The 56750-nt window shown below is 61.9% G+C and carries 52 protein-coding genes (1 of these 52 running past the window's edge); 31 read left to right on the forward strand and 21 right to left on the reverse strand.

Going from position 1 to position 56750, the window contains the following annotated elements:
- A partial coding sequence (locus ACFPOU_RS15335) for an AMP-binding enzyme (protein WP_417568526.1) occupies positions 1 to 219 on the forward strand: 219 nt, incomplete at its 5' end.
- A 276-nt stretch (positions 220 to 495) separates the two neighbouring features.
- On the opposite strand, the gene ACFPOU_RS15340 is transcribed toward ACFPOU_RS15335, so the two are convergent.
- Complete coding sequence (locus ACFPOU_RS15340; protein WP_379722911.1) at positions 496 to 738, reverse strand: hypothetical protein; 243 nt, start codon at positions 736 to 738, stop codon at positions 496 to 498.
- Between the two features lie 532 nt (positions 739 to 1270).
- On the opposite strand from ACFPOU_RS15340, the gene ACFPOU_RS15345 reads away from it, so the two are divergent.
- The 10 genes from ACFPOU_RS15345 (at position 1271) to ACFPOU_RS15390 (ending at position 12533) form a co-directional block, all read left to right on the forward strand.
- On the forward strand, positions 1271 to 1873 hold the full coding sequence (locus ACFPOU_RS15345; protein ID WP_379722914.1) for a QcrA and Rieske domain-containing protein: 603 nt from the start codon (positions 1271 to 1273) through the stop codon (positions 1871 to 1873).
- A 64-nt stretch (positions 1874 to 1937) separates the two neighbouring features.
- Positions 1938 to 3668 (forward strand): PQQ-dependent dehydrogenase, methanol/ethanol family, encoded by a 1731-nt coding sequence (locus ACFPOU_RS15350; protein ID WP_379722917.1) that lies wholly within the window; start codon positions 1938 to 1940, stop codon positions 3666 to 3668.
- A gap of 29 nt (positions 3669 to 3697) precedes the next feature.
- Positions 3698 to 5257, forward strand: coding sequence for an aldehyde dehydrogenase (aldA, locus tag ACFPOU_RS15355; protein ID WP_379722920.1), 1560 nt, complete (start codon positions 3698 to 3700; stop codon positions 5255 to 5257).
- Positions 5258 to 5382: 125 nt separating this feature from the next.
- Positions 5383 to 6246: a transporter gene (locus ACFPOU_RS15360; protein WP_379722923.1), complete on the forward strand. Its 864-nt coding sequence runs from the start codon at positions 5383 to 5385 to the stop codon at positions 6244 to 6246.
- Positions 6247 to 6527: 281 nt separating this feature from the next.
- Positions 6528 to 7721 (forward strand): acyl-CoA dehydrogenase family protein, encoded by a 1194-nt coding sequence (locus ACFPOU_RS15365; protein WP_379722926.1) that lies wholly within the window; start codon positions 6528 to 6530, stop codon positions 7719 to 7721.
- Positions 7718 to 8500 carry an SDR family NAD(P)-dependent oxidoreductase gene (locus tag ACFPOU_RS15370; protein ID WP_379722929.1) on the forward strand — a complete coding sequence of 261 codons (783 nt, stop codon included), beginning with the start codon at positions 7718 to 7720 and terminating at the stop codon, positions 8498 to 8500. Before ACFPOU_RS15365 ends, ACFPOU_RS15370 begins: the two co-directional genes overlap by 4 nt.
- Before the next feature lie 13 nt (positions 8501 to 8513).
- On the forward strand, positions 8514 to 9530 hold the full coding sequence (locus ACFPOU_RS15375; protein WP_379722932.1) for a phosphotransferase family protein: 1017 nt from the start codon (positions 8514 to 8516) through the stop codon (positions 9528 to 9530).
- Complete coding sequence (locus ACFPOU_RS15380; protein ID WP_379722935.1) at positions 9530 to 9904, forward strand: DUF6285 domain-containing protein; 375 nt, start codon at positions 9530 to 9532, stop codon at positions 9902 to 9904. Before ACFPOU_RS15375 ends, ACFPOU_RS15380 begins: the two co-directional genes overlap by 1 nt.
- Before the next feature lie 253 nt (positions 9905 to 10157).
- Positions 10158 to 11135: an AEC family transporter gene (locus ACFPOU_RS15385; protein ID WP_379722938.1), complete on the forward strand. Its 978-nt coding sequence runs from the start codon at positions 10158 to 10160 to the stop codon at positions 11133 to 11135.
- 213 nt (positions 11136 to 11348) lie between these two features.
- Positions 11349 to 12533 carry an acetyl-CoA C-acyltransferase family protein gene (locus ACFPOU_RS15390; RefSeq protein WP_379723303.1) on the forward strand — a complete coding sequence of 395 codons (1185 nt, stop codon included), beginning with the start codon at positions 11349 to 11351 and terminating at the stop codon, positions 12531 to 12533.
- A 467-nt stretch (positions 12534 to 13000) separates the two neighbouring features.
- Here the strand turns inward: ACFPOU_RS15390 and ACFPOU_RS15395 are convergent, their stop codons facing one another.
- Together ACFPOU_RS15395 and ACFPOU_RS15400 are read right to left on the reverse strand one after the other, a co-directional pair.
- The gene (locus ACFPOU_RS15395; RefSeq protein ID WP_379722941.1) at positions 13001 to 13786 is read right to left on the reverse strand and encodes a GntR family transcriptional regulator; all 786 of its coding nucleotides are present in this window, start codon (positions 13784 to 13786) and stop codon (positions 13001 to 13003) included.
- Positions 13787 to 13817: 31 nt separating this feature from the next.
- The gene (locus ACFPOU_RS15400; protein WP_379722944.1) at positions 13818 to 15554 is read right to left on the reverse strand and encodes a thiamine pyrophosphate-binding protein; all 1737 of its coding nucleotides are present in this window, start codon (positions 15552 to 15554) and stop codon (positions 13818 to 13820) included.
- Between the two features lie 170 nt (positions 15555 to 15724).
- Here ACFPOU_RS15400 and ACFPOU_RS15405 point away from each other — a divergent pair, with 170 nt between their 5' ends.
- The 3 genes from ACFPOU_RS15405 to ACFPOU_RS15415 all read left to right on the forward strand — a co-directional run bounded on the left by ACFPOU_RS15405 (position 15725) and on the right by ACFPOU_RS15415 (position 23736).
- The gene (locus ACFPOU_RS15405; protein WP_379722947.1) at positions 15725 to 17293 is read left to right on the forward strand and encodes a class I adenylate-forming enzyme family protein; all 1569 of its coding nucleotides are present in this window, start codon (positions 15725 to 15727) and stop codon (positions 17291 to 17293) included.
- Between the two features lie 3093 nt (positions 17294 to 20386).
- Positions 20387 to 23134 (forward strand): phosphoenolpyruvate carboxylase, encoded by a 2748-nt coding sequence (ppc, locus tag ACFPOU_RS15410; RefSeq protein ID WP_379722950.1) that lies wholly within the window; start codon positions 20387 to 20389, stop codon positions 23132 to 23134.
- Positions 23135 to 23298: 164 nt separating this feature from the next.
- Positions 23299 to 23736, forward strand: coding sequence for a universal stress protein (locus ACFPOU_RS15415; protein WP_379722953.1), 438 nt, complete (start codon positions 23299 to 23301; stop codon positions 23734 to 23736).
- Positions 23737 to 23753: 17 nt separating this feature from the next.
- Here ACFPOU_RS15415 and lpxO read toward each other — a convergent pair whose 3' ends face one another.
- From lpxO to mltG, 10 genes are all read right to left on the reverse strand, one after another.
- Complete coding sequence (gene lpxO / locus ACFPOU_RS15420; RefSeq protein ID WP_379723306.1) at positions 23754 to 24653, reverse strand: lipid A hydroxylase LpxO; 900 nt, start codon at positions 24651 to 24653, stop codon at positions 23754 to 23756.
- A 229-nt stretch (positions 24654 to 24882) separates the two neighbouring features.
- On the reverse strand, positions 24883 to 25107 hold the full coding sequence (locus ACFPOU_RS15425; protein ID WP_379722956.1) for a DUF6139 family protein: 225 nt from the start codon (positions 25105 to 25107) through the stop codon (positions 24883 to 24885).
- Between the two features lie 272 nt (positions 25108 to 25379).
- Positions 25380 to 26312, reverse strand: coding sequence for a methyltransferase domain-containing protein (locus tag ACFPOU_RS15430; protein WP_379722959.1), 933 nt, complete (start codon positions 26310 to 26312; stop codon positions 25380 to 25382).
- 171 nt (positions 26313 to 26483) lie between these two features.
- Positions 26484 to 27161 carry an ankyrin repeat domain-containing protein gene (locus ACFPOU_RS15435; protein ID WP_379722962.1) on the reverse strand — a complete coding sequence of 226 codons (678 nt, stop codon included), beginning with the start codon at positions 27159 to 27161 and terminating at the stop codon, positions 26484 to 26486.
- Position 27162: 1 nt separating this feature from the next.
- Entirely contained in the window at positions 27163 to 27945 is a 783-nt protein-coding gene (locus tag ACFPOU_RS15440) for a TatD family hydrolase (RefSeq protein WP_379722965.1), read from the reverse strand.
- 27 nt (positions 27946 to 27972) lie between these two features.
- On the reverse strand, positions 27973 to 28491 hold the full coding sequence (locus ACFPOU_RS15445) for a GNAT family N-acetyltransferase (protein ID WP_379722968.1): 519 nt from the start codon (positions 28489 to 28491) through the stop codon (positions 27973 to 27975).
- A 31-nt stretch (positions 28492 to 28522) separates the two neighbouring features.
- Positions 28523 to 28900, reverse strand: a complete 378-nt coding sequence (locus ACFPOU_RS15450; RefSeq protein WP_379722971.1) for a PilZ domain-containing protein — start codon at positions 28898 to 28900, stop codon at positions 28523 to 28525.
- Positions 28901 to 28927: 27 nt separating this feature from the next.
- The gene (locus tag ACFPOU_RS15455; RefSeq protein WP_379722974.1) at positions 28928 to 29953 is read right to left on the reverse strand and encodes a DNA polymerase III subunit delta'; all 1026 of its coding nucleotides are present in this window, start codon (positions 29951 to 29953) and stop codon (positions 28928 to 28930) included.
- Positions 29950 to 30564 (reverse strand): dTMP kinase, encoded by a 615-nt coding sequence (gene tmk, locus ACFPOU_RS15460; RefSeq protein ID WP_379722977.1) that lies wholly within the window; start codon positions 30562 to 30564, stop codon positions 29950 to 29952. The genes ACFPOU_RS15455 and tmk overlap by 4 nt, the downstream gene beginning before the upstream one ends.
- Complete coding sequence (mltG, locus tag ACFPOU_RS15465) at positions 30561 to 31562, reverse strand: endolytic transglycosylase MltG (RefSeq protein WP_379722981.1); 1002 nt, start codon at positions 31560 to 31562, stop codon at positions 30561 to 30563. The genes tmk and mltG overlap by 4 nt, the downstream gene beginning before the upstream one ends.
- Before the next feature lie 111 nt (positions 31563 to 31673).
- Between mltG and ygfZ the strand changes: the two genes are divergently transcribed.
- The 4 genes from ygfZ to ACFPOU_RS15485 all read left to right on the forward strand — a co-directional run bounded on the left by ygfZ (position 31674) and on the right by ACFPOU_RS15485 (position 34007).
- The gene (gene ygfZ, locus ACFPOU_RS15470; RefSeq protein WP_379722984.1) at positions 31674 to 32735 is read left to right on the forward strand and encodes a CAF17-like 4Fe-4S cluster assembly/insertion protein YgfZ; all 1062 of its coding nucleotides are present in this window, start codon (positions 31674 to 31676) and stop codon (positions 32733 to 32735) included.
- Between the two features lies 1 nt (position 32736).
- Positions 32737 to 33021, forward strand: a complete 285-nt coding sequence (locus ACFPOU_RS15475; protein ID WP_379722987.1) for a DUF4936 family protein — start codon at positions 32737 to 32739, stop codon at positions 33019 to 33021.
- Positions 33012 to 33755, forward strand: a complete 744-nt coding sequence (locus ACFPOU_RS15480; protein ID WP_379722990.1) for an NRDE family protein — start codon at positions 33012 to 33014, stop codon at positions 33753 to 33755. The genes ACFPOU_RS15475 and ACFPOU_RS15480 overlap by 10 nt, the downstream gene beginning before the upstream one ends.
- A gap of 108 nt (positions 33756 to 33863) precedes the next feature.
- Positions 33864 to 34007, forward strand: a complete 144-nt coding sequence (locus tag ACFPOU_RS15485) for a hypothetical protein (protein WP_379722993.1) — start codon at positions 33864 to 33866, stop codon at positions 34005 to 34007.
- A gap of 80 nt (positions 34008 to 34087) precedes the next feature.
- On the opposite strand, the gene ACFPOU_RS15490 is transcribed toward ACFPOU_RS15485, so the two are convergent.
- From ACFPOU_RS15490 to ACFPOU_RS15505, 4 genes are read right to left on the reverse strand one after another with little or no spacing between them, the layout of a single operon-like run.
- The gene (locus tag ACFPOU_RS15490; protein WP_379722996.1) at positions 34088 to 34984 is read right to left on the reverse strand and encodes an SDR family oxidoreductase; all 897 of its coding nucleotides are present in this window, start codon (positions 34982 to 34984) and stop codon (positions 34088 to 34090) included.
- A gap of 10 nt (positions 34985 to 34994) precedes the next feature.
- Complete coding sequence (locus ACFPOU_RS15495) at positions 34995 to 35777, reverse strand: SDR family oxidoreductase (RefSeq protein ID WP_379722999.1); 783 nt, start codon at positions 35775 to 35777, stop codon at positions 34995 to 34997.
- Positions 35778 to 35806: 29 nt separating this feature from the next.
- A complete protein-coding gene (locus ACFPOU_RS15500; RefSeq protein ID WP_379723002.1) occupies positions 35807 to 36109 on the reverse strand; it encodes a Dabb family protein in 303 nt (100 codons plus the stop codon).
- A 57-nt stretch (positions 36110 to 36166) separates the two neighbouring features.
- Positions 36167 to 37345, reverse strand: coding sequence for an acetyl-CoA C-acyltransferase (locus ACFPOU_RS15505; protein WP_379723005.1), 1179 nt, complete (start codon positions 37343 to 37345; stop codon positions 36167 to 36169).
- Positions 37346 to 37639: 294 nt separating this feature from the next.
- On the opposite strand from ACFPOU_RS15505, the gene ACFPOU_RS15510 reads away from it, so the two are divergent.
- Positions 37640 to 39340: an MFS transporter gene (locus ACFPOU_RS15510; protein WP_379723008.1), complete on the forward strand. Its 1701-nt coding sequence runs from the start codon at positions 37640 to 37642 to the stop codon at positions 39338 to 39340.
- Here ACFPOU_RS15510 and ACFPOU_RS15515 read toward each other — a convergent pair.
- Entirely contained in the window at positions 39282 to 40148 is an 867-nt protein-coding gene (locus tag ACFPOU_RS15515) for an MFS transporter (protein WP_379723011.1), read from the reverse strand. The genes ACFPOU_RS15510 and ACFPOU_RS15515 overlap by 59 nt on opposite strands.
- 332 nt (positions 40149 to 40480) lie before the next feature.
- Here ACFPOU_RS15515 and pqqA point away from each other — a divergent pair, with 332 nt between their 5' ends.
- The 5 genes from pqqA to pqqE all read left to right on the forward strand — a co-directional run bounded on the left by pqqA (position 40481) and on the right by pqqE (position 43846).
- A complete protein-coding gene (pqqA, locus tag ACFPOU_RS15520; RefSeq protein WP_379723309.1) occupies positions 40481 to 40555 on the forward strand; it encodes a pyrroloquinoline quinone precursor peptide PqqA in 75 nt (24 codons plus the stop codon).
- A 228-nt stretch (positions 40556 to 40783) separates the two neighbouring features.
- On the forward strand, positions 40784 to 41734 hold the full coding sequence (gene pqqB, locus ACFPOU_RS15525) for a pyrroloquinoline quinone biosynthesis protein PqqB (RefSeq protein ID WP_379723014.1): 951 nt from the start codon (positions 40784 to 40786) through the stop codon (positions 41732 to 41734).
- Positions 41731 to 42420 (forward strand): pyrroloquinoline-quinone synthase PqqC, encoded by a 690-nt coding sequence (gene pqqC, locus ACFPOU_RS15530; RefSeq protein WP_379723017.1) that lies wholly within the window; start codon positions 41731 to 41733, stop codon positions 42418 to 42420. The genes pqqB and pqqC overlap by 4 nt, the downstream gene beginning before the upstream one ends.
- Before the next feature lie 14 nt (positions 42421 to 42434).
- A complete protein-coding gene (gene pqqD, locus ACFPOU_RS15535; protein ID WP_379723020.1) occupies positions 42435 to 42698 on the forward strand; it encodes a pyrroloquinoline quinone biosynthesis peptide chaperone PqqD in 264 nt (87 codons plus the stop codon).
- Between the two features lie 8 nt (positions 42699 to 42706).
- Positions 42707 to 43846 (forward strand): pyrroloquinoline quinone biosynthesis protein PqqE, encoded by a 1140-nt coding sequence (gene pqqE, locus ACFPOU_RS15540; protein WP_379723022.1) that lies wholly within the window; start codon positions 42707 to 42709, stop codon positions 43844 to 43846.
- Positions 43847 to 43932: 86 nt separating this feature from the next.
- Here pqqE and ACFPOU_RS15545 read toward each other — a convergent pair whose 3' ends face one another.
- A complete protein-coding gene (locus ACFPOU_RS15545; protein WP_379723025.1) occupies positions 43933 to 46020 on the reverse strand; it encodes a 3-hydroxyacyl-CoA dehydrogenase NAD-binding domain-containing protein in 2088 nt (695 codons plus the stop codon).
- A 174-nt stretch (positions 46021 to 46194) separates the two neighbouring features.
- Here ACFPOU_RS15545 and ACFPOU_RS15550 point away from each other — a divergent pair, with 174 nt between their 5' ends.
- Positions 46195 to 46944, forward strand: coding sequence for a hypothetical protein (locus tag ACFPOU_RS15550; protein WP_379723028.1), 750 nt, complete (start codon positions 46195 to 46197; stop codon positions 46942 to 46944).
- A 26-nt stretch (positions 46945 to 46970) separates the two neighbouring features.
- Here the strand turns inward: ACFPOU_RS15550 and ACFPOU_RS15555 are convergent, their stop codons facing one another.
- A complete protein-coding gene (locus ACFPOU_RS15555) occupies positions 46971 to 48626 on the reverse strand; it encodes a 3-(methylthio)propionyl-CoA ligase (protein WP_379723031.1) in 1656 nt (551 codons plus the stop codon).
- A gap of 268 nt (positions 48627 to 48894) precedes the next feature.
- On the opposite strand from ACFPOU_RS15555, the gene ACFPOU_RS15560 reads away from it, so the two are divergent.
- From ACFPOU_RS15560 to ACFPOU_RS15585, 6 genes are all read left to right on the forward strand, one after another.
- Positions 48895 to 50289 (forward strand): protein adenylyltransferase SelO, encoded by a 1395-nt coding sequence (locus ACFPOU_RS15560; RefSeq protein ID WP_379723034.1) that lies wholly within the window; start codon positions 48895 to 48897, stop codon positions 50287 to 50289.
- Between the two features lie 19 nt (positions 50290 to 50308).
- Positions 50309 to 50704 (forward strand): peptide-methionine (R)-S-oxide reductase MsrB, encoded by a 396-nt coding sequence (msrB, locus tag ACFPOU_RS15565; protein ID WP_379723037.1) that lies wholly within the window; start codon positions 50309 to 50311, stop codon positions 50702 to 50704.
- Between the two features lie 15 nt (positions 50705 to 50719).
- Positions 50720 to 51352 (forward strand): septation protein A, encoded by a 633-nt coding sequence (locus ACFPOU_RS15570; protein ID WP_379723040.1) that lies wholly within the window; start codon positions 50720 to 50722, stop codon positions 51350 to 51352.
- Positions 51349 to 51663, forward strand: coding sequence for a BolA family protein (locus tag ACFPOU_RS15575; RefSeq protein WP_379723043.1), 315 nt, complete (start codon positions 51349 to 51351; stop codon positions 51661 to 51663). The genes ACFPOU_RS15570 and ACFPOU_RS15575 overlap by 4 nt, the downstream gene beginning before the upstream one ends.
- A 106-nt stretch (positions 51664 to 51769) precedes the next feature.
- Positions 51770 to 52561, forward strand: a complete 792-nt coding sequence (locus ACFPOU_RS15580) for a peptidylprolyl isomerase (RefSeq protein ID WP_379723046.1) — start codon at positions 51770 to 51772, stop codon at positions 52559 to 52561.
- A gap of 82 nt (positions 52562 to 52643) precedes the next feature.
- The gene (locus tag ACFPOU_RS15585; RefSeq protein WP_379723049.1) at positions 52644 to 53423 is read left to right on the forward strand and encodes a peptidylprolyl isomerase; all 780 of its coding nucleotides are present in this window, start codon (positions 52644 to 52646) and stop codon (positions 53421 to 53423) included.
- 157 nt (positions 53424 to 53580) lie between these two features.
- Here the strand turns inward: ACFPOU_RS15585 and purL are convergent, their stop codons facing one another.
- A protein-coding gene (gene purL, locus ACFPOU_RS15590; protein ID WP_379723052.1) for a phosphoribosylformylglycinamidine synthase crosses the window boundary here: on the reverse strand, positions 53581 to 56750 show its 3' portion. It continues 880 nt past the right edge of the window; only the last 3170 of its 4050 coding nucleotides appear in the window; its start codon lies off the right edge, out of view; its stop codon occupies positions 53581 to 53583.

The following is a 56750-nucleotide window of genomic DNA, read 5'->3' on the forward strand; positions in this document are numbered from 1 at the left end:
AAGAAGCTGGCCGCCGAGCTGCGCAACTGGGTCGGCAAGGAGATCGGTCCGATCGCCAAGCCGAAAGAGATCCGTTTCGGCGACAACCTGCCGAAGACGCGCTCGGGCAAGATCATGCGCCGCCTGCTGCGCGTGCTGGCCAAGGGCGAAACCATCACCCAGGACGTGTCGACGCTGGAAAACCCGGCGATCCTGGAGCAGCTCAGGGAATCGATTTGACGGAGCGGTCGAACGAATGTCCGGTAATTACGTATTTCCCGGAAAAGTAGGGCGTCCGATGGGGGCGGGGGGAGCTGATGTATTTCCTCGACTCCATGCGAATGATCGTCAAACTTTCCCGGGAAGTCCGTACTCTGCATCGCGACATTTTACCGCTGCCTGGAGCAGCGTTAATGTCGCGTGAGCGGCCCGCGAAAAGAACTGCTCGCCGCTCTGGATCGTCGACGCTGAGATCCGGTGCGAGCGTCGCTAGCGTTGTCGGGTCCTGTTCAGTAATTACCGGAACTGTCGTGCTCCAGCTACCTTTTCTTTCTTGCCATTGAGGTGGATAGCTGCTCGCTGTAGATAAGGCGGCAGCCTGCTAAGCAGATTTTCACCTTGTCCGTTATTGCCAGTGGCTATGAGATGCGCCGCATATTGGGCAATGACTGCCTTCGACGCATCCCCTTCGGCTAGCGCCTGGTATATCAGTGCTGTCAGTTTCACGGGGTCATGACCAGCAGCGACAATGCTTCCCATAGATCATGCGCCTCGGCCCTTGCGGCCACGTCGTCTACCTCGTCTACACGTTCACCCTTGGCGTCCGCTTTTCCTGTTCGCTTGCGGCGCTTGCAGAGCTCGCACTGCGGCACAGTAGCCGCCTTGCACCGCATCCGCTTCTGTTTGCCAAAATTCACATTTATTTCCCGCCGAGTACTTAGTTCCCGGCTTTGGCAAGTTACGCAGCCATTTCCGGGGAGGGCAGCCTGGGCGATCCACGCCGTGCTGCTGCACTGGCGGCCGCCGTCACCTGCTTTCGCCTCCTCAACATGCTGTGTTGCCAATCTGACACTCAAGCCTCACTCAGCCGCAAAATTTCAGTTGCATTCTGAATTCAGTGTGATAAATTTGCAGCAGTAGGTTGAGTGCCGAAGAAAGCATCCCGAAAAACAAATACTCTGAACGGGGTTTCTTCATATTATTGATCTTTACCAAGCTGATTTTTCAAAATCAGGGGTTTCGACGTCCCTGAAAAGGCAACCAGATCGGCGCACAAAAGGATGGAGACAAAATGTGTGATGAAATGAAGTTGAACGGCGGTCCAGACACGACGCTTGAAAATGAGCAGCGCCGCAAAGTAATCAAGATTGCCGCGGCTGGGGCCACACTGGGCCTTTGCGGTTCCGCTTTTTCTGCAGAGCCGGCAAGCACTGGCGGAAAAGTCGAACTGAAACTCGATGACTTGCTTGTTGCTGACGACGCCGAAGACGGCGCAGCACCGTTGACACCAGCCGATTTAAAACCCGGAAAGCCAGTGCTGGCGTTTCCGTACGATCCCAAGACCAAGACCATCCGCTCAGGCTCACGCCTGAACAAAGTGCTTCTCCTGCGTCTCGAGGAAAGCAGTTTTGATGAAAAAACAAAATCATTAGCGGCAAACGGTGTATTGGGATTCTCTGCAATCTGCACTCACCAATCCTGCGAAGTTAAAACCTGGATGTCAAAAACAAAGGTTTTGGCGTGTTTTTGTCATGCTTCGATGTTTCAGCCCCTCGAATCCGGCGCTGTCGTATCAGGTCCCGCACCCCGCGCCCTGCCGACGGTGCCATTGAAAGTCGTGAATGGAAAGCTGGCGGTGGCAGGCCCCTTCAGCGCCCCGCCAGGAGTAGTGTGATTTTTTAAGTCAGAAACAAGCACCGGGCTTGCCGAAGTTCAAAATAACATAAGAGGAGACAAGTATGAAGCATCTGCTTAGCTGTTTTGCTTTCGCTATTGTGGCTACGACGGGAGCAACACAGAACTGCGCTGCATCCGATTACAAGGCGGTCACCGATGACCGCCTTAAAAATCCGGAACCAGCCAACTGGCTTCAATATCGCGGGAATTACGCAGGATGGGGCTACAGCCCACTGGCGCAGATCAACGAGAAAAATGTCGGCAACCTGGAGCTGGCATGGGCTTTCGCCACAGGTCAGGTCGAAGGGCATCAGGCACCTCCAATCGTCAATGGCGGCTATATGTTCATCACCACGCCGGGCTCTCAACTGATCGCCATCGACGCCAAGACTGGTCTGGAATTGTGGCGCTATAAAAAGGACCTGCCTGCCGACATGATGCAGCTGCATCCGACAAACCGCGGGGTCGCCTTATATGGAGACAAGGTTTATCTAGCAACAATGGATAGCCACCTCGTTGCGCTTGACGCGAAAAGCGGCAAGGTCGCATGGATACAAAAGGTCGGTGACGCGAAGGCCTTGAGCTATATGACACTTGCCCCGCTTGCAGCAAATGGCAAGATTATGGTCGGCTCATCCGGAGGTGAAACAGGTGTCCGCGGTTTTGTGGCCGCTTTCGATGCACAAAGCGGCAAGGAATTGTGGCGCACATTTACTACTGCAGCGCCAGGTGAGAAGGGCGGCGATACATGGCCCGGAGACACTCATAAGAACGGCGGTGGCTCGATCTGGATTACCGGGACATATGACCCCGCAAGCAACCTGGCGTATTGGGGCACGGGAAATCCGGCACCCTGGCCAACCGAGGGCCGAAAGGGTGACAATCTCTACACAAGCTCCACAATTGCGCTCGATGTCAGCACTGGTGCACTGAAAGCCTACCACCAGTACACGCCAAATGACGCCTGGGACTGGGACGAGGTCTCCGCCCCTCTTCTTATCGATACCGAGGTGAAGGGAAAGAAGATTTCCGCCGCAGTCCATGCTGGGCGTAATGGCTACCTGTGGATACTCGAACGTACCCCCAACAAGCTGGGTTTCGTCGGTGCGTGGCCATTCGTTCATAACAATGTATTCACGTCGATCGACCCGAAGACCGGAAGGCCTTCCTACGATTATTCCAAGCGTCCCGGAATGGGCAAGCCAGTCGGGTTCTGCCCTTCGCTGTGGGGTGGAAAGGACTGGCCACCTGAAGCCTGGAATCCAAAAACCCAGCTGTTCTACATTCCCGCGAACAATAATTTGTGCGCCGAACTGGGAGAGGCCGAAGATGTCAAGTATAAAAAAGGCGAACTGTTTATCGGTTACCCGATCGAATCAGTGCTGGGCAGCTTGCGCTATAAAGACGGAAAAAAACCGGGCACGATTGGCGAAATACAAGCTTGGGATTTGAAGACCGGAAAACAAGTCTGGACCCATAAATACCCTGGAATTAACTGGGGACCGTTGTTGACCACTGGCGGGAATCTCGTGTTCGCCGCCGGAACCACCGACCGTAAGTTCCGCGCCTTGAATGCAACTAATGGCAAAGTTCTGTGGGAAACAGCAATGGCCTCGGCAAGCACTGGCGTTCCGACTTCTTTCGAAGTCGACGGAACGCAGTACATTGCAGTTCAATCGGGCTGGGGTGTCGATGCTGAACGCGTGCAGAATGCCTTGAACGGGCTGAATGACACTGCGCCGCTCAAAATTCCGCAAGGCGGTACGTTGATGGTCTACAGACTGAAGAAGTGAAACCGTGAAGCGGTAAAAGAGCGGCGCGCTTGACAAATAACGCCATGGGCGCAAGCACATGCGAATTCCAAGCGCGGCTCGTCGGGCGCATGGCTGCGGCCAAGGCTATATGTGAGAACGCCGTTGCAATTAACCTTATCAAGGAAATGAAAATGGAAGAAGTTCAGCATAATTTTATCGGTAACGAATTTGTCAAATCTACTGGAACCGCCACGATTGAGGTCGTCAATCCGGCGAACCTGGAAATCGTAGGCGCAGTACCAGAGTCCACGGAAGCAGACGTGCATAGGGCGGTCGAGGCAGCAAAGCGTGCTCAACCTGGGTGGGAAAAACTTCCCGCGATCGAGCGCGCCACTTACCTCAGGTTAATCTCGAGCAAGTTAAGGGATAACAAGGAGCGACTGGCCACAATGATCGCCTCCGAACAGGGTAAGGTACTCGAGCTCGCCAGGGTTGAAGTCGACTTCACCGCCAACTACATCGATTACATGGCCGAGTGGGCCAGACGCATCGAGGGTGAAATCATCCAGAGCGACCGGCCAGGTGAAACGATATATCTGTATCGGAAGCCAATCGGGGTTGTGGCCGGAATTCTGCCGTGGAATTTCCCATTTTTCCTTATCGCTCGCAAGATGGCGCCGGCCCTGATTACCGGAAACACAATCGTTATCAAATCGAGCGAAGAAACGCCCCTTAACGCAGTGCTATTCGCAGAGATCGTAAAAGAATGCAACTTGCCAGCAGGCGTTTTTAACCTGGTCAACGGCGGCCGCGATACCGGGGCGCATCTGACTTCTCATAAAGACGTTGGCTTCGTAACATTTACGGGAAGTGTACAGGCAGGGATCCGCATCATGGAGACCGCCGCGCGTAACCTGACGCGTGTCAACCTTGAACTCGGGGGAAAAGCTCCAGCGATCGTTCTCAATGACGCAGACCTTGATCTTACAGCAAAGGCGCTGCATGACTCTCGCGTCCTCAACAGCGGACAGGTATGTAATGCCGCTGAGCGGGTGTATGTCCAACGCGGCATTGCGGATGCGCTCGCGAGCAAAGTCACTGAATTGATGGCCGCAACCCGCTATGGAGACCCACTGAAAGAGAAAGACCTTCATATGGGTCCGCTGATCAACAAGGCAGGGTTGACCAAGGTTGCAAATCTGGTCTCCGATGCGAAGAGCCATGGTGCCGAGATTCTAACTGGCGGCAAGATTTCAGATCGTTCCGGATTCCACTATGAACCGACGGTCTTGATCGGTTGCACCGACAAGATGGATATCATGAAGCAGGAGATCTTCGGTCCGGTATTGCCTTTGCAGGTGGTCGACAGTCTCGATGAGGCGATCGCTCTTGCAAACAATTCAGAATTCGGGCTGACTTCATCGGTATTTACACGTGACCTGAACGCGGCGATGAAAGCAACCAGAGAATTGAGTTTCGGTGAAACCTACGTTAATCGTGAACATTTCGAGGCAATGCAGGGGTTCCACGCGGGACGTCGTAAGTCTGGCATCGGCGGCGCCGACGGGAAACATGGTCTGTTGGAGTTCATGGAAACGCACGTCGTCTATATGCAGACCAACGGCTAGCAGTCGATATCACAGCGGCCTGGAGGATACCTGGTCTGCAGTAAGCTAGCGCTATCGATCCTCCAGTCTTCTTCGGTTTCCTCTTTTAATAATCTGCAATACCTTGTTCACGATACGGGATAAAAATGAAAAAATCGGCACTCGGACTCAAGCGGTACACCAAGACAATCAGTCACGCTATCGCCATCGTCGCCCTCTCTGTAATCGGCACCTCCGCGCAAGCACAAGTGTCACGTGGATTCATTGCGCCGCATGAGTACACTCTACCGGTGGGCTTTGATCCATTCAATGTCTTCGTCGAATACGCGACTCTCCAAAAAACCGAGCGCGTATGGGATGCTAACGGAAAAAAAATAAGTGGAAGCGATACTGATGTATTGGTGGCGTTGAGCAAATACGTCCATTTCTGGACTCCCGCTTCGAATCGGAACATCGGTCTGGCTTGGGAAATCATTGTCCCTAAAGTTGGAGTTCGGGACAAGATTACACGAACATCACTGGGCGGGATTGGCGATCCTCTGACGGGCTTTGCGGCCTGGTATAAGCCTAGAGACAACATGACCCTGGGCATGGACCTGTTCCTGCAAGTACCCGTTGGCGACAAGGATGTCGGAGGAGGAGACCGGTGGAATGTGATCGGTGCAATCATCTTCGATGCGCAGTTTGATAAAATAAACTATACCGGCAATCTTGGCATGAACCTGCCCGGTGCACCGGTGGAGGGGCTGCGTCCCGGGAAAATCTGGCACATGAATAATCGCCTGGGATATCGTGCGACCGATCTGATTGAACCGTATGTTGGTCTCGACTATGAACGTCAGGAAGCCAGGTCGGGCCTTCCAAAGAACTATGAAACGGTTGCTGCGCTCGGTGTCATGTTCCATACCTTCAAAAATTCGAGTATCGCCGTGCATTACCAGAAAGGCCTCGACGGAGAGTCCCGGCCCGAATCCAACAACCTCAACGTGCGGTTTGTTTATAGCTGGTGACTTACCTGGCGGATAGACGCTTCCCGCAGGCCTATCCGCGAAGTCGCTGCCATATTGGATCTGGGTGAAACGTTGGTCTGAAAGCCAAGGGAAGCAGTTCGTTGTCAACGGTTGAGCAAGACTCCTTGCAGGAAACCCGCAACGAATTGCTTTCCTTCAGATCAGCAATCAGAAGCCCGACCTTGCATTTTCCTCATCAGTAGTCGGAACAAAATACCGTCATCTGCAGGCCTCGACGTCCTACAGTCGTGCCTCTTATCCGTAGAATAAAGGGCAGCAACATGGATTTTTCAATTCCTCCGTCTTTGCTGGAGCTACAGCAGCGTGTTCGTCGCTTTATAACGGAAGAAATCATTCCCTATGAAAATGATCCTCGGCAGACGCCACATGGTCCGGATGAAAGCTTGCGCGACGATCTCGTCGACAAAGCACGAAAGGCAGGCTTACTGACCCCGCATGCGTCTGTCGAGCACGGAGGACTTGGGCTTAGCCATGTCGCCAAAGCCATCGTTTTTGAAGAGGCTGGCTACTCGCCGTTGGGTCCCGTGGCATTCAACATCCATGCTCCTGACGAAGGTAATATTCATCTCCTGGAGGCAATCGCTACGCCGGAGCAAATAGATCGGTGGGTGAAGCCGTTAATCGGGGGGACAATCCGCTCCTGCTTCGCCATGACTGAACCCTCGCCCGGCGCCGGTGCAGATCCTTCAATGCTGCAAACGACAGCGGTGCAGGACGGGGATGACTTTATTATTAATGGCGAAAAATGGTTCATTACCGGGGCGAAAGGCGCCGGCTTCGCCATTATCATGGCAAAGATGGAGGATGGCACCGCAACCATGTTCCTGTCCGATATGGACCGCCCCGAAATCGAATTGACACGGACGATGGGTGCGCTGGATACATGCTTTACCGGCGGTCATGGGGTTTTGCGCATAAAAAATTTGCGTGTGCCCGCTAATGATGTGTTGGGTGAAGTTGGCAAGGGCATGCGCTATGCACAGGTCCGACTGGCACCTGCGCGGTTAACTCATTGCATGCGATGGCTTGGGCAGGCTCGCCGGGCGCACGATATAGCGCTCGAATATGCGCGTCGACGTGAAGCCTTTGGCCGTGTGCTCGGTGATCATGAAGGGGTAAGTTTCATGCTCGCTGACAACGAGATGGATCTCCACACTGCTCGCCTCCATATCCTGCATACGGCATGGCTCCTTGACCAGGGCGAGCGATGCAATTTCGAATCCAGCCGCGCTAAGGTGGTGTGCTCCGAAGCCGAGTGGAGAGTTGTCGACCGCAGTGTCCAGATCCTTGGTGGACAGGGCGTCACCCACGAAACGATCGTCGCCCGGATTTTCGCGGATATGCGGGCTTTTCGTATTTACGATGGTCCGAGCGAAGTTCACCGATTCAGCCTGGGCAGGCAGATTGTCGCGGGTAAAAAAGCAAAGCCAAACAGCCACTCGGAGCGCCAATGAACCACGCAGCCTTGCAAAACCTTTTCGGCCTCGACGGACGGATCGCACTTGTCACAGGTGCCTCGAGTGGTCTCGGGCGACACTTCGCCGAATTATTAGCTGGCGCAGGAGCCGTGGTCGTTGTCGCCGCACGTCGCCTGGATAAATTGCAGGATCTGGTTGAGTCGATCCGGGCAAAACAAGGCCAGGCTCATTGTGTTGAAATGGATGTCACGGACGCCGCCTCGATCAGCAGGGCTCTGGACCAGGCAATTTCATTAGCGGGAGTGCCTGACATTCTCGTGAATTGCGCCGGGAATACCGTTACAAAGCCTCTGTTGGAGCAGACAGAAGAAGACTGGGACAGCGTGATCGATCCGAACCTCAAAGGTTCGTGGCTTATTTCAACCGAGACGGCGCGACGTATGGTTGCCCTTGGGAAGTCAGGTTCCATCATAAACATTGCGTCGGTTCTTGGCGAACGCGTTGCTGGCGGAGTCGCACCGTATGCAATTTCGAAAGCAGGCCTAGTGCAGGCAACCAAGGCAATGGCACTTGAGCTTGCCCGTTACTCCATCAGGGTCAACGCACTGTTACCAGGTTACGTAATAACAGGACTGAACCGGGAATTTCTTACAAGCCAGGCCGGAGAGAAGCTCCGGATGCGCATCCCTAGCCGTCGTTTCTGCGAATTGTCTGACCTTGACGGCCCGCTCCTGTTACTTGCATCGGACGCAGGCCGTGCCATGACGGGCACTTGCGTTGCCGTTGATCGCGGCCATCTCGTCAGTACCCTCTAGTCTGGTGAAATCTATGGAAGAAGCACTACGCATTGCAGTTGAGCGATTTGTTGCAACAGCAGCAAACGCGTCCAGTGTAAATATTTGCAGCGCAAAGCTGTTGTCGGGTGGTGCTGTCCAGGAAAACTGGCTCATCGAAACGCAGTTTGTTGGGGGGCCATTTGACGGTATTATGTCCCTCGTGCTGCGTTGCGATTCTACTACTGCAGGCGTTGCGATCAGCCATAATCGCGCTGAAGAATTTGCTCTTCTAAAGCTTGTCTTCAATGCCGGTGTAACAGTTCCCCAGCCTCTGTGGTTATGTGATGACCGAACGGTCATCGGGCGCCAGTTCTTCATCATGCGGTGTATCGATGGAACGGCGGCCGGCCACCTCCTGGCTAGGAACGCTGCTTATACGAGCCACCGCAAAGGATTGGCTGAACGTCTGGGGAAAGAGCTCGCAAGAATACATTCGATTCGTCCTCCGCACCCAGAACTTGATTTTCTCCCACTCACTGACGAGACGCCTGCAGAACGTCGAGTAAAGCAGTACCGCGCTTTCCTTGACTCATGCCCTACGGCTTATCCCGCCCTCGAATGGGGATTGCGCTGGCTGGAGCGCCACGCCCCCGTGCAAACTACCACCACGCTTTGTCATGGCGATTACCGTACCGGCAATTACATGGTCAACGAGAATGGCTTGACCGGGATTCTTGACTGGGAATTTGCCGGCTGGAGCGATCCGATGGAGGATATCGGCTGGTTTTGCGCGAAATGCTGGCGTTTTGGGAACGTAGCTGCTGAAGCGGGCGGCATCGGCGACCGTGCGGATTTCTATAGTGGATACGAAAATGAATCGAAGAAGCTAATTGACAGAATATCGATCAAATATTGGGAAGTGATGGCGCATGTAAAATGGGCGGTCATAGCGCTCCAGCAGGCCGATCGCCAGATGAGCGGCGAGGAAAACTCTCTTTTGCTCGCTCTAACGGGGCATATCGTCCCCGAGCTCGAATGGGAAATATTAAACCTGACGGAGAAAGACTGATGCAGCAGCTTCCACAAGGGGACGCATTGCTTGAATGTGCCCAAGATTTATTTCGCGTTCATCTACTGCCGACGATTGGCGCCGACCATAAGCATGCGGCGCTGATGATTTTGAATGCAATGGCAATTGCGTCAAGGCAATTCAAATCAGTTCGCCGGTATGAGTCGGAGGAGCTGGCTGAGCTCCAGGAATTTCTACCGGAAAAATGCAAGACACTGTTAGCCGCTAACCAGGATTTCGCGCGGATCATCAGAGAGGGCGCTGGCGATCCGGGGCAACCGCAACGGGAAAAAATACTGTCCCATTTGAGGCATGCAGGGCGGCAGAGGCTTATGGAAAGCAACCCGAAGATACTCGATTCCGGTGATGCCTGACGAGAGTCATAACAGGGTCGTCGAGCGTTCTTGACGCATTATTGAATAATCAATGTCGACTGACGTATGACTTGGTAATGAGTCAGGCAATGGAAAGCCAGCTCCTTGCAAGGGAATAACAGGCCATTACCGCTCACACTTTTCAGCTTTGCATGCAGATCGGTCATCGATAAAAATTGATGATGCATACATAAGGCAGCCACATGGGGTTGTATTTACATAATTTGATATCATTCGTGAGGGTAGCTACCTCATGACGAAGATTTTCCTGGCTACTTTCCCGTTTTTTGCGATTATTCTTTGCGGATATGGAGCGACAAGATTCAAGCTCCTGCCTCTCGAAGCCATCCCGGGCTTGAACGTTTTTGTATTGTACTTTGCTCTTCCCTGCATGTTATTCCGGTTCGGGGCGGGTACGCCGATCGAAAAATTACTTAATTATTCGGTCTTTGCCACCTACTGCACAGCAGCCCTTCTGATTGTTGTAATAGCAATATTAACAACACGAAAGGGCGATACTGGATGGAATGACGCGGCGTTCGGGGCGCTTGTTGCCTCTTTCCCAAATACGGGTTTTATGGGTATGCCCCTGCTTGTGAGCATTGCTGGACCAAAGGTCGCCGGCCCTCTGATCATATCGCTTTCAATCGATATGATTATTACGTCCTCACTGTGTATTGCGTTGTCGCGCTTGTCAAATGGGAGCGGGGCGGGGATGTATCGAACTGTTAAAGACGCGTTAAAAGGCGTAATCATAAATCCTTTGCCATGGGCTATTCTCCTGGGCGGCGCTGCATCGTACATGAACTTGAGAGTGCATGGCCCGATCATGCACGTCATTGAAATGCTGGCGGACACTGGTTCGCCTATGGGGCTGTTTGCCATCGGTACCGTATTGGCGCGATCCCACATGACGGCGGCCGGCAGTCCGGGAAAACAACATATGGCCAGTGACACTATGCTAATTGTCTCGTACAAGCTGGTACTCCATCCGCTGCTGGTTTTCGGGATTGGAAGTCTTGCGATGAAGGCCGGATTGCCCTTGGACTGGTTGTCGTTAAGTGTATTGGTATTCGTGGCTGCGCTGCCGAGCGCCAGCAATGTTTCAATTCTGGCGGAACGCTTCGGGGCGAGGACGGAAAGGATCGCTTATATAGTTCTTATTTCCACGACCTTGTCGTTTTTTACCCTGTCATTTGTTTTAGCCCTGTTTTTCGGCGATTCGATCTAGGCGAATTAACAGCCCTGTGATCCTGATAACAGCTAGAACATCTGGCCTGGCCGGTCAGTTCGTCCAAACCACCCGGCAACGGCAGTAATCCCGGAGCCTCATCACTTCATCACGTATTGCAACGTGTGCAGGAAGGCGGATTCGGGATTGATTGCGGTTCGAATTCGGCATGCGCATATCTGTAAAATTTTATCAAGGAGGGAAATCATGGCAATGATTAAAGATGTCGTCATCGTGGGCGCAGCGCGCAGCGCTGTTGGTTCATTTGGCGGTGGACTGAAGGATATCTCGGCATGCGACCTTGGCGGGCAAGTGGTCAAGGCCGCTTTCCTGCGAGCAAACGTCGATCCCATGCAAGCTGGACAAATTGTCCTTGGCAACGTCATCCATTGCGAAGCGCGCGACATGTACCTGTCGCGAGTGGCCGGCATCAACAGCGGCATGTCGAAGGATTCAAGCGCTTTAACGCTAAACCGGCTATGTGGATCTGGCCTGCAAGCAATTGTGTCGGCGGCCAATGCAATCCAGCTTGGCGACACCGAGGTAGCCGTGGGTGGTGGCGTGGAAACGATGAGCCGTGCTCCATATTCCGTACTCGCGGCGCGCTGGGGCGCACGCATGGGCGATACGCCAATGATCGACATGATGACGGGCGCGCTTTCCGATCCGTTCGGCGCAGGTCATATGGGCGTGACAGCGGAAAACGTTGCGGAGAAATTCGGTATAAGCAGGCAGGCGCAGGACGCGTTTGCATTGGAAAGCCAGCGTCGTGCCTTGACAGCGATTGCCGCCGGTTATTTCAGGCAGCAGATCGTGCCGATCGAGCTGCAGCGGCGCGGGGAAACCATTTTCTTCGATACCGACGAATATCCAAAGGAAGGACTGACGCTTGAATCCATGGCGAAGCTTCGGCCGGCATTCAAGAAAGATGGCGGAACGGTCACGGCAGGGAACGCATCAGGTATCAACGACGGCGCCGCAGCCTGCGTCCTGATGAGCGCAGACGCTGCGGTGCGTGAAGGTGTACAGCCCCTTGCGCGCTTGGTATCGTACGCTGTCGCAGGCGTAGAGCCGTCTTTGATGGGAACCGGGCCGATCCCCGCAGTCAAAATTGCGTTGAAGAAAGCTGGGCTCAGTCTGGACGATATGGACGTCATCGAGTCGAACGAGGCATTTGCGGCGCAGTCGCTGAGTGTGTGTCAAGGCCTTGACCTTGCCCCTGGACGTACCAACGTCAATGGCGGTGCGATTGCGCTCGGTCATCCGCTTGGGGCGAGTGGCGCGATTCTTACCGTTAAGTGCTTGTATGAACTTCAACGGGTCGGAAAGCGTTACGGCTTGATTACCATGTGCATCGGCGGTGGCCAAGGTATCGCGGCGGTAATCGAACGCCTGTAAAGGCTGTGTTGGCAAAGTGCAGACGTACGAACGCCTGCGACTGCGTACACTGCCGATGCCCGTAAACATCGGCAAAATATCATGTCGCACGTCGCACGTCGCACGTCGCACGTTGCAGGGGTAAGACGATGGAATGAGGCAAGGCTGGGTGCAGAAGCATCGAATGCTCATGTCAGGTGACGCGCTGCGGCCCGGCCGAAGATTCTGGAAAACCTGGACTGGTAGCACAGGGTGACGCTGCGAAATCAGCAAATGCTGATCAAGCTGCCGGGCGAATGCGTGATTGCCCGCCTTCCGGCTGGGTGGTTGCGCGGCAGGTACCTGCCGCCATTGTCACAGTTGCTTTATGCGACTCGGGCCGCCTGTAGGGCGGCCAGGCCATGAAGCGCCGGGGTTTGGATTCGCGCGCCGGCATTGTCTGCGCAACAAAGTCATTCTCGAGCGAATGTTGGCGTAACTGCCGATCATCAATGGGCCGCCAGATCGATCTGAGCGAGCTTTTTACGCTTTGAATCGCGCGTATCGCTTTCCACAGCCATTAACACATGAGCGTCCTGATCTTGCTTGAGGCTAGCCGAAAATTGACTCTCCTCCAGGCAGTTAATCATGAAGTCAGCTGCGGCAGAGATATGCAGCCGAGCCAGTTTTTCCGCCTGCTCTTCGTTACCGCTTCCAATCGCTTCCAGAATATCCGCGTGTTGGGTCCAGATATTGCGTGGCTTTTCCTCCTTATTCAAGACCTGACCCATGACTCGCTGTGCGGTAATCCAGTGGGCATCCATTGCAACTGGAATCAGGGGGTTTTCTGCAAGGTCGTAGATGAATTGATGGAGGGCCATGTCGGCAACAATCATCTTCCGGTATGACTGTTCGGCAACGGCATCCATGCCGGCTTGAATGTAGGCTGGCCCTTCCTTCTTGGCCCTGGTCGCATTGAGCGACGCAGCTCTTCTACTCGCCAGACCCTCGACTACGGCGCGCATGTCATACATATTGCGCACATAGCCAAGATCGAGAGGCGCAACCTGAAGGCCGCGGCCCGGGGCATCGAGCAGAACGCCCTGATTCTTCAGAAGGAGCAGGGCTTGCTGCACTGGTTGCCTGGATACCCCGAGCACTCGAGCTACCCCTTCCTGGATGATGCGTGCACCGGGACGAAGCCGACCTTCTGAAATAGCAGTAAGAACCGCCTTATGGACCTGCTCAACCAAATTCGGGTAAGTCTCGATTTCGTTCGTTTCCAGTTCTTTCATGGCGCGCGACCTCATACAAAACGTTCAATTATTACAAAGTCTCGCTCGCTTCCTGCCGCCACGCGAGTTCGGCATCGTCCCAGGCCGAAAGCGCTTGAAGGTCGGGAACCCAGGCAAGACCGGATCTGGCATCTGACGACACTGCTTCCGGTGTCACCAAAACATCGAGCAGAGCAGGTCGATTGGCCATTGCCCGCTCTATTGCCGCGGGTAAATCTTCCGCTTTTTCGACGCGCTCGGCATGCATGCCCAGTGAGCGGGCCATGGCCGCATAATCGGAAAATCGAAGGCGCGTTCCAGTCACTTTTCCATGTGTCTCTTGCTGGTCACGTACTTCAATCGCCCAGGAACCATTATTAGCGACGACAACCAGGAGGGGAGCCTTGTGGCGCACTGCCGAGTCAAGTTCCATGGCGTTGAATCCGAACGCTCCATCGCCGGTTGCGACAATCACTGTCCTTTCGGGACAGGCAAGGCTTGCGGCAATGCCGAAAGGTGTGCCCACGCCGATGCAACCAAGCGAGCCGGGATCGAGATAAGTTGTTGCCGGTAGACCCACGCGCGCGAAGCTCAAGAAATCTCCACCGTCGGCAACTACAATAGCATCATCTGGCATTGTATCCCGAATCGCTGACAAGAGCCGGTTGGGATGCATTAAGCCGTCTGAGCCGGGCTGTACTGTACGCATGGATTCCACCAGTTTATTTGATCGCTCAGAATGCTTTACTCTCAGCCCTTCAACCCACTGCTTGTCAGTGGCTGGCTTCCGGTCACCGGCAGCATGAAGGATTGCTTGCAGCGCCATCTCTGGAGAAGCCAGTAACTCTACCTCGCCTCGACGGTTGTCGCGCAGTTCGCTGGCGCAGTCGGCAATACGAAGGAAACGCGCTTCTCCAAAGATCGCGGGCGAGCCGTAGGCAAGCTGGAAGTCCAGGCGGCGGCCTACTGTCACAATCAGATCGGCCTGTTCCATTGCTTTGCTGCGCATGGCGGCCACGACAGACGTGTGCTGTTCCGGCACCAGTCCGCGGCTTTCGCCTGTATCGAGATAGGCGGCATTCAGGCAGGTCAGCAAATGGCAAAGCGATTCCCCAGCAGCTTGCGCGCCACGTCCCGAGATGAACAATGGGCGTTTAGCCGACCACAGGAGATCGACTGCTGCCTGAACAGCGATCGGATCAGGTAGTAGCCGTGGCAGGGCCCTCGGTAAGAAATGTTCTGGCAGCTGGACGGCGGACGGGACCTCACTTCGTAGCGTGTCCACAGGAAAGTCGAGATAGACCGGGCCGGGGTCGCCTGCCTCGCCTCTGGCCCGTGATACTGCCTCGTCCAATTCCTGTAAAACCAGCTCCGGCTGACGGACCGTTCTGGCGTAGCGTGTGATTGAGCGAACGAGATCCGTATGCACCATGTCTTGCAGCGCTCCCCGGTTTTCTTGAGGGGAGGGCGGTGTACCTGACAATACCAGCAAGGGGACGCGTGCGACATGGGCGTTCGCGATGCCCGTCATGGCATTCGTTACGCCAGGGCCCGCCGTCACCAGGGCAACACCGAAATTTCCTGTCAGCTGGGCCTCCGCATGGGCCATATATACAGCGGCCCGTTCATCGCGTACATCGACGATCTGGATCCCTTCAGCGTCGAGACGCATCCAAATCGGCATGATATGGCCGCCGCACAGGCTATAGACCCGCTTGACGCCACGCTGTTTGAGGAATCTGGCAATGAGCGCAGCGGCGGACTTGTCGGAAATTGTCTTAACGGTCATGTTACCTCCTGATGGGAAACAAACGATGGCCAAGCGTCATGGCGACTGGCAACGCATGGACGAATTTAAGCGGCTGACCCAATAATTCTACCGCATTCTGAATTCAGTGTTCTATAATTCACCAGCTTCATACATGACTTTTCCTGAAAAAAATTCTGGAGACCTGACCTATGGATCACCTGCTTACCATCTCCGATGCGGTTGCGACGCAAGCATCTCTCTATCCAGCTAAACTCGGCGCCAAGGATTCGCGGCGGACCCTTACGTATGCGCAGTGGCATGAACGCGCCACCAACCTGGCACAGGGATTGATGGGAATTGGCCTTCAAAAAGGCGACCGGGTTGGCATCTTGGCTTACAACCGCATCGAATGGATGGAAATTTATGTGGCACTCGCACGCGCCGGCATGATCGCCGTGCCGATCAATTTCCGCCTGACTGCTCCTGAAATTTCTTACATTCTGGATAACTGCGAGGCGGATGCACTGATATCGGGACCGGAGTTCAATGACATCGTGGGCTCCATTCGCAAGGAAGCTTCGGCATCCAACAGGCATTATGTGGTACTTGACTCCGAACCCGACAGTGGCTGGATTGGGTATGAAAACCTTATGCGCCCGCAAGCGTCTGAATTCACTCTTCCTGAAGTGCATTCTGAAGAAACCTGCGCCCTGTTATACACATCAGGTACAACCGGGCGGCCGAAAGGGGTGATTCGTAATCATACCGGCAATGCGCTAATCGCCCTTGCAACAGCACTCGAGATGGGCTTTACCCGGGACGATACGGCCTTGCTCGTAATGCCGATGTGTCATGCCAATTCGATCTATTTTGCGATGACGTTCATTCATATCGGTGGCACCTGCATCATTGACGACAAGAAGAGCTTCGATCCTGAGGAGTTGCTAGCGGTTCTCGCGAAGGAAAAAGTCACCTTTACTTCACTTGTACCGACCCATTACATCATGGTTCTTGCGCTCCCCGTCGAGGTCAAGAGCCGTTACGATATGAGCAACGTCGGCAAGCTTCTTGTCTCTTCAGCACCTGTGCGCAAGGAAACGAAACGGGCAATTCTCGACTATTTCTCCAATGGCAAGCTCTACGAGTTATACGGGTCAACCGAAGCAGGATGGGTCACGCTATTGCGGCCGGACGAACAGCTGGAAAAACTGGGGTCTGTCGGAAGGGAGTGGGTTGCAAGCGGCTTGATCCGGATAGTTGATGAGAATGGCATGGACGTGCCGGATGGCCAGGTGGGGGAACTGTTTTCGCGAACTCCCTACGTCTTTAGTGGATACTGGAAGAATCCGGAGAAAACGGCGCAAGCATTTCGAGGGGAATGGTGTTCCGTCGGCGATATGGGACGCCGGGACGAAGACGGCTATATCTGGTTAGTCGATCGTAAGAACAACATGATTATCAGCGGCGGAGAAAACGTGTATCCGTCGGAAGTGGAGTCGGTGATTGGCGGTCTTAGTAAAGTAAAGGATGTAGCGGTCATCGGTCTTCCAGATGAGAAATGGGGAGAAAGGGTGCATGCCGTAATCGTTCTTCATGACGGCCAGCAAGCGACAGAGGCTGAAGTGCAGGCATGGTGCCGGACCAGCCTTGCAGGCTACAAGACGCCGAGATCGGTTTCCTTTATCACTGACGCAGAGATGCCGCGTACTGCTACCGGAAAAATCCTGCATCGCGCGCTGCGACAGCAATTCTCCGCGGCGCGCGATGTAGCTGCGTGAAAACACCCACGCAATACGTCGCTGGTTTGGCAATAGCCAACCTGCGCGCCTTGCTCAACAATTCAGCAGGTAGTTTAATTGTTCGGATTGTCGTCGGTCTTCTTGCAGCCGGTGGCCATGCTTTGTTGCATAAACCAGCCTGTACACCCTGGCTACACTCCAGGCAGAAGCCGCTGCCGTAGTCGACAGCGCAAAGGCCGGCTGAGCGAGTGCGCAGGGCGAACGCGTTGCAGAGAGGGACAGGAGCAGCGGCTGGAAGATGCTCGCCACGAGCATGACGCCATGCAGGAGCGCACGGAGCAATCGAGCGCCGAACACGCCGCCGAGCGGGGGAGGTTGGCGGATCGTACTCGTTTGGCTGAGGATCGGCTCGCCGACATGGACAGACGCGCGGTCCTCGAAATCGACAGGGCGCGAACAACCGCGGTGAAGCTTCAGGAGAAGGCCGAAGCGGAACGGGCAGAACATGCTGAGGCCAATGAGCGGGCACGCATCGAGCAAAACGTAACACAGGCGACAATCGGGCAGCTCTTGGAACAGGTCGGCGCCCTCCAGAATTCCGTTAAGACCCTGACTAATGAGCGCGGCCGTAAGAGGGCAGCGTTACGGTCAGGGCGGAAGCAGCTAAAAGCAGCTATCCGTCAAGCGGCTACCGATAGTGCACGAGCAAACCTGCTAGGGGACGAGTTGGAGAGGCGCCTAACCAAAACTACGACGCGTCGAGAGCCATCCACTCAGCGCAGCGTCAGCACACGGCAGGGGGCAAAGGAGTCAGCGGAAGCGACGGATAAATAGGTCAACTTTTCCGCCTCCTTTGGAATTTTGGATAGCTGGTCGATGCCTCAACGCCTGTGATGGAACACGGAAACCGCTTGATTGACAGCTGACGATGCGGGGCGTGAAAGGTGAGAAGTCGACGATTCATCGGGTTACTTCGCGCCCCTTGCTTTAACTCGACAATATATTTGCTAATGTCGAGTTCGTTTTATTCGATATTGGTATCACTCCTTGAAACCTCCCTGTCCATAGCAGTCGCGTCACAAGCCGCACAACGGCCATTGAGCGCATGCGCAAGCTCACTGGCTTATCCGACAACACAAAGGTCAGCAGCGCATTTAGACTGGCATCGGCGCCAGACGCTAATAATTCGAATTCATTAGGCCCTGCGTACGATTCTTACGCGGGTAACGGCACTAAGCTTGACTTCTACAGCCCTCGAACTACCGCTGGGCTCTCGTACATCATTCGTCCCGCGATTGAAAGCATGTCGGTCCATGCCATCAGTGTGCGATCGAAAGCTCGCTGCAGCACCTGTGGCCGTTTCCTGTAGCGGAAGGAATAAGCTGCCGTAGCACCGAGAGGATTTTGTTCCGTTCAAGACCTTACTTGCAGGCAAGCCGGGCGAGCACCGTACAGGCCTCAGAATCCCGTTGCCGCCGGCGACGATGTGCCGTCCGCACTGGAAGGATAGTGTGATCGCTCTGTTGGCGACAAAATGATGTGAGTATCTTGTCCGTCTGTAGCCTCGGGAACTTAGAGAGGCACGACGGAATTCTGTGAACATGTTGAAAATGGATCGCTGCGAGCCCAAAACGGGGCTTGGGGAGCGACAAAACGGTGTGAATATTCTGAAGGCGCACTTGGAACCGTAACAGGATAGTGTGAGCAAGTCGCGTTCGTTTCAAGGTGCGCAAGAACGCACGGCATTCTGTCGCTATCAGCGGGATATGCTGTCGGTCGACTCCTGCACACTGACGACGCGGGGAGGCGGCAACCGAGATCGGGCTACGGGTGGCATTTGACATAATATAGATTATGCGTCTTTTCGATGCGGTCGCTGTACCCGTTAAATCTCGTCGCACCTCTCCAGCGCACCAGATCTCGGAAGTAAAGCCATTAGGTCTTCAGAAGCAAAACTATGAGATGCCGCTGCTCGCTCCCGTCTTACGCATTTACGCCCAACCGCTTCCGGGCTTTGCATCGGCGACGCATCAGCCGTGCCTACAGGTTCCCGGATCGCGGCTGTAGTTGCTCGCGCTCCCCGAAGTCGGGACACGTCGTTCTGGCCCGGTGCGCCACTGCGCGCGAAGACGTTGGTCTAGTTGCAGAGTCTCGGCATGCACAAGCTGTTCACCCGCCGAGCCGGCCTTGGCCTCGGCCTTGTCGACTGCGATGGCGACGTCCGGCTGGTGTGGCTATTGACTCGACGCACGTCGACTGAGCGGATTTCCACAAGGTCGCCACCAGTCGCCAGTTGTCGTCGCTACTCGTCTGCAGATCCGCACGCTCGATGGAGACACGGGAGCGTTCGCACGGCGGGTTTTAGAACCGGCTCAATGCTTCGATCGGCCCCGACATGCTGCCGCTGCGCACCAGCAGATAGTGCGTGGTTGCCGTTGGCGTAATGCCATGTTGATTCGCACGCCGCGATCTTTATTCACTTTGAGCGCGAGACGTTCCTGACAAAGGCCGTTACTGTGCGCCGACTGCGAGGGCCAGGTTCGCGGCTCAGGCAGCCGGACAACCATTCCTTCATCCGGTTCCCCGCCCTCTTCCTCGAGCACGGATCTGGCCGCTCGACCAGGCCAGACGGCAGCACACGATGCTCATTCGACTGAATTAGGTAATTATCCTACCTAATGCCGGGCGGCGTGCTGATACAGCAGTGTGATTCCAACCAAAATATGTAATTAAATTACACAAAAAGGTTGTTAGCGCGGCAAAAAGTTTGTAAGCTGGGTCAGCCGATGCGCGCTTGGTGTTGGCGTCCGGGTCACGGCCGCATGGATCTGACCGGGGTACCGGCCTGCCAGGACCAGGCGGCGCCTGTCGCTGCGATCCGTACCTATCTGGCGAATCCCCGCGCACCGGAGGCCGCCCGGTGAACGGCGGCTGGGTATGCATCAGCCCGCTCACCGCCGTACCTGGGCGAACAGAGGGCGCCAGGTCATCGGCGGCTCGGCACCGGGATAGTCCGCACTTCCAGGCAGCTCGATCCGCATCGAAGCATGCCTGGCCCGCCACCAGCGCCGGCGGCTCGTGCGCCATGGCGCGCCTCGACCGACTCATGGCTTTACACATTGGAGACCTCGAATGATTCATGAAGAAGCCCACCATTTCAAGGAAGAGCTGTTGGGACGCGACATCCGCCAGCTCGGCCGCCTGCTGGGAGATACCATCCGCGCACGGCACGGCGACCAGGTCTTCGAAAGTATCGAATCGATCCGCAAGCTGTCGATCGGTTTTCGGCGCGACCAGGACCAGGCGACCCATGACGAGCTGCACGCCAAACTCGATGGGATGTCCTCGGACGAGGCCACGCACCTGATCCGGGCGTTCAGCTATTTCTCCCTGCTGGCGAACATCGCCGAGGACCAGCACCATATCCGCCGCACCCACGCCCACGTCGCTGCCGGCTCGGCGCCCAAGAAGGGCAGCATCGCCCGTGCGGTCGACTGCGTGTTCGAAGCAGGGCGCAGCGCGCAGTTGCCGGCCTTCTTCGAGCATGCCTGCGTCAGCCCTGTCTTCACGGCCCATCCGACCGAAGTGCAGCGCAAAAGCATCCTGAACTGCCAGATGGCGATTGCGCGCCTGATCGGCGACCGTGACCGCATGCAGCTGTCGCCCGAGGAAGAACGCGACAACGATGAAGCGCTCGGGCGCGGCATTTTCACCTTGTGGCAAACCCGCCTGCTGCGCCCGGCAAAGCTGTCCGTCATGGACGAGGTCGAGAACGGCCTGTCGTTCTTCGACAGCACGATTTTCAGCAGCCTGCCTCGCCTCTATGGCGCGCTCGAGGATGCACTTGCCGAGAAAGACAGCGCCTGGACCGACGTCGAGCTGCCGCCCTTCATGAAAGTGGGCAGCTGGATTGGCGGCGACCGGGACGGCAACCCGTTCGTCACGGCGGACATCCTGCGCGCGACCTTGAAGACCCAGGCTGCCCAGGTGCTCGATTTCTACCTGGACGAGCTGCGCAAGCTCGCTTCGCAGTTATCCCTGTCGCAATCCCTGTGCGGCTGCTCGGACGCACTGCGTGCGATTGCCGCGCGCGCGGCCGACGATTCCGCGCACCGTCTGGACGAGCCCTACCGCCGCGCCCTGTACGGCATACGCAGCCGCTTGGCAGCCACCCGCGACTGGCTGCGCTCCGACCTGCTCCAGGCGGGCGCTGGCGCCTATGCAAGTTCCGCCGAGCTGCTGGCCGACCTGGACGCGGTCCACCAGTCGCTGCTGGCGCATGGCGCCAGGCAGCTGGCACGCGGCCGCCTGCGCCAGCTTCGTCGTGCGGTCAAGCTGTTCGGCTTCAGCCTGGCGCCGGTCGACCTGCGCCAGAACGCCGACGTCCATGAACGCGTGGTGGCCGAGCTGCTGGCGCGTGCCCGGCCCGGCCTCGATTACCTGGGCATGGATGAAGACCAGCGCAGCACGCTGCTGCTGGAGGAGCTCAAGGGACGGCGGCCGCTGCTCTCCATGTTCGAACACTACTGCGCGGAAACTGAATCCGAACTCGCCATCCTGCGCGAAGTGAAAAGCGCGCACGCAAGGTATGGGCGCGAGTCGGTCTCGAATTACATCATTTCGAAGGCGGCCAGCGTGTCCGACCTGCTGGAAGTGGCGTTGCTGATGAAGGAATCCGGCCTGTTGCGTCCGGCGCCGGTTGCGGCCGACCTCAACATCATTCCGCTGTTCGAGACCATCGACGACCTGCGCGCGGGCCCCGCCATCATGTCGCGCGCCTTCGGCCTTCCACCCTACCTGGCCTTGCTGCAGTCGCGCGGCATGGTGCAGGAAGTGATGCTCGGTTACTCCGACAGCAACAAGGATGGCGGCTATGTGACATCCGGCTGGGAACTGCACAAGGCCGAGCTCGAGCTGGTCGAGGTGTTCGGACGGCACGGCGTCAAGCTGCAACTGTTCCATGGGCGCGGTGGCTCGGTGGGACGCGGCGGCGGCCCAAGCTACGAGGCGATTCTGGCGCAGCCGGCCGGTGCGGTACAGGGCCGCATCCGCCTGACCGAACAGGGTGAAGTCATCACGGCCAAGTATGCCAACCCGGAAGTCGGACGCCGCAACCTCGAAGTGCTGGTCGCTGCCACGATGGAGGCCACGCTGCTGTCGCACGACGTGCCGGAGCCATGCGCGGACCAGGTCGACGCAATGGAATCGCTGTCCGCCGAAGCGCTGCGTGCCTACCGCTCCCTGGTCTATGAAACGGCTGGATTCGAGACGTATTTCTGGGAGTCGACGGTGATTTCCGAAATCGCCGCGCTGAACATCGGCAGCCGTCCCGCCTCGCGCAAGAAGTCCAGGTCGATCGACGACCTGCGCGCTATCCCGTGGGTGCTGAGCTGGGCACAGTGCCGGCTGATGCTGCCGGGCTGGTACGGCTTCGGCACGGCGGTCGAGTGTTTCGTTCGAGAGGCGCCTGCCGAACGGCTGGCGCTGCTGCGCACGATGTACCGGGAGTGGCCGTTCTTCACGACCCTGCTGTCCAATATGGACATGGTCCTGGCCAAGAGCGATATCGCGATCGCCAGCCGCTACGCGGAACTGGTCAGCGACGAGGCGCTGCGCACCGGGATCTTCGGCGCCATCAGTGCCGAGCACGCGCGCACGGTCGCCGCGCTCAGGCAGATTACCGGCCAGGACGAACTGCTGGGGGCCAATGTACCGATGCAGCGTTCGCTGCGCAACCGCTTGCCTTACATCGATCCGCTCAACCACCTGCAGGTCGAACTGCTGCGGCGCTATCGCGACGGCGCCAACGACGAGTCGACGCGCAGCGGCCTGCACATGTCGATCAACGGTGTCGCTGCAGGCTTGCGCAATAGCGGATAGCACGGAGACACACATGCCGTCCAAATACGGACGGGCGTTCGCCCTGACTGCCGCGCATTTGATATTGATCAAAGCACACCTTGCGCCAAATCGCAGACTAAAGTGGACCGCACGCGGATGATCACGCGCCGACGCTGGTCGCGCGACGGGTTCAAGGAGCAACCATGTTCAAGCGCATTCTGTTACCGACCGATGGGTCGGAGTTGTCGGCGCGCGCCGTGCTGGCGGGCGCCAGTTTTGCCAAGGAAATCGGCGCCCAGGTGGTCGGCCTCACCGCCCTGCCCGATTTCAAGGCCTTCACGGCCAACACCGAGATGCTCGAGAGCACCGAGGGCGAATACCTCACCGCCAGCGAAGCGCGTGGGAACCATTATCTGGCGGCCATCGCCGATGCGGCCCGCGCCGCCGGCGTCGAGTACACGCTGCACCTGGTCCGGTCGGACGATCCGCACGACGCCATCCTGCGCACCGCGCGCGATCACGGCTGCGACCTCATCGTCATGGCTTCGCACGGCCGCCGCGGCCTGCGTGGAATGTTGTTGGGCAGCGAGACGCAGAAAGTGCTGCTGCACAGCTCGATTCCGGTGCTCGTCTACCGCTGAACGCAGTCCGACGCCGCTTACAGCCAGTAGATGAAGCCTGCCAGGGCCACGATCAGCGCGAGCTTGGTCAGCTTGTAGGCGGTGCCGTTCCATGCCTTGTAGCGGCGCCGGTACTGGCCCATGAAGTGCGAGATCCGGAACAGCTTGCTCACCAGCCCGGTCTGGTCGCCCGTTTCGTTGGGCGAACTGGCGGCCGTCATCATGGTGCGGCCAAGCCAGCGGTTGATCGCGGACATCCAGCGGTAGCGCATCGGCCGTTCGATGTCGCAAAACAGGATGATGCGGTCGCTGTCGCTGCCGTTGACCGCCCAGTGGATATAGGTTTCGTCGAATACGACGCCCTGCCCGTCGCGCCAGCTGTGGCGCTCGCCGTCGACTTCGATGAAGCAGCGGTCGTCGTTGGGCGTGGCCAGGCCCAGGTGGTAGCGCATGGAGCCGGCGAAGGGATCGCGGTGCGGATTGAGCTTGGCGCCAGGCGGCAGTTCGGCGAACATCGCCGCTTTCACCGTGGGAATCGACTGCAGCAGCGCATGGGTGCGCGGGCACAGGCGCGCCGCCGAGGGATGGCTGGCGTCGTACCACTTCAGGTAGAAACGCTTCCAGCCGGTCTTGAAGAAGGAATTGAAGCCGGCGTCGTCGTTCTGCTCGGCCGCCTTGATCTTGTTGAGTGCGATCAGGTTTTCCGCCTCGGCGCGAATCAGCTGCCAGTTCGCCTGCAGCGGCGCGAGTTCGGCAAATTCACGGACAGGAATGTAGGGCGTGCTGGGCACACGCGAGAACAAGTGCATGAAAAAATTGATCGGCGCCATGAACGACGAATGGTCGAACAACTGGCGCGCAAACGGCAGGCGGACCTTGCCGCGAAAGTGAATATGAAGCACCGCGAGGAAATAAAAACCGACCACCGCCCACTTCATCGCGCCCCCGCATCCGGCCTGCGCGGCCAGTGTCAACTTGAACAGGGCGCAAGAATAGCACATCCACCAGGCGCCCGTCGGCGGCCCGGTGAAATCGGCATTGCTGTCGTTTGGGCGCCTTGGCTTGCCCGGTCGGCGCGTCCGCAACCGCGAACGTCCGCGGCCGAGGCCGCATCGACGCCGCATCGACGCCGCGGCGGCGATGTCCAGCGAATTTACCGGAGTGCCATCACTGCAGCGCCGTCATGGCATAGCCTTTTTCGGCGATCTGGCCACTCAGGTTATCGATCTGAAAGTCAGGCAGCTGATCGGCATTGTCGTCGATCTCGAAGGCGCGGGCCTCCACTTCCCAATCCGTGTTCGTGGCTTCTTCGGGGATGTTGCGGGATTCCGGCACGGCCAAGTAGGAGAACTTGCCGTCGCTTTCGGATCTGCGGTAAATGTCCAGGCGCATAATTGTTTCCTTACAGTGAAAGCGCGCTTCCGGATGGAAGCGCACCGCTCCACAGTAGGCGATGGCGATGGGGGTGTCTGTTAATTGCCCCACAAATTGCCCCACACTCTGCCGGGCACTTCGCCCATCGCCTTATGTGCCCGCCAAGCACGCGCCGCCAGCATCACGGCCGCGCGCGGAAGGCTCGGAACGGCGTCGACGCCGATGCCCAGCAAGCGTAGCGGCAACAGGATCGGCAGGACCAGCCGATACAGGACCAGCCGGGCGGACGCTCAAGCCGGTTCGAGCGTGCGCGCGCTTGCCGCTTGCGCCGTGCAAGCCTCGTCGAGGGCGAGCGTGGCGCGCAGCGCGGCCTGCAGGCTCGGGATCGACGCGCCCGCGCGGTACTGGAAGGCGACATGGACGACGTCGCCGGCGACCACGTCCAGCGGCCTGGCCAGCGGCAGCGTCATGTAGTGGTTCAGCCAGTCGATCGTGGTGCCGCGTTCCACCACGATCGACAGCACGTTCTTGGTGACGAAACGCAGCGCGTTGAGCCGGCCATCCTGCGCGACCGTGAAACTGCCGCTCCAGGCGATCAGGCCGTCCCCCGGCTCGGCGAAGTCGAGCACGCTGTAGACGGCCGGCGCTGCCAGTTCGACCGTGCCGGGATAGGCCACGCTCGTGTCCTGGAACTGGACGATGGGAGCGTGGAAGCCGTGGAAGCTGTACTCCTGCTGGAGCGGCTGGACGGCCATGACGACGGCTTCCGGCATGAAGATCGGCAGCGGAGCGCCGAAACGCGCCAGGTAGCGCTGCTTGAACGCCTCGATCACGGCCACCTGTTTTTCGCGCAGCATGGCAACGTGGATCATTTCGCAGATGACGATGTCGACCGGCTCGGGCGGCAGATAGTCGAAGGCGTCGGCATGGATGACGTCGACCTTGTGGCCGTTCGGGTTCATCGCCAGGAAACGCCGCGCCTCGCGCACGAGATCGGGATTGAACTCGACGCAATAGACCTTGTCCGCCTGCTGGGCCGCGAAATAAGACAGCACCCCGGTACCGCCGCCGAGTTCCAGCACTTTCATGCCGGGACGCACCACGTGCGCGATCGCCGCCTGGAAGGCATTCATGCGGTTCTGGTCCATCAGCATGTTGTGATGATAGTGGACAGGGATGAATTGCCCGAGGTAGCAGCTTTCGATTTCGCGTTCGTTCAGCATGGATGATCCTTGATAGGCGGCACTGTTGCTGTGTCGCAATGTTGGTTTCGGTGCCGAGAGTATGCGATGCGGGGAAGGTGGTCGATTGCAGGAGGACAGGCGGGAATACCCGCCAGTTCGAGCGACTCCGGCAGGACCGGCGCCTGTGCGGCGCCGGCCCTGCCGGTGCGCTCAGCGCCCGCCGCCTTCGAGCGCGCGCGCCACGCGCGGCTTGCCGGCGCGCTCGGCCAGCTCGACCGCGGTCAGGCCTTCGCTGTTCTTGCGCAGGCGGTCGGCGCCATGGGCGATCAGGATCAGCGCAGTGCCGTCGTGCCCTTCCCTGGCGGCCATCATCATCGGCGTATAGGCGCCGCTGGACCGGGGCGAGACGGCATCGACCTGCGCCCCCCGCGCCAGCAGCAGGCGCACGATGTCTTCGTCGCCACTGGCCGCGGCATAGTGCAATGCCGTCCAGCCCGGCTGGTTGACGGCGGCGCCCTTGGCCAGCAGGGACTCCACGGCGCGGCGGTTGCGCTTGAAGGCGGCCATCATCAGGGCCGTATTGCCGTTTGCCGCCCGGGTTTCGAGCTCCGTGCCCGGATGGGCCAGGAACACCCGGACTACGTCCATCGCCTCCTCGCGCAGGGCTTGCACCAGTCCCGGCTCGCCGCCGATCGGATTGCGCTGGTTGGCGTTGACGACCGTGCCCAGCATGGCCTGGACGGTCCGGGCATCGTTCATCTGCACCGCGCGGAAGAAACGCGTCAGCTCGCCTTCGTTCGGCGGCTGTGGCGCCGCGGCGGCGGCGCCGCCAGCCAGGCCGAGTGCAAGGACGAGGCCGCGCAGGGCGAGTCGGCGTGGTCGATGCATGTCAGGCTTTCGCATGCTGGAACAGGTCGAAGAAATTCCGGGTCGTGCGGTCGGCCACTTCGCGCAGCGGCAGCGATTTCAGCGTGGCGATGTACTCGGCCACGTGGGCCACATAGCCGGGCTCGTTCATCCTGCCGCGGTAAGGCACCGGCGCCAGGTAGGGCGAATCGGTTTCGACCAGGATGCGCTCGATCGGCACCGCGCGCGCGACGTCCTGCAGCGCTTTCGCGCTCTTGAACGTGACGATGCCCGAGAACGAAATATAGAAACCCATCGCGATCGCGGCCTCGGCCACCTCGAGCGACTCGGTGAAACAGTGCATCACGCCGGCCACGCCGCCGTCGCCGGTGCCCGCGCCCTCTTCTTGCATGATCCGGATCGTGTCGGCGCTGGCGGACCGGGTATGGATGATCAGCGGCTTGCGCGTCTCGCGCGAAGCCCGGATGTGCGTGCGAAAACGCGCGCGCTGCCATTCGAGGTCGCCTTCGAGGCGGTAGTAATCGAGCCCGGTCTCGCCGATCGCGATGACCTTCGGATGGCGCGCAAGTTCGACCAGCTGGGCGACCGTCGGTTCCGGCGTGTCCTCGTAGTCGGGATGGACGCCGACCGAAGCGTAGACATGGGGATATTGCTCAGCCAGGGCGAGCACCCCGGGGAAGTCCGGCAAGTCGACCGAGACGCACAGCGCGTGGGTCACGCGGTTCTCGGCCATCTTGGCCAGGACCTCGGGCATCCGGCTTGCCAGCTCCGGGAAATTGATGTGGCAATGGGAATCGATGTACATGCCGTATTGTACGGGGAGCCGACACACCTAGGCGACGCGTTTGCCCAGGATGATCAGGTCGCGCTCGATTCCGTCGAGGTTCGCCACGCGCGGGAAATTGGCCCAGGTATCGAAACCGAACTTCCGGAACAGGGCCAGGCTCGGCACGTTGTGTCCGAAAATAAATCCGAGCAAGGTATGCACCTGGATCTGCGGCGCGAACGCGATCGCCTGCTCCAGGCAATACTTGCCCAGCCCCTTGCCGCGCCATGCTTCGGCAATATAGATCGACAGCTCGGCCGTCCCGGAATAGGCCGGACGCCCATAGAAATTCGAATACGACATCCAGCCGATGACGGCCGGCTCCTGCGCGGTATCGGCCGCGTCGTGGATGGTCCACAAGGGGCGCCGCTCGGGCGTGTGCTCGTCGAACCAGGCCTCGCGCGAGGCGACGCTCACCGGTTCGGTGTCGGCGGTGACTTCGCGCGAGGCGACGGTCGAGTTGTAGATGTCGACGATGACGGGCAGGTCGTCGCGGCGGGCAAGACGGTGGACGTAGGACGGCATGGAGCGAATGGAAGGAAAGTACGAAAAAAGGTTACAGGGTATGGGTGGCGCGCGACGAACGCAGCGCCGCGCCGAGGATTTCTTCGATGCGGGCCTTGGCCCGCTGGCCGGTCTCGTCGGCCGGAAAATGCACGCCGATGCCTTGCGCCTTGCTGTTGTTGGCGCCCGCCGGCGTGAGCCAGGCGACCTTGCCGGCGATCGGGTATTTGTTCGGGTCCTCCATCAGCGACAGGATCAAATAGACCTCGTCGCCGATCTTGTAGGTCTTGTTGGTCGGCACGAACATGCCGCCGTTCTTCAGGAAAGGCATGTAGGCCGCGTACAAGGCCGCCTTTTCCTTGATCGCAAGCGACAGGACCGACGGCCGCGGCAGGAGCGAGGCATTCGGATCGGTGGTATTGCCGGTCATGTTCAAGCCTTTCAAGCGCGCTGCGGCTCAGGCGCAGCAAGCCGCATAGTCCAACAGCATGTCCTCGATGAACAGCTTGGGCGAGAGCGGATGGTCGGCCACTGCCCGCCGCTCGTTCGCGGACTTGATTGCACGTAATAAATTCGCAGTGTGCACGTTGGCGGCCAAGGCTGCAAGTTCCTTCTCGTGGCGCGGGTAATAGCGCCCGGTGCCGGCCAGCTTGCAGGCCAGCAGGTCGTACAGCCAGCGCTGCTGCCAGGATACCAGCGTCGCCAGCGGCGTCTTGCTCAGCTTGTCCGCCTGGCGCAGGGCGCCCTCCACATCCGGCCGCGCCAGGAAGCCGAGCAGGATGTCGAGCGCTTCGCGGTTGCCGCCGGCGGAGCGCGCCAGCGCGGCAAGGGGCGCGCCGCCCTCCTCGCGCAACCAGGCGTCGGCCTCGTGCACGCCCTGGGCCTCGAGCCAGGCCAGCGCCGCCGCGTGCTCGGGCATCGGCAAGGCGAACTTGCGGCAACGCGACAGGATGGTCGGCAGCAGCCGGTCGAGCCCGTTCGAGGCAAGCAGGAAAACGGTGCCCGGCGGCGGCTCTTCCAGCGTTTTGAGCAGCGCGTTCGAGGCCGGCATGTTGAGCGCTTCGGCCGGATACAGGGCCACCACGCGCAGACCCCGGCGATGGGTCGACATGTTCATGAAGTCGGCCAGGTTGCGGATCTGTTCGATCTTGATGTCTTTCGAGGGCGCCTTGGCCGGCTTCGCTTTCCGGTCGCCCTCGCCGCTTTCCTCGCCTTCCGCGCCCGCCTCGTCTTCCATCGCTTCGGGACGCACGCGGCGGTAGTCGGGATGGTTGTGCTGGACGAACCAGCCGCAGGAGGCGCAGGCGCCGCAGGCCTGGCCGCCGCCCTGCACGTTCTCGCACAGCAGCGACTGGGCGAACGCCTCGATGAAGTCGGCCTTGCCGATGCCGGCCGGGCCGTGGAACAGGATGGCGTGCGGCAGGCGCGCGCGCATGGCCTGGAGCTGGGTCCAGGCAGCTTCCTGCCAGGGATAGATCTTCACAGCAAAGTCTCCAGCACCGCGCCGATCCTCGCTTGCGTCTCATCGATGCTGCGGGTCGAATCGATGACGGCGAAGCGCGCCGGAAACTGCGCGGCGCGGCGCAGGTATTCGGCGCGGCAGCGGGCGAAGAATTCGTCCTGTTCCTGCTCGAACTTGTCGAGCGTGCGCGTGGCATCGAGGCGTTCGCGCGCCACCGCCAGCGGCACATCGAAGAGCAGGGTCAGGTCGGGTTGCAGGTGCGGATGCACCCAGGCTTCCAGGGCTTCCATCTTGCCGCGGTCCATGCCGCGCCCGCCGCTCTGGTAGGCGAAGCTGGCGTCGGTGAAGCGGTCCGACAAGACCCAGGAGCCGGCGTTCAGGGCCGGTTCGATCACTTGCGCCATGTGCTCGCGGCGGCTGGCGAACATCAGCAGGGCTTCCGTTTCCAGGTGCATCTTTTCGTGCAGTAGCAAGTCGCGCAGTTTTTCCCCCAGCGGCGTGCCGCCCGGTTCGCGCGAGGAAACCACGGTCTTGGCACGCGATTCGAGGAAATCCTTGACGAAGCCGATATGGGTCGACTTGCCGGCGCCGTCGATGCCTTCGAAGGAAATGAATTTCCCGCGCGTCGTCATGGCGTGCTCGCACCGCGCTGGTACTGGTTCACCGCACGGTTGTGGTCGTTCAAGTTGTCCGAGAACTGGCTGGTGCCGTCGTTACGCGACACGAAGTACAGGGCCGGGGTCGTGGCCGGGGCCAGCGCGGCGCTGAGCGACTGCACGCCCGGCAGCGCGATCGGGGTCGGCGGCAGGCCGTAGCGGGTATACGTGTTGTACGGGGTGTCGGTCGTCAAGTCCTTCTTGGCGATCTTGCCCTCGTAGCGCGCGCCCATGCCGTAGATGACGCTGGGGTCGGTCTGGAGCATCATGCCGGTGCGCAGGCGATTGACGAACACGCCGGCGATCATCGCCCGTTCGCTCTTCTGGCCGGTTTCCTTTTCGACGATCGAGGCCATGATCAGCGCCTCGTATTTCGACTTGTACGGCAGGTTGGCGGCGCGCTTTTCCCAGGCTGCATCCAGGCGGGTCAGCAGCATCTGGTGCGCCTGCTTATAGATCTGCAAGTCGCTGGCGCCCTTGGCAAACAGGTAGGTGTCCGGGAAAAACATGCCTTCGGGCTGCTTGTACTCGGTCGAGACCTTGGCCATCAGTTCGGCATCGCTCAGCTTGGCCGTCTCGTGGCGCAGGCTCTTCGACGCGGCGATCGCTTCGCGCATCTGGCGGAAGGTCCAGCCTTCGATGATGGTGACGGCTTCCTGCGCGAACTCGCCGCGCACCAGCTGGCGCAGCAGGGCACGCGGCGTGGTGCCCGGTTCGAGTTCGTAGCTGCCGGCCTTGATGCGCGCGCTCTGGCCGGTCACCCGGGCCAGCACCTGGAACAGCAGCGGATTGACGGGCACGCCCGCCTTGACCATCTGCTGGGCGGCGGCGCCGACCCCGCTGCCCGGGGTGATCGTGAATTCGATAGGCGCTTGCCCGGTGGCCAGCGCATGCTTCGACCACCAGGTGAAGCCGCCGGCGGCCGCGAGGGACACGAGCACGGCGGTAACGAGTGTTTTTTTTATGAATGCCATTCTGTTTTCTGTCTGACGGAGCCGCGTTTCGCCGTCTCCGGCGCGATTTGCTCGACAACTCTATAATGAGGCCGTAATGATAAAGCCTAAACCGCAAAGCATATTGCATTTATGAGCAACTGGACAGACTATCTGGCGTCGCTGGACGCCCGCTTCCCCCTCGATGAAGCCGCGCATGCCGGGGAGGTCGGCCGCGTATTGACGGTCGACGAGCTGGCCGCCGGCTTCGTCGCGCCGGTCACCGACCTGGGCCTGATCGCCGTCGCCGGCGAAGACGCCGCCCGCTTCCTGCACAGCCAGTTGACGAACGACGTCGAGCACCTCGGCGCGGGCGAGGCGCGCCTGGCCGGCTTCTGCACGCCCAAGGGCCGCCTGCAGGCGACGTTCCTGATGTGGCGCGACGCGGCGGGCACGGTCTGGCTGCAACTGCCGCGCGCGATCCAGGCGCCGCTGCAAAAGCGCCTGTCGATGTTCGTGATGCGTTCAAAGGCCAGGCTGCGCGACGCGAGCGAGGAAGACGCCGTGGCGGCGGTCATCGGCGTCGGCGGCGCGGCCGGCGAAGCTGCCCTGCGTGCCCAGGGACTGGACTTGCCGGCCGCCCCGATGGCGACCACTGCTGGCGAACGCGGCACGGTGATCCGGCTGTCGGACGCCTTCGGCGCGCCGCGCTACCTGTGGCTCGGCGCGGTGGAAGACGCGCGCGCCTTGTTGCCGGCGCTGGCGCAGGGCCTGGCGCCGGGCGGCAACGCGGCCTGGCAACTGGCGGCGATCCACGCCGGCGTGCCGCAGGTGACGGCGCCCACCCAGGAACAGTTCGTGCCGCAAATGATCAACCTCGAATTGCTCGGCGGCGTCAATTTCAAGAAGGGCTGCTACCCGGGCCAGGAAATCGTCGCCCGCAGCCAGTATCTCGGCAAGCTCAAGCGCCGCACGGCGCTGGCCAGGGTCGGGGATGCGGCCGCGCGCGCCGGCGACGAAGTGTACTCGCCCGCCGATCCCGAGCAGCCCTGCGGCATGGTGGTGAACGCCGCGCCCAACGGCCTGGGCGGCGCCGACATGCTGGTCGAAATGAAGCTGGCCGCGCTCGAGGAAGAGGTGCGCCTGGGGTCGGCGAGCGGCGCGCCGCTGCGTTTCCTGGCGCTGCCCTATCCCCTGGACGCGCTCGAGCTCTAGCATGGTCGACCTCTACGTGTATTACAAGGTGCGCGACGAGAACGCCGCACGTCTCGCGCCCCTGGTCCGCGCGCTCCAGTCGCGCGTGATCGAGGCGGGCGCCGCGCGCCTCCTGCGCCGTCCCGGCGGCGGCGACGGCGTGCAGACCTGGATGGAAGTCTATCCCGCTGTCCCCGAGCGCTTCGCCGACGCGCTGGCGGCGGCGGCGGGCAGCGCCGGATTCGAGGGCCTGGTGGAAGGCCCGCGCCGTGTCGAAGTGTTCGTGGAGTTTCCACCATGTGCCTGATTGTTTTTGCCTGGCGCGTCATTCCCGGCGTGCCCGTCATCGCCGTAGCCAACCGCGACGAGTACTACGACCGCCCGACCGCGCCGGCCGCCCCCTGGCCCGAGCATCCCAACCTGATCGCCGGCCGCGACCTCGAGCACGGCGGCAGCTGGATGGGCATCACGCGCGAAGGGCCGAACGGGCCGAGATTCGCCGCGCTGACCAACATCCGCGCCCCCGGCGAAGGTCGGGCCAACGCACCCTCGCGCGGCGAGCTGGTGGCCGACTTCCTGAAGGGGGCGCTGAGCGCAAGCGACTACCTCGCGCTGATCGGCGAGCGCGGCGACGTCTACAACGGGTTCAACCTGGTGCTGGGCGACCGCGAGAGCCTGCACTGGTATTCGAACCGGGCCGGCGACGATCCGCGCAACGGGCAGGCCCTGGAGGCCGGGCGCATCTATGGCGTGTCGAACGGACTGCTGGACGCGCCCTGGCCGAAGGTGACGCGTACCAAGGCCCAGTTCGCCAGTCTGCTGTGCCAGGGCGCGCCCGAGGATGCCTATTTCGAAATGCTGGCCGACACGACCCGCGCCCCCGACATGCGCTTGCCGGAGACAGGCGTGTCGCTCGACCTGGAGCGGGTGCTGTCGGCGGTGTGCATCGAGACGCCGGGATACGGGACGCGCACTTCGACCGTGGTGAAGCTGTACGAGCACGCGCCGGCGGAATTGCACGAGCGAATCGTCCAACCCTGAGCGGACGCTGTCGGTGCATGCCCCCGGTTTCGTTTGAGCGGGATCAAATCCGCCCCATGCCACAGCGCTAGCGTCATCGTTCGCCCCAACCACGCGCGGAGGACCACCATGCGCATGTCACGACTGCTGTTCTCGGCATCGCTGGCCGCCATCCTGCTCGGCTGCCAGGCCCCACCCCGCACCGGCTCGCTCGACGAGCTGCCCGACAATCACCCGACGGCGACGACCGCCGAACTCTCGGGCGGCAACTGAACCGGCAAGCGGGCCGCCGGCCGAGCCGAAAAAAAAGCGGAGCCCTCAGGCTCCGCGTCCGGTTCGCCGCCCCAACCGGCCTACAGGCGCGAGCGCAGCATCTCGCGCACGTGCGGCGTCGCCGCATACGGATCGGGCGGGTTCCTGCCCTGCACGATCGCGTCCATCCGCTCCTGCACGCCGCCCAGCGCCTGCGGGTGCGAATAAATGTAGAACTGCTTGTTGCGGATCGCCTCGAACGTGAGGCGCGCCACGTCGGCGGCCGACACCTTGCCCGACTCGACCGCCTTGGTGGTGAGGGCCTGGGACGCCAGCTGGCTGGCGGTCGGCCCCGATTCCGGCCTGAGCGCTTCCGGCCGGTTGCGATGCGACTGGCTGATCCCGGTGGGCACGAAATACGGGCACAGCACCGAGGTGCCGATCGGGGCGTCGACGAGCCGCAGGTCGTGGTAGAGCGTTTCCGTGAGCGACACCACGGCATGCTTGGAGACGTTGTACACGCCCATCGCCGGGGCATTGAGCAAGCCCGCCATCGAGGCGGTATTGACGATATGGCCCTCGTACGCCGGATCGCGCCGCGCGCATTCGAGCATCGCGTGCATGAACACGCGCACGCCGTGGATCACTCCCCACAGGTTCACGCCCAGCACCCATTCCCAGTCGGCCTCGGTGTTTTCCCAGACCAGGCCGCCGGAACCGACGCCGGCGTTGTTGAATACCAGGTGGATGCCGTGGAAACGCGCAATCGCGGCGTCGGCCAGCTCCTGCACGTGGGCGCCCTTGCTGACGTCGCAGACCATGGCCAGCACTTCGGCGCCCTGGCCCAGCAATTCGTCGGTGGCGCGCTCGAGCGCGTCGGCCTGGACATCGGCCAGCACCAGCTTCATCCCGAGGCCGGCCGCGATGCCGGCGAATTCCCGCCCGAGTCCGCTGCCGGCGCCGGTGATGACGGCGACCCTGCCCTTGAAATTGTTCATCCCACCCTCCTCACACCGCGGACACGCCGCCGTCGATGGCCAGGATCTGGCCCGTGATGTGCTTGCTCGCGTCGGAGGCGAACAGGACCACGGCGCCCTTGAGGTCTTCGTCGTCGCCCAGGCGGCCCAGCGGCGCCCCTTGCGCGAGCTTGTCGACGCCGATCGACGCCAGCACGCCCTTGGTCATTTTAGACGGGAAAAAGCCCGGCGCAATCGAGTTGACGGTGATGCCGTGGCGGCCCCACTCGCCGGCCAGGGTGCGCGTGAAATTGACCAGCGCCCCTTTCGATGTGTTGTAGGCGATCGTGCTCATCGTGCCCGGCGCATTGCCAGCCAGGCCCGCGATCGAGGAGATATTGATGATCTTGCCGTAACCGCGAGGAATCATCGACAGCTTGCCGACCGCTTGCGAGACCAGGAAAATGCTGCGCACGTTCAGGTTCATGACCTTGTCCCAGGCTTCCAGCGGGTGCTCTTCGGCCGGGGCGCCCCAGCTGGCGCCGGCATTGTTGACGAGGATGTCGATCCGGCCGAGGCGGCGCAGCGCTTCCTCGACGAAAGACTGGACCGCGGCCTCGCCTTGCAGGTCGACCGCGATCGCCGAGGCGTCGATGCCGCGCGCGCCCAGGTGCGCGACGGCTTCGTCGAGTTCATCCTGCTTGCGCGCCGAAATCACGATGCGCGCGCCCTGCTCGCCCAGCGCCTCGGCCATCTGCAGCCCGAGGCCGCGCGAGCCGCCGGTCACCAGCGCGGTCTTGCCTTGCAACGAAAAAAGTTCCTGGGTTGTGCGCATGCTGTCTCCGTATTGTTGTGGTTGGGGTATCAGACTTCGTAGTCCATGCACTGGCGCGCCTCGCGCACGGCGCCGATGAAGGGCACCACCGCCTTGTGCGTCGGGTGCACGGCATAGGCATCGAGCGCGGCCTTGTCCTCGAATTCCGAATAGAGGACGACGTCGTAGGTCGCTTCCAGGCCCGGCTGGGCCAGCGTGACCTCGAATGCCAGCATGCCGGGCACGATGCCGGCGCAGGCGTCGAGCCGGCGTTTCATTTCGCGGGCGTTGGCGAGACGGTCCTTGCCTTCGGCCTCGTCCTTGAGCTTCCACATGACGATGTGCTTGATCATATCTAAATCGACTTTCAACAGTTAAAAGAAATGGTTTTGCGAATCACACGACTGCGATTACAGCACTTCGAACAGGCCGGCCGCGCCCTGCCCGCCGCCGATACACATGGTCACGACGACCAACCTGGCGCCACGGCGCCGGCCTTCGATCAGCGCGTGCCCGACCAGGCGCGCACCGGAGACGCCATACGGGTGGCCGACGGCAATCGCGCCGCCATTCACGTTCAGGCGATCCATCGGGATGCCGAGCTTGTCGGCGCAATACAGCACCTGCACGGCGAAGGCTTCGTTCAGTTCCCACAGGTCGATGTCGGCCACCGTCAAGCCTGCCTTCTGCAGCAGCTTGGGCACCGCGAACACCGGGCCGATGCCCATTTCGTCCGGTTCGCAGCCGGCCACGGCGAAACCGCGGAACACGCCCAGCGGCTGCAGCCCCTTCGAAGCGGCCATCGAGCGGCTCATCAGGATCGAGACCGAGGCGCCGTCGGAGAACTGGCTGGCGTTGCCGGCGGTGATCACGCCGCCCGGCAGCGCGGTGCGGATCTTCGACACTGCTTCGATGGTGGTGTCGGCGCGGATGCCTTCGTCGGCGGCAATGGTCACTTCGCGCGTGAGCAGGCGCCCCGAGGCCTTGTCGGCCACGCCCATGACGGTTGTCATCGGCGCGATTTCCGCGTCAAAGCGGCCGGCGGCCTGGGCGGCGGCGGCGCGCTGCTGGCTCTGCACGCCGTAGGCGTCCTGGCGTTCCTTCGGAATGCCGTAGCGCCTGGCGACGGTCTCGGCCGTCTGCAACATCGGCCAGTAGATTTCCGGCTTGTGCGCGCGCAGCCAGGGATCGGCCAGCATGTGCGTGTTCATTTCCTGCTGCACGCAGGAGATCGACTCGACGCCGCCGGCGGCCAGGATCTCGGACTCGCCGGCGACGATGCGCTGGGCGGCCAGCGCGATCGTCTGCAGTCCCGAGGAACAGAAACGGTTGACCGTCATGCCCGGCACCGTGGTCGGGCAGCCGGCGCGCAGGGCGATCTGGCGCGCGATGTTGGCGCCCGTCGCGCCTTCCGGATTGGCGCAGCCCATGACCACGTCCTCGACCTCGCCCGCCTCGATCCCGGCGCGCGCAATGGCGGCCGCCAGCGCGTGGCCGCCGAGGGTGGCGCCGTGCGTCATGTTGAAGGCGCCCTTCCACGACTTGGCAAGGCCCGTACGGGCGGTCGATACGATCACTGCGTCTTGCATGCTGGTCTCCTTGGTGGACGTCGTTGGTGGTGGTCCCGACGAGAATAGCACGCTTAAGTACGACCGTTCGCAAATTTTCTGGCCTGGCGCAAGGCGCTGTTCAGGATCTTTTCATGCGCCGGCACGGTCCAACCAGGCAAAAGGTGCCGGCCCCGTTTTCCGACAAGCGGGCACATCAAATATCCGTAAGTTTCGAGTAAGTTTGAAGCAAGCATGACGTAAGTTTAACGGATCACACTGCGAGCGGCTTCAGGGCTATCCGATGAAATCAAATTAATACACGGAGACAAAAAAATGGCTATTACACCCGGCATGACCGCGGGCGGCAAGGCAGTGCCTTCCTCCCAGGGGATGACCAAGGAAGAGCGCAAGGTCATCTTCGCTTCCTCGCTTGGCACCGTTTTCGAATGGTATGACTTCTACCTCTACGGTTCGCTTGCCGCCATCATCGGCAAGCAGTTCTTCCTTGGCGATCCCACCACCTCGTTCATCTTCGCCCTGCTCACCTTCGCGGCCGGCTTCATCGTCCGTCCGTTCGGCGCGCTCGTGTTCGGCCGCCTCGGCGACATGATCGGCCGCAAGTACACCTTCCTGGTCACCATCCTCCTGATGGGCGCCTCGACCTTCATCGTCGGCCTGCTGCCGGGCTATGCCACGATCGGCATCGCGGCGCCGATCATCCTCGTCACCCTGCGCATCCTGCAAGGCCTGGCGCTGGGCGGCGAATACGGCGGTGCGGCCACCTATGTGGCCGAGCATGCGCCGGAAGGCAAGCGCGGCTTCTTCACCGCCTGGATCCAGACCACCGCGACCATGGGCCTGTTCCTGTCGCTGCTGATCATCCTGGCCACCCGCACCATCGTCGGCGAAGCCGAATTCACCGCCTGGGGCTGGCGCATTCCGTTCCTGCTGTCGGTGGTGCTGCTGGGCGTGTCGGTCTGGATTCGCCTGTCGATGAACGAATCGCCGGCCTTCGCCAAGATGAAAGCCGAAGGCAAGACGTCCAAGGCGCCGCTGCGCGAAGCCTTCATGAACTGGAAGAATGCCAAGATCGTCATCCTGGCCCTGGTCGGCCTGACGATGGGCCAGGCCGTGGTCTGGTACACCGGCCAGTTCTATGCCCTGTTCTTCCTGACCCAGACGCTCAAGATCGACGGCGCCACCGCCAACATCCTGATCGCCATCTCGCTGCTGCTGGCCACGCCTTTCTTCCTGTTCTTCGGCGCGCTGTCGGACAAGATCGGCCGCAAGTGGATCATCCTCGGCGGTTGCCTGATCGCCGCGGCGACTTATTTCCCGATCTTCAAGGCCATCACCCACTACGGCAACCCGGCGCTGGCCCAGGCCATCGCCACCTCGCCGGTCACCGTCGTCGCCGACCCGGCCACCTGCCATTTCCAGGTCGATCCGACCGGCACGGCCAAATTCCCGTCGTCCTGCGACATCGCCGCGCGCATGCTGACCAATGCCTCGGTCAACTACGACATCGTCGACGGTCCGGCCGGCTCGGTAGCCCAGATCAAGGTGGGCGGCCAGGTCATCCAGTCGTTCAACGCGGTCATGACGCCTGACAACCTGAACTTCGATGCGGACAGCAAGGCGAAAGAAGCGGCGCTCAAGACCGAAGTCGTCTCCACCCTGAAGACGGCGGGTTATCCGGAGAAAGCCGACCCGGCCCGCATCAACAAGCCAATGCTGGTCTTGCTGCTGTTCATCCTGGTGGTCTACGTGACCATGGTCTACGGTCCGATCGCGGCCATGCTGGTCGAGATGTTCCCGACCCGTATCCGCTACAGCGCGATGTCCCTGCCTTACCACATCGGTAACGGCTGGTTCGGCGGCCTGCTGCCAACGATCTCCTTCGCCCTGGTGGCCGCCAACGGCAACATCTACTACGGCCTCTGGTATCCGATCATCATCGCGCTCATTACCGTCGTCATCGGTGGCTTGTTCGTGCGCGAGACCAAGGACAACCACATCTACGCAAACGACTGATCGTCGGACTTGCTGGAAACGAAAATGCCGCTGAGTCCAGCGGCATTTTTTTATCCAGAAAAGAGAAAGCTGGCGTGGATGCAGGGCAAGCGGGAGCAAGGCCGAGGCGGCCGCGTGGCGCGCCACCCGGGGACGGGCAATCCAGTCCCCGCTCGTCGGACGCATCGGCAGGAACGCCTTCCCTGCCGCGACCGGTTCTTATCTTCCAGCCCAGGAAGAAAGTCGTCGACAGCAGGCCCGGCACGGCGCCCTGGCCGTAGCCGGCGAACCGCGCCACGGCCCAGCGCTGCACGGTGGCGTTATAGAAGGCATGCGGCAAGCCGAACAGGACGATGGCGACCAGGCCCAGGTCCGGGGGGCCGAAGCCGACGGGCAGGATGGCCAGCGCCGCCCGGCCCGCGAACAGGGCTGCAAAGCTCATCAGCGCCCACGTTCCCGTGTTCACGAAGGCGATCTGGCGCACCTCGTAGCGGGGCGCGAGCAGGATGCGGCGGCGCCCGAAGCGGTCCGACACGGCGCCGAGCACGGCGCTGCCGATGAATAGCCCGAGTGGATTGACCATCAAGGCGATGCCAAGCAGCAGTGTCGGCGCCAGCCCGCCGAACGAGGTCAGCGCGCTCACCTGATTGCCGCCGAACAATGGCGCCAAGATTGGATAAGGCGGCAAGGCGCCAGTCGTCGACAGCAGGCCGAGCAGGCAGGCATTGGCAATCAGCAAGGCATTGCGGGTTGCAGGCGACGTGGAGCGCTTGCCTGCATTCTCACCCTGGCTCGGCAATATGCAAATGCCGCTGTCCGGAACCGCCATCCGCGGCTGCCATTCTGGCGATCCATTGTGAGGCCTGGAACGGCGGCAAAACCGGCCGCATGGCCGGCTCCGCATCCGGCCCGGGTCCACTCGACTTGTCGACCGGAACTGTTCACTTTCGACACACTGTTCCGTCCTTGAACACCCCCGTGCAGCCTCCAGAGGCGCCGGATACCAGCCGACTCAGAGGCCGGCGGCCCATCGGAGCAGCTCGCCTTGTCGGCACAGAAATTGCTAATGCTCTTGCAGTGCAGGGAACCAGGATTCGCCCGAGCGGGTCCGTCCATGCAATTTGCCCGCCCATTACATTCTTACCCTTGAGGAGATCGATCATGACTTGGAGCAAACCGGCATTCAGCGACATGCGTTTTGGATTTGAAATCACGCTGTATATCGCCAACCGTTAAACACCCCTTTCGGCAGGAAGGAGGAAGTGGATGGCGATGCAGGGCAGGCGGGAGCATTGGTGCGCCGGCTTGCCGGGCGCGCCGGCAACGACTCCTTCTCTACCGAGTTAGGTTATCGATGCGGTTGTCAATGCGCTTGTCAGTGCGATCGCATTGACGATGTAACATTGCACCGCGTCCGAGGGCGAGCTGCCCCCGGCGCGCGGTGCGCGAATAATCGGACAACACATGAAGATCATCGTCTTGGGCTCTGCCGCAGGCGGCGGTTTCCCCCAGTGGAATTGCAACTGCCGCAATTGCGCGGGTCTGCGCACCGGAACGATCAATGCCAGCGCACGCACCCAATCGTCGATCGCAGTCTCGAGCGACGGCCTCCACTGGGTGCTGATCAATGCCTCGCCCGACATCCTCGCGCAGATTCGCGCCACGCCCGTCTTGCAGCCTGCCCGAGCCCGGCGCGATTCCGGCATCGTCGCCGTCATGCTGATGGATGCCCAGATCGACCATGTCACCGGCTTGTTGATGCTGCGCGAAGGCAAACCCCTGCCGCTCTACTGCACTGCTTCGGTCTGGGACGACCTCAACACCAGCTTGCCGCTGGCGCCGGTCCTGTCGCACTACTGCGGCGTGCGCTGGCGGGCGCTGGAAGTGGCCCAGGAAGGCCCGGCCATGATGCCGGTAAGCGTGCCGGGCCTGAACGGTATCCGTTTCACGCCGCTGTCGCTGGAGAGCAAGGCGCCGCCCTATTCGCCGCACCGGGAACGGCCCGGCGTGGGCGACAACATCGGCCTCCTGATCGAAGACCTGGAGCACGGCAAGTCGGTATTCTACGCACCCGGGCTCGGCGTGGTCGAGCCCCATGTGGAGGCGGCCATGCGCGGCGCCGACTGCCTGCTCGTCGACGGCACCTTCTGGAGCGAAGATGAAATGATCGAGCAGGAACTCTCCACCAAACGCGCGGCCGACATGGGCCATTTGCCGCAATCGGGCGCCGGCGGCATGATCGCCGTCCTGGACAGCCTCGATGCGCACCCGGATGCGCCGGCCAAGCCGCGCCGCAAGATCCTCATCCACATCAACAACACCAACCCGATCCTGGACGACGATTCCGAGCAGCGCGCCATCCTGCGCCGTCACGGCATCGAGCTCGCCTTCGACGGCATGGAGATCCGCCTGTGACGTCCCCACCCTGGAGCCGCACCGAGTTCGAAGCCCAGCTGCGCGCGCGCGGCGCCGGCTACCACATCCATCACCCGTTCAACGTCAGGATGAACAGCGGGCAGCTGAGCGCGGAGCAGGTCCGCGGCTGGGTCGCGAACCGCTTCTATTACCAGGTCAACATACCGCAGAAAGACGGCGCCATCATCGCCAACTGCCCCGACCGCGAAACGCGCCGCAAATGGGTGCGCCGCATCCTCGACCACGACGGCTGGGACGGCAATGAAGGCGGCATCGAAGCCTGGGTGCGCCTGGGCGCCGCCGCCGGGATCGACCCGGCCGCCCTCTGGTCGCAGCGCCTGGTCGTGCCCGGCGTGCGCTTCGCGGTCGATGCCTACGTCAATTTCGCACGCCGGGCGCCCTGGCAGGAAGCGGTCTGCTCTTCGCTGACAGAAATGTTCGCGCCCCAGATCCACAAGGACCGCCTGGCCAACTGGCCGGCCCATTACGGCTGGATCGACCCGGAGGGCTTGCAGTACTTCCGCAGCCGGATCTCGCTGGCCGAGCGCGACGTCGAACACGGCCTGCAGGTGACGCTCGATCACTTCACGACGCGTGCCCAGCAGGAGCGCGCGCTCGACATCCTGCAATTCAAACTCGATGTACTATGGGCGATGCTGGACGCCATCGACCGAGCCTATCCTTGAATACGGAGCACACCATGCATCCCCTGCCCGACAAGCCCGCGCTGTCCCGCGTGTTCCGCATGCAATGGGAAGAAGCGCAGAACAATTACGTCCTGCTGTATCCCGAGGGAATGGTCAAGCTCAATGCGAGCGCCGCCGAGATCCTGAAACGCTGCGACGGCAAGCATGACGTGGCGGCGATCGTCGCCGAGCTCGAACAGGCCTTCGGCGCCAGCGGCTTGCAGGCCGATGTCGACGACTTCCTCTGCGCCGCGAACGAACGCGGCTGGCTTGCCTGAGCGCGCCGATGAACGCACCCGCGCCTGCATCGCGCATTCCAGCGCCGCTCTGGCTGCTGGCCGAGCTGACCTACCGCTGCCCCCTGCATTGCGCCTTCTGCTACAACCCGATCGACTACGCGCGCCAGGGCGCCGAGCTGTCCACCGCCGAGTGGATCGGCGTGATGCGCCAGGCGCGCGCCCTGGGCGCGGCCCAGCTCGGGTTTTCCGGCGGCGAGCCCCTGGTGCGCGAAGACCTGGAGGAACTGGTCGGCGAAGGCCGGCGGCTGGGCTTCTATACCAACCTGATCACCTCCGGCGTCGGCCTGACCGAAGCGCGCCTGGCGCGCATGAAGGAACTGGGGCTGGACCACATCCAGCTGTCTTTCCAGGATTCGACGCGCGAGATGAACGATTTCCTCTCGAACACGAAGACCTTCGACCTGAAAGCGCGGGTGGCCCGGCTGATCAAGCAGTACGACTACCCGATGGTGCTCAACGTCGTCCTGCACCGCTATAACCTCGACCACGTCGAGCGCATCATCGAGATGGCGCTCGAGATGGGGGTCGACTACCTGGAACTGGCCAACACGCAGTATTACGGCTGGGGCCTTGCCAACCGCGCGCAACTGATGCCGACCCGCGAGCAGCTCGTGCGCGCCGAAGCCGTGGTCAACGCCTACCGCGCCCGGATCGGCAACCGGGTGCGCATCCTGTTCGTCGTGCCGGATTATTTCGAGGAGCGCCCGAAGGCGTGCATGAACGGCTGGGGTTCGGTCTTCCTCGGCATCGCGCCCGACGGCACGGCCCTGCCCTGCCATGCGGCGCGCTCGCTGCCGGGCATCGCCTTTCCCAGCGTGCGCGATTTCAGCGTCGAGGAAATCTGGTATGCCAGCGGCGCCTTCAACCGCTACCGCGGCGACGCCTGGATGAAATCGCCCTGCCGCACCTGTCCCGAGAAGGACAAGGATTTCGGCGGCTGCCGCTGCCAGGCCTATGCCATGACGGGCGATGCGGAAAATGCCGATCCGGTGTGCACCAAGTCGCCGCACCATGCGCAGCTGGAGACCATCGTGACCCAGGCGCAACGCGCACAGGCGCAGGGAACGACCCAGCCCATCGTCTTCAGAAGCGACGCCAATTCGCGCCGCCTCGGCGGCGGCGCGTAAGGCGGGGCGCTCCCTGCCGGCGGCGCATGCGGCTTCGAAAACGCCGCCGCGGGCGGCGGCGTCCGGGCTCGCGGCATGCCGGCCTGTCAGCCGTTGAAGCCCTTGCCCTCGGCGGCCAGGCGTTCGAGCAGCGGCGCCGGCGTCCACGCCTCCCCGTGCGGCCCGCGCGCAAAGCCGCGCATCGCTTCGAGCACGTTCGGCAAACCGACCGTGTCGGCATACAGCATCGGACCGCCGCGATGGAGCGGGAAGCCGTAGCCGGTGAGGTAGACCATGTCGATGTCCGAGGCGCGCAAGGCGATGCCCTCTTCCAGGATGCGCGCGCCTTCGTTGACCAGCGCAAACACCAGGCGCTGGACGATTTCCTGGTCCGGCACGGCACGGCGCTCGCGGCCGCCGGCCTGCAGCTGCGACAGGATCAGGTCGTTCACCACCGACGACGGGTAGGCGGTGCGGTCGCCCGCCTTGTAGTCGTACCAGCCGGCGCCGGTCTTCTGGCCGAAGCGGCCCTGTTCGCACAGCAGGTCCGGCACCTTCGAATAGGCGAGGTCCGGCGTCTCGATGTAGCGGCGCTTGCGGATATACCAGCCGATGTCGTTGCCGGCCAGGTCGCTCATGCGGAACGGACCCATGGCGAAGCCGAATTTCTCGATCGCCTTGTCGATCTGCTCGGGCAGCACCCCTTCGTCGAGCAGGAAGAAAGCCTGGCGCAGGTATTGTTCCAGCATGCGGTTGCCGATGAAGCCGTCGCACACGCCGGAGACGACGCCGGTCTTCTTGATCTTCTTCGACAGCGCCAGGCTAGTCGCCAGCACATCCTTCGCGGTTTCCTTGCCGCGCACGATTTCCAGCAGCTTCATCACGTTGGCCGGGCTGAAGAAGTGCAGGCCGATCACGTCCTGCGGACGCGCCGTGAAGGCGGCGATCTTGTCGAGGTCGAGGGTCGAGGTGTTCGAGGCCAGGATCGCGCCCGGCTTCATGACGGCGTCGAGCCGGCGGAACACGGTTTCCTTCACGCCCAGGTCTTCGAAAACGGCTTCGATCACGATATCGGCCTGGGCGATCTCGTCATAGGACAGGGTGCCGGTGATGAGGCCGATGCGCTGGGCCGCCTTTTCCGGCGTCAGCTTCCCCTTCTTGACGGTGTTCTCGTAGTTCTTGCGGATCGTCGCCAGGCCCTTGTCCAAGGCGTCCTGCTTCGTTTCGAGGATCATTACCGGAATGCCGGCGTTGGCGAAATTCATCGCGATGCCGCCGCCCATGGTGCCGGCGCCGATCACGGCCGCTTTCTCGATCGTGCGGGTCGGGGTGTCGGCCGGGACATCGGGCACCTTGCTGGCCGCGCGCTCGGCGAAGAAAGCGTGGCGCAGGGCTTTCGATTCGTCGGTCTGGGCCAGCGCCAGGAAGCGGTCGCGCTCGAACTTCAAGCCATCCTCGAACTTCATCGTCACGCTTGCCGCCACGCATTCGACGCATTCGAGCGGCGCCGGGAAGGCGCCGGCCATGGCTTTCACGCTATTGCGCGAGAACTGCAGGAAGGCTTCGTGGTTCGGGTAGTCGACCTTCAGGTTGCGTACCTTGGGCAGCGGGCGGACGCCGGCGATGCCGTTGGCAAACTCGACGGCGGAGGCGACCAGGTCGGCGCCTTCGGCAAACACCCGGTCGAACAGCCCGGTGTCGGCCAGCTTTTCCGACAGCACCGGATTGCCCGAGACGATCATGTTCAGGCCCTGCTCGAGGCCGACCACGCGCGGCAGGCGCTGGGTACCGCCCGCGCCCGGCACCAGGCCGATCTTGACTTCCGGCAGGCCGACCTGGGCGCCCGGCGTGGCCACGCGGTAATGGCAGCCGAGCGAGAGCTCGAGGCCGCCGCCCATGCAGACGCCATGGATCGCCGCCACGACCGGCTTTTCCGAGTTTTCGGCGGTGGCGATGAGGGTGTGCAGCGTCGGTTCGGTCAGGGCCTTGGGCGAATTGAATTCGCGGATGTCGGCCCCGCCAGAAAAGACCTTGCCGGCGCCGGTGATGACGATCGCCTTGACGGCCTCGTCCTGCGCGGCGCGCCGCAGCGCGTCCACGGCGGCGCTGCGGGTGGCCATGCCGAGGCCGTTGACCGGCGGATTGTTCAGGGTGATGACGGCAACGCTGCCATGCACGACGTAGTCTGCACTCATGTCTCTTCCTTTTTAATTGGTTGAACCAGCACGGTCCACTATAACGTCAAAAAGTACGGTCGTGTTATTCCTTGATGCGAAAGATCGGCACCCGCTGCATGTGTCAGAATGCCGGGTTCGATGAGCAGGTAAAGATGGCGCAGGTGAACGCGGCCCAGGGCCCGGGAGTAAGAGATGGATAAACTGATTGCTGAATTGATGCGGCTGTTCGTTCCGGCTGGAACGCTCTCGCCCGAGCTGCTGGCCCGGCGCGCGCTCGGCCAGGCGCCGCAGACGCTCGACCTGACGACGCCGGACGGCCAAACCCGCGCCATCGCGGTCGCCTTCGACAAGGGCGGCGACAGTGGCGAGGCGGGGCACTGGACGCGCCTGTGCGCGGCGGCCAAGGCCTTGCAGACGGAACATGGCTTCCCTGCCCCGGCCGTCAGCGTCTCGGGCGGGCGCGGCTACACCCTGTGGATTGCGCTCGAGGCGCCGGTGCCGGCCGCCCAGGCACAGGCCTTCGCCCGCCTGCTGCGCCGGTCGTATTTCCCCGAGCTGGCGGCCGATGCGCCCGACGAGGCGACCGCCCTCCCGCCTTGCCTGGACCCCGGTAGCGGCCGCTGGGCCGCCTTCATCCATCCCGGCATGGGCGCCTCGTTCGCCGAGGAACCCTGGCTCGAGATGGCGCCGCCGCCACTTGCCCAGGCCGCTTTCCTGGAAGAGGTCGGCTGCGTCGGCCCGGCCCTGTTCGCCCGTGCGCTGGCGGCCTTGCAGCCGGCGGCCGTGGCGAGCGCTGTCGAAGCGGCGCCGGGCGCGCGCCCGGCCGAGGCGTCCCGCGCCTTGCTGCTGAGCGAGGCGACGCTCGAGGACATCGTCCGCCACCTGCACGCGCGCAATATCGAGCCGACCTTTCGCCACCTGCTGCCGGACCCCGAGCGCTGACGCCGGGCGCCGCCGGGCCTGCACGCTCACGCCGTCGGCAGCTTGTGCTCCCGGTACTGGTCGCGCAGCCGGTTTTTCTGGATCTTGCCGGTCGCCCCCATCGGCAGCGCTTCGGTGAAGACCACGTCGTCCGGCAACCACCATTTCGCGATCTTGCCTTCGAAGAAGGACAGCAGTTCCTCGCGCGAGAGTTCCTGACCCGGGCGCTTGACGACCACCAGCATCGGGCGCTCGTCCCATTTCGGGTGCGCCACGCCGATGCAGGCCGCCTGCAGCACGGCCGGGTGGGCCATGGCGATGTTTTCCAGGTCGATGCTGCCGATCCATTCGCCGCCGGACTTGATGACGTCCTTGCTGCGGTCGGTGATCTGCATGTAGCCGTCGGCGTCGATGGTCGCCACGTCGCCGGTCGGGAACCAGCCGTCCTTGAGCACCTCGCCGCCCTCGTCCTTGAAGTAACGCGAGATGATCCACGGCCCCTTCACGTACAGGTGGCCGTAGGTGCTGCCATCCCAGGGCAGTTCCTTGTCCTCGTCGTCGACGATCTTCATGTCGACGCCGTAGATGGCATGGCCCTGTTTCTGCAGGATCTTGCGCTGTTCTTCCTGCGGCAGGTCGCGGTGCTTGGCCTGCAGCGTGCTGGCCGTGCCCAGGGGCGACATTTCGGTCATGCCCCAGGCGTGGATCACCTGCACGTCGAGCTTGTCGATCAGGGTATCCATCATCGCCGGCGGGCACGCCGAGCCGCCGATGACGGTGCGGCGGAAGGTCGAGAACTTCAGGTTGTTCTGGACCGCATGGTTGATCAGGCCGAGCCAGACCGTCGGCACGCCGGCCGAGAAGGTCACGCCTTCGGACTCGAACAGCTCGTAGAGCGACTTGCCGTCGAGCGCCGCGCCCGGGAACACCATCTTGGCGCCCGACAGCGGCACCGAATACGGCAAGCCCCAGGCATTCACATGGAACATCGGCACCACCGGCAAGACCGTATCGGCCGAGGACACGTTCAGCGCGCTCGGCGTGCTCGAGGCGTAGGCGTGCAGGATGGTCGAGCGGTGCGAGTACAGGGCGCCCTTCGGGTTGCCGGTCGTGCCCGAGGTGTAGCACAGGGTGGCGGCGGCGTTCTCGTCGAACAGCGGCCAGGCGTAGTCGTCGCTGGACGACGCCATGAGGTCTTCGTAGCACAGCAGGTTGGCGATCTTCGTTTCCTGCGGCATGTGGGCGCGGTCGCTCATCAGCACGAAGCCCTTCACCGTCTTGCAGTGGGCCGCGACGGCTTCCACCAGCGGCAGGAAGGTCAGGTCGAAGAACAGGTACTGGTCTTCGGCGTGATTGACGATGTAGGCGATCTGCTCCGGGTGCAGGCGCGGGTTTACGGTGTGCATCACCGCGCCCGAGCCGGAGACGGCGTAATACAGTTCCAGGTGGCGGTAGCCGTTCCAGGCCAGGGTGGCGACGCGGTCGCCGATTTGAACGCCCAGGCCTTCGAGCACCTTGGCCATGCGGCGCGCACGCACTTCGCACTCGCGGTAGGTATAGCGGTGCAGGTCGCCTTCGACGCGGCGCGACACGATTTCGTTGGTACCGAAATGGCGGGCGGCAAACTCGATGATGCTCGAAATGAGCAACGGCTGGTTCATCATCTGGCCCATGAGCGGGCTCTTCGGATATGACATGTGCATGGTCTCCTGTGGACGAAGTATTAACTCCGAACGAGTGTCGATCGGCGGTGCGCGGCCCGTCAAGGCGTTTCGATGCTGCGCTGCAGCACGCGCCGGGCGTAAGCGGATGTAAGCGCGCTGGCGCGCGCGGCGCGCCTGAATAGAATGGGCCGGGTACGGTAGAATCGCGCTGTTACCTTCTTTTCACCCTGGAGCTGCCATTACGCCCGACGACCTCCAACTCAAGAACGGCTTTGCCGCCCTGCCGCCCGACTTCTATACGCGGCTGATGCCCACGCCCTTGCCTGCGCCCTATTTCGTCGCGGCCAGCAGCCGTGCGGCAAGCCTGGTCGGCCTCGACGCCGCCATGCTGGCGCAGGAAGACTTCGTCGCCGCCTTCACCGGCAACCGCTTGTTGCCGGGTTCGGAACCGCTGGCGGCGGTGTACTCCGGCCACCAGTTCGGCGTCTGGGCCGGCCAGCTCGGCGACGGGCGCGCGATCCTGATCGGCGACCTCGACGGTCCGGAAGGCCGCATGGAGCTGCAGCTCAAGGGCGCCGGCAAGACCCCGTATTCGCGCATGGGCGACGGGCGCGCCGTGCTGCGTTCCTCGATCCGCGAATTCCTCTGCTCCGAGGCCATGGCCGCGCTCGGCATTCCGACCACGCGCGCGCTCGTCGTCACCGGCTCGAACCAGCGCGTCATGCGCGAGAACATCGAGACGGCCGCGGTCGTGACCCGCATGGCCCCCTCTTTCGTGCGCTTCGGCTCCTTCGAACACTGGCATTACCGCGACAAGCCGGAACAGTTGCGCCAGCTGGCCGACTACGTCATCGACACTTTTTACGGCACGCTGCGCGGCACGGCCAATCCCTACAAGGAATTGCTGGCCGAAGTGACCCGGCGCACCGCGCGCATGATCGCCGGCTGGCAATCGGTCGGCTTCATGCATGGCGTGATGAACACCGACAATATGTCGATCCTCGGCCTGACGCTCGACTACGGTCCCTTCGGCTTCATGGAAGCCTTCGACGTCAACCACATCTGCAACCACACCGACCAGGGCGGGCGCTATTCGTATGCGAACCAGGTCGCGATCGGCCACTGGAACTGCTATGCGCTGGGCAATGCCCTGCTGCCCCTGATCGGTACCGTGGACGACGCGCAGGAAGCGCTGGACGTCTACATGCCGGCCTTCGAGGCCCGGCTGGACGAGCTGCTGCGTGCGAAGCTGGGCTTGCGTTCCAGCCAGCCGGACGACCGCGCCCTGTTCGACGGCCTGTTCTCGATCATGCAGGCCGGCCACGTCGACTTCACGCTGCTGTTCCGGCGCCTGGGCGACTTGCGGGTCGACGCACCGGAGAGCGACGCGCCCCTGCGCGACCTGTTCATCGACCGCGCCGCCTTCGACGCCTGGGCCCTGACTTACCGTGCACGCCTGCGCGGCGAAGCGAGCGAAGACGCCGGGCGCCGCGCCGCCATGAACCGCGTCAACCCCAAGTACGTCCTGCGAAACTATCTGGCCCAGCAGGCGATCGAACAGGCGCAGAACGGCGACTATGCCGGCGTGCGCGATTTGCTGGCCGTGCTCGAGCAGCCCTTCGACGAGCAGCCGGGCAAGGAACCGTATGCCGCGCTGCCGCCCGACTGGGCGGCCCACCTCGAAGTGAGCTGTTCTTCCTGATTACCGTAGAAAGACCATCATGACCGACAAAGTAAGGAAAACCGACGCCGAGTGGCGCGCCCAGCTGGACCCGATGGAGTACCAGGTCACGCGCCACGCCGCCACCGAACGCGCCTTTACCGGCAAGTACTGGGACCACCACGCCCACGGCATCTACCATTGCGTCTGCTGCGATACGCCCCTGTTCGAGTCCGACGCCAAGTTCGAGTCCGGCTGCGGCTGGCCGAGCTATTTCCGCGCGCTCGATCCGGACAAGGTGATCGAGAAGACCGACCGCACCCACGGCATGCTGCGCACCGAGATCATCTGCGCCGTCTGCGACGCCCACCTCGGCCACGTGTTCCCGGATGGCCCGCCCCCCACCGGGCTGCGTTATTGCATCAACTCCGCCGCCTTGCGGTTCGAAGAAGTTTAATTTACCTGGCGTCTCATGAAATTCCTGTTCGACTTTTTCCCGCTGATCCTGTTCTTCCTCGTTTATAAAATCGGGAGCGGCAACGAAGCGGCGGCGCTCGCGCTGACCGAGCAATACCTCGGCGGCTTGGTGTCAGGCGGCAAAATCCTGGCGGCGCAGGCGCCGACCATGCTGGCCACCGTCGTCGCCATCGTCGCCACCTTCCTGCAAGTGGGCTACCTGCTGCTGCGCAGGCGCAAGGTGGACGGCATGCTGTGGCTCTCGCTGTTCGTGATCGTCGTCTTCGGCGGCGCCACCATCTACCTGCACGACGAAACCTTCATCAAGTGGAAGCCGACGATCCTGTACTGGGTGTTCGCCGCAGCGCTCCTGGTCAGCCAGCTCTTTTTCGGCAAGAACCTGATGCGCAAGGCCATGGAAGAGGCGCTCCCGCTCCCGGACGCGGTCTGGCCGCGGGTCGGCTACACCTGGATGGTGTTCCTGTTCCTGCTCGGCGCCCTGAACCTGGTCATGGCCTTCGTGGTCTTTCGCGACGACACGGCCGCCTGGGTCAATTTCAAGGTCTTCGGCATGACCGCCATTTTCTTCCTGTTCACCATTGCCCAGTCGATGCTGCTCATGAAGCACATTCCACAGGAGGAAGCATGAATACAGTGAATCCCGCAATGAACCCCGCGACCAACTCCGCCGGCGACCGCCTCGGCCGCATCCGCACGGCCCTGCAGGGCGCGCTCGAACCGACCGTGCTCGAACTGAGCGACGACTCGCACCTGCATGCGGGCCATGCCGGCGCGGCCTCGGGCGGCGGGCATTACAGCGTGAAAATCGTCTCGGAACGCTTCCAGGGGCTGAGACTCGTCATGCGTCATCGGCTGGTGTATGATGCCGTGGCCGATATGATGCGGGCCGAGATCCATGCCTTGGCAATCACGGCCCTGACGCCTTCCGAAACGGACTGAGGCCGGTTCAGGATCGCTTAAGACTTCTATCGCACAATCTGTAGAACTGCTACGCCAAAAAACATATCCAATCTTGTCCAAGCAACTCCCTCCACAGGAATTAACAATGACTTTGAAGCCAGCACGGCTGCTGTTAGCCTTGATCGCCGCAAGCGCCACTTTGGCAGCGCCCGCATTCGCACAGAACCTGGCCGTCGTGAACGGCAAGGCCATTCCGACTTCGCGCGTCGACGCCGTCGTCAAGCAGGTCGTCGCCCAGGGCCAGGGGCAGGATTCGCCGCAACTGCGCGACGCCATCAAGCGCGACTTGATCGCACGCGAAGTGCTGATGCAGGAAGCCATCAAGCAGGGCTACGACAAGAAGCCGGAGGTCAAGCAGGCCCTCGACAACGCGCGCCAGGCCATCGTCGTGAACCAGCTGGCGCGCGACTACATCGAAAAGAACCCGGTGAGCGACGCCGACGTGAAGGCCGAATACGACCGCTACGCCAAGACCCAGGCCGGCGAAAAGGAATACCACCTGCGCCACATCCTGACCACGACCGAGGACGAAGCGAAAGCCGTCATCGCCAAGCTCAAGGGCGGCGCCAAGTTCGAGGAGCTGGCCAAAACCAGCAAGGACACCGGTTCGGCCGCCAATGGCGGCGACCTCGACTGGGCCGCCCCGTCGGCCTTCCCGCCTGAATTCGCGGCCGGCTTCACCAAGCTGCAAAAAGGCGGCGTGACCGACACGCCGGTCAAGACCGGCGCCGGCTTCCACGTCATCAAGGTCGACGACGTGCGCGCGGTGAAGGTGCCCGCCCTGGACGAGATCAAGGCCCAGATCAAGGAAAGCCTTACCCAGAACAAGCTGGCGGCTTACCAAGAGGAAATGGTCAAGAAGGCAAAGGTACAGTAAGATGTTTGCCACCGGCGCCGTCGCTGGCGCCGGTTATTCGTCGCCAGCGGGCGACTTTTCGAGTTTTTATAGGATCTGAACAATGATTTTGAAGCCAACCCGCCTGTTGCTCGCCATGTCGTTCATCGTGGCCGCACCTGTCTTCGCCCAGAACGTTGCGACCGTGAACGGCAAGCCGATTCCGGCGGCGCGGGTCGACCAGATGGTCAAGCAAGTCGTCGCCCAGGGCCGTGCGACGGACTCGCCGCAGCTGCGCGAAATGATCAAGAAGGACCTGATCGGCCGCGAAGTGCTGATCCAGGAAGCCGACAAGCAGAACGTCGGCGGCCGTGCCGATGTGAAGGCCGCCATCGACAACGCCCGCCAGAGTATCATCATCAACGCGATGCTGGCCGACTACGTCAAGAAGAATCCGGTCAAGGACGCCGACATCAAGGCCGAGTACGACAAGGCCAAGGCCGGCGCACCGGACAAGGAATACAAGGCACGCCACATTCTGGTCGAGAAAGAAGAAGACGCGAAAACGATCATCACCAAGCTCAAGGGCGGCGCCAAGTTCGAGGAACTGGCCAAGCAGAGCAAGGACCCGGGTTCGGCTGCCAACGGCGGCGACCTCGGCTGGACCGACCCGTCGCGCTTCGTGCCTGAATTCTCCAAGGCCATGACCGCACTGAAAGTGGGCGCCATCACCGACACCCCGGTCAAGACCCAGTACGGCTACCACGTCATCAAGCTCGACGAATCGCGTCCGGTGACGATCCCGCCGCTCGACCAGGTCAAGCAGCAGGTCGCGGAACAGCTGCAACAGCGCAAGCTGGCCGAGTACCGCGAGTCGCTGCTGAAGAAAGCCAAGATCCAGTAATCCGGACCGGCTTAGAACGACAGGCGCTTCCGCGGAAGCGCCTTTTTTCGTACTCATTTTCCTGGTGGACGCGCCGCGCCCGCGCCGTACCGGCTATCGGTCGTTCGAATGAACGACGCCTCGGATGAGGCGCCGTTCGTTCAGCCCGGGCGGGACGTCAGCCCACCCACTTGCGCGCGTTGCGGAACATGCGCATCCACGGCGCGTCGTCGCTCCACGCCGGCGGCGCCCACGAATGCACGGCGGTACGGAACACGCGCTCGGCGTGCGGCATCATCGCCGTGAAGCGGCCGTCCGGGGTCGTCACCGCGGTCAGGCCGCCGGGCGAACCGTTCGGGTTGAACGGATAGACTTCGGTCGCCTGGCCGCGGTTGTCGACATAGCGCAGCGACTGCACGACCTGGTCCAGGTTGCCGGTCAGCGAAAAGTCGGCATAGCCTTCGCCGTGGGCGATCGCCAGCGGCGCCTGGGTGCCGGCCATGCCGGCGAAGAAGATCGACGGCGAGTCGAGTACTTCGACGCTGCCGAAGCGCGCCTCGAACTGTTCCGACTTGTTGCGGGTGAACTTCGGCCAGGCGTGCGCGCCCGGGATCATCGACTTCAGGTTCGACAGCATCTGGCAGCCGTTGCAGACACCGAGGCCGAAGGTGTCCTGGCGTGCGAAGAAGGCGGCGAACTGGTCGGCCAGCTGGGTATTGAAGAGGATCGTCTTGGCCCAGCCCTCGCCCGCGCCGAGCACGTCGCCGTAGGAGAAGCCGCCTACCGCGATCACGCCCTGGAAGTCGGCGAGCCGGGCCCGGCCCGCGATCAGGTCGCTCATGTGGACGTCGACCGCGGCAAAACCGGCCTGGTGCATCGCCCAGGCGGTTTCGATGTGCGAGTTGACGCCCTGCTCGCGCAGGATGGCCACGCGCGGACGCACGCCGCTGGCGATGAAGGGCGCGGCGATGTTTTCGCTCGGGTCGAACGTCAGCGTCGGACTGATGCCCGGGTCGGCCTCGTCGTTCAGGCGCTCGTACTCCTGGTCGGCGCAGTCCGGATTGTCGCGCAGGCGCGCGATGCGCCAGCTGGTCTCGGACCAGAGACGGTGCAGGCTGCTGCGCTTCTGGTTGTAGACGACTTTCGCATCGCGCGTGAATTCGATCGCGCCGCGGTCGTTGAGCTTGCCGATGATGTGGCTGCAGGCGCCGAGGTCGAGCGCGCGCAGCACGTTCATCACCTCGCGCTTGTCTTCCTCGCGCACCTGCACCACGGCACCCAGTTCTTCCGAGAACAACGCGCGCAGCGTCATTTCATTGCGGCGTTCGCCGACCTGGCTGGCCCAGTTCTTGGCGTCGCCCCAGTCGGACGCATGGGCGTCGCCCATGGTCAGGATATCGAGATTGACCGACACGCCGGCGCGCCCGGCGAAGGCCATTTCGCACAGCGTGGCGAACAGGCCGCCATCGGAGCGGTCGTGGTAAGCGAGCAGCTTGCCGTCGGCGTTAAGGCGCTGGATGGCGGCGAAGAAGGCTTTCAGGTCCGCGGCCGAATCGACGTCCGGCACGGCGTCGCCCAGCTGCTGGGTCACCTGGGCCAGCGCCGAGGCGCCCATGCGGTTCTTGCCGCGGCCGAGGTCGATCAGGATCAGGGCGGTGTCGCCCAGGTCGGTGCGCAGTTGCGGCGTCAGCGAGCGGCGCACGTCGGGCACCGGCGCAAACGCGGACACGATCAGCGAGACCGGCGAGATCACCGATTTGGCTTCGCCCGCATCGCTCCAGGTAGTGCGCATCGACAGCGAATCCTTGCCGACCGGGATGCTGATGCCCAGCGCAGGGCACAGTTCCATGCCGACCGCGCGCACGGTGTCGAACAGGGCCGCGTCCTGGCCCGGCTGGCCGCAGGCGGCCATCCAGTTGGCCGAGAGCTTGATGTCTTCGATGCTGGCCACCGGCGCGGCGGCAAGGTTGGTGATCGCCTCGCCCACGGCCATGCGGCCCGAGGCGGCGGCGTCGATCACGGCCAGCGGCGTGCGCTCGCCCATCGCCATCGCCTCGCCCGCGAAGCCTTCGTAGCTCATGGCGGTGACGGCGCAATCGGCCACCGGCACCTGCCATGGGCCGACCATCTGGTCGCGCACGGTCATGGCGCCGACGCTGCGGTCGCCGATGGTGATCAGAAAAGACTTGTCGGCCACGGTCGGCAGCAGCAGCACGCGGCGCGCCGCCTCTTCCAGGTCGATGCCGGTCAGATCGACGGCGGGCAGCGTGCGCTGCACGTGCTCGACGTCGCGCGTCATTTTCGGCGGTTTGCCGAGCAGGACGTCCATCGGCATGTCGACCGGATTGTTGCCGGCCAGGTCGTCGACCAGCTTGAGCTGGCGCTCCTCGGTGGCGACCCCGATGACGGCGAAGGGGCTGCGTTCGCGCTCGCATAGCGATGCAAATAAACCAAGGTTTTCCTGCGAAATTGCCAACACATATCGCTCCTGCGACTCGTTTGACCAAATTTCCTTCGGCGCCATGCCCGACTCCTCGAGCTGGATCTTGCGCAGCTCGAAAATTGCGCCGCGCTTGGCGTCGTTCACGATTTCCGGGAAGGCGTTCGACAGGCCGCCGGCGCCGACGTCGTGGATCGAGATGATCGGATTGTTCGCGCCCAGCTGCCAGCAGCCATTGATGACTTCCTGGGCGCGGCGCTCCATCTCCGGGTTGCCGCGCTGGACCGAGTCGAAATCGAGGTCGGCGGTGTTGGTGCCGGTCGCCATCGAGGATGCGGCCGAGCCGCCCATGCCGATGCGCATGCCCGGGCCGCCCAGCTGGATCAGCAGGCTGCCGGGCGGGATGTCGTTCTTGAACGTGTGCTGGTCGGAGATGTTGCCGATGCCGCCCGCGATCATGATCGGCTTGTGGTAGCCGTAGACGCCGCCGGCGGCCTGGGCGTTCTGCTCGTAGGTGCGGAAATAGCCGCCCAGTACCGGCCGGCCGAATTCGTTGCTGAAGGCGGCGCCGCCCAGCGGGCCGTCGATCATGATCTGCAGGGGCGAAGCGATGCGTTCCGGCTTGCCGTAGACCGGAGCAGCGCCGGGAGCACCGTGCGGCGCCTGCGCCCCGGCGCCGGCGGCGGTGACGTCGACCGCGTTTTCCCACGGACGCTGGGCATCGGGCAGCAGCAGGTTCGATACCGTGAAGCCGGTCAGGCCGGCCTTCGGCTTGGCGCCGCGCCCGGTGGCGCCTTCGTCGCGGATCTCGCCGCCGGCGCCGGTCGAAGCGCCCGGGAAGGGCGAAATGGCCGTCGGGTGGTTGTGGGTCTCGACCTTCATCAGCGTGTGCGTCAGTTCCGTGAGCG

The organism is Massilia jejuensis (genome assembly GCF_042656795.1).
Taxonomy (GTDB): Bacteria; Pseudomonadota; Gammaproteobacteria; order Burkholderiales; family Burkholderiaceae_D; genus Telluria; species Telluria jejuensis.

Bases quoted from the DNA above. Each gene is read 5' to 3' on its own strand.
- ACFPOU_RS15515 (WP_379723011.1), bottom strand. From the start codon at position 40,148: ATGGCGGTTCCGGACAGCGGCATTTGCATATTGCCGAGCCAGGGTGAG.
- ACFPOU_RS15400 (WP_379722944.1), bottom strand. From the start codon at position 15,554: ATGACCGTTAAGACAATTTCCGACAAGTCCGCCGCTGCGCTCATTGCC.
- ACFPOU_RS15350 (WP_379722917.1), top strand. From the start codon at position 1,938: ATGAAGCATCTGCTTAGCTGTTTTGCTTTCGCTATTGTGGCTACGACG.
- ACFPOU_RS15435 (WP_379722962.1), bottom strand. From the start codon at position 27,161: ATGCATCGACCACGCCGACTCGCCCTGCGCGGCCTCGTCCTTGCACTC.
- pqqE (WP_379723022.1), top strand. From the start codon at position 42,707: ATGAACGCACCCGCGCCTGCATCGCGCATTCCAGCGCCGCTCTGGCTG.
- ACFPOU_RS15405 (WP_379722947.1), top strand. From the start codon at position 15,725: ATGGATCACCTGCTTACCATCTCCGATGCGGTTGCGACGCAAGCATCT.
- ACFPOU_RS15560 (WP_379723034.1), top strand. From the start codon at position 48,895: ATGCCCACGCCCTTGCCTGCGCCCTATTTCGTCGCGGCCAGCAGCCGT.
- ppc (WP_379722950.1), top strand. From the start codon at position 20,387: ATGATTCATGAAGAAGCCCACCATTTCAAGGAAGAGCTGTTGGGACGC.
- ACFPOU_RS15345 (WP_379722914.1), top strand. From the start codon at position 1,271: ATGTGTGATGAAATGAAGTTGAACGGCGGTCCAGACACGACGCTTGAA.
- ygfZ (WP_379722984.1), top strand. From the start codon at position 31,674: ATGAGCAACTGGACAGACTATCTGGCGTCGCTGGACGCCCGCTTCCCC.
- ACFPOU_RS15365 (WP_379722926.1), top strand. From the start codon at position 6,528: ATGGATTTTTCAATTCCTCCGTCTTTGCTGGAGCTACAGCAGCGTGTT.
- ACFPOU_RS15580 (WP_379723046.1), top strand. From the start codon at position 51,770: ATGACTTTGAAGCCAGCACGGCTGCTGTTAGCCTTGATCGCCGCAAGC.
- ACFPOU_RS15370 (WP_379722929.1), top strand. From the start codon at position 7,718: ATGAACCACGCAGCCTTGCAAAACCTTTTCGGCCTCGACGGACGGATC.
- lpxO (WP_379723306.1), bottom strand. From the start codon at position 24,653: ATGAAGTGGGCGGTGGTCGGTTTTTATTTCCTCGCGGTGCTTCATATT.
- ACFPOU_RS15585 (WP_379723049.1), top strand. From the start codon at position 52,644: ATGATTTTGAAGCCAACCCGCCTGTTGCTCGCCATGTCGTTCATCGTG.
- mltG (WP_379722981.1), bottom strand. From the start codon at position 31,562: ATGGCATTCATAAAAAAAACACTCGTTACCGCCGTGCTCGTGTCCCTC.
- ACFPOU_RS15450 (WP_379722971.1), bottom strand. From the start codon at position 28,900: ATGACCGGCAATACCACCGATCCGAATGCCTCGCTCCTGCCGCGGCCG.
- ACFPOU_RS15550 (WP_379723028.1), top strand. From the start codon at position 46,195: ATGGATAAACTGATTGCTGAATTGATGCGGCTGTTCGTTCCGGCTGGA.
- ACFPOU_RS15390 (WP_379723303.1), top strand. From the start codon at position 11,349: ATGATTAAAGATGTCGTCATCGTGGGCGCAGCGCGCAGCGCTGTTGGT.
- msrB (WP_379723037.1), top strand. From the start codon at position 50,309: ATGACCGACAAAGTAAGGAAAACCGACGCCGAGTGGCGCGCCCAGCTG.
- ACFPOU_RS15375 (WP_379722932.1), top strand. From the start codon at position 8,514: ATGGAAGAAGCACTACGCATTGCAGTTGAGCGATTTGTTGCAACAGCA.
- ACFPOU_RS15510 (WP_379723008.1), top strand. From the start codon at position 37,640: ATGGCTATTACACCCGGCATGACCGCGGGCGGCAAGGCAGTGCCTTCC.
- ACFPOU_RS15575 (WP_379723043.1), top strand. From the start codon at position 51,349: ATGAATACAGTGAATCCCGCAATGAACCCCGCGACCAACTCCGCCGGC.
- pqqB (WP_379723014.1), top strand. From the start codon at position 40,784: ATGAAGATCATCGTCTTGGGCTCTGCCGCAGGCGGCGGTTTCCCCCAG.
- ACFPOU_RS15570 (WP_379723040.1), top strand. From the start codon at position 50,720: ATGAAATTCCTGTTCGACTTTTTCCCGCTGATCCTGTTCTTCCTCGTT.
- ACFPOU_RS15380 (WP_379722935.1), top strand. From the start codon at position 9,530: ATGCAGCAGCTTCCACAAGGGGACGCATTGCTTGAATGTGCCCAAGAT.
- pqqD (WP_379723020.1), top strand. From the start codon at position 42,435: ATGCATCCCCTGCCCGACAAGCCCGCGCTGTCCCGCGTGTTCCGCATG.
- ACFPOU_RS15480 (WP_379722990.1), top strand. From the start codon at position 33,012: ATGTGCCTGATTGTTTTTGCCTGGCGCGTCATTCCCGGCGTGCCCGTC.
- ACFPOU_RS15440 (WP_379722965.1), bottom strand. From the start codon at position 27,945: ATGTACATCGATTCCCATTGCCACATCAATTTCCCGGAGCTGGCAAGC.
- ACFPOU_RS15555 (WP_379723031.1), bottom strand. From the start codon at position 48,626: ATGCACATGTCATATCCGAAGAGCCCGCTCATGGGCCAGATGATGAAC.
- ACFPOU_RS15500 (WP_379723002.1), bottom strand. From the start codon at position 36,109: ATGATCAAGCACATCGTCATGTGGAAGCTCAAGGACGAGGCCGAAGGC.
- ACFPOU_RS15340 (WP_379722911.1), bottom strand. From the start codon at position 738: ATGGGAAGCATTGTCGCTGCTGGTCATGACCCCGTGAAACTGACAGCA.
- ACFPOU_RS15395 (WP_379722941.1), bottom strand. From the start codon at position 13,786: ATGAAAGAACTGGAAACGAACGAAATCGAGACTTACCCGAATTTGGTT.
- ACFPOU_RS15485 (WP_379722993.1), top strand. From the start codon at position 33,864: ATGCGCATGTCACGACTGCTGTTCTCGGCATCGCTGGCCGCCATCCTG.
- ACFPOU_RS15360 (WP_379722923.1), top strand. From the start codon at position 5,383: ATGAAAAAATCGGCACTCGGACTCAAGCGGTACACCAAGACAATCAGT.
- ACFPOU_RS15385 (WP_379722938.1), top strand. From the start codon at position 10,158: ATGACGAAGATTTTCCTGGCTACTTTCCCGTTTTTTGCGATTATTCTT.
- ACFPOU_RS15415 (WP_379722953.1), top strand. From the start codon at position 23,299: ATGTTCAAGCGCATTCTGTTACCGACCGATGGGTCGGAGTTGTCGGCG.
- ACFPOU_RS15425 (WP_379722956.1), bottom strand. From the start codon at position 25,107: ATGCGCCTGGACATTTACCGCAGATCCGAAAGCGACGGCAAGTTCTCC.
- ACFPOU_RS15545 (WP_379723025.1), bottom strand. From the start codon at position 46,020: ATGAGTGCAGACTACGTCGTGCATGGCAGCGTTGCCGTCATCACCCTG.
- ACFPOU_RS15430 (WP_379722959.1), bottom strand. From the start codon at position 26,312: ATGCTGAACGAACGCGAAATCGAAAGCTGCTACCTCGGGCAATTCATC.
- ACFPOU_RS15445 (WP_379722968.1), bottom strand. From the start codon at position 28,491: ATGCCGTCCTACGTCCACCGTCTTGCCCGCCGCGACGACCTGCCCGTC.
- tmk (WP_379722977.1), bottom strand. From the start codon at position 30,564: ATGACGACGCGCGGGAAATTCATTTCCTTCGAAGGCATCGACGGCGCC.
- ACFPOU_RS15505 (WP_379723005.1), bottom strand. From the start codon at position 37,345: ATGCAAGACGCAGTGATCGTATCGACCGCCCGTACGGGCCTTGCCAAG.
- ACFPOU_RS15475 (WP_379722987.1), top strand. From the start codon at position 32,737: ATGGTCGACCTCTACGTGTATTACAAGGTGCGCGACGAGAACGCCGCA.
- ACFPOU_RS15490 (WP_379722996.1), bottom strand. From the start codon at position 34,984: ATGAACAATTTCAAGGGCAGGGTCGCCGTCATCACCGGCGCCGGCAGC.
- ACFPOU_RS15495 (WP_379722999.1), bottom strand. From the start codon at position 35,777: ATGCGCACAACCCAGGAACTTTTTTCGTTGCAAGGCAAGACCGCGCTG.